This window comes from Paenibacillus sp. OK060, assembly GCF_900101205.1.
Lineage (GTDB): Bacteria > Bacillota > Bacilli > Paenibacillales > Paenibacillaceae > Paenibacillus > Paenibacillus marchantiae.
This window is the reverse complement of sequence record NZ_FNFR01000016.1, coordinates 1-56,970: the sequence shown is the minus strand read 5'-3', so window position 1 is coordinate 56,970 and position 56,970 is coordinate 1. Positions and strand designations below refer to the sequence as shown.

Below are 56,970 nucleotides of genomic sequence, written 5' to 3'. Positions count from 1 at the left end.
TTTTCCGTGTCTCAGCAGGATCATAATAGAACTGTTCGAACTTGGCCGGTTTGGGACGATTCAGCACTTGAATTGGACCTCCTACATACGTTGCAGGTCGTTCCAGCAGTTTCTTCACACCCGGGTGCTCTGGATCATCCGTCTTGAAGACACGACGCGCTTCTTCACCCTGATCTACTTTATATAAGCTCTTCACTTCCAGCAATCCATAGGTTACCCCGTCATTATCGCCAATAAGTGCCACAGTCTCACCGATCTGGAGTGATGCAGCCTGCTGCTCATCTACAGCTAAGGTAATGGGGATACTCCAGACTGTTCCGTCAGCAAGACGCATACGAGATATAACTGAAAGATAGTCTTCTTCATTCATGAAACCTTGAAGCGGTGAGAATGCACCCACACCAATGAGATCCAAATCCGAAATTGTCCAGCTGTTAATACGTAAAGAGGACAGTTTCTCACTCTCTCGTAATAATTGTTCCCGTTCTTCTCCTTGTACGACACGCTGTATCAGCGTACCTCCATGAGGCAGAATCGAAGTCATCTTGTCAGCTCCCTGTTTCACCATTTTTTATATCATCAAGAATGATTCTAGTGCATTATTAAGTCCATCACTTATTCTGAATAAATTATTTATGAAGACCACATTCCGTTTTTTCGTTCCCAGACCAGCGTCCCGCACGTGGATCTTCTCCTGGCATAACCTGACGTGTGCAATACTCACAACCGATACTCGGGTAATTTTGATCATGCAGCGGATTGTACACAACATTATTAACACGAATATAATCCCATACATCCTCTGTAGTCCAATGTGCAATCGGGTTGAACTTCATAAGTCCAAACTTAGCATCATATTCGACCTTCTTGGAATTTGCACGTGTCGGTGCTTGATCTCTCCGAATACCGGTAATCCATGCATCATACTGGGATAGAATACGTGTCAGCGGCTCAACCTTCCGAATATTACAGCAAGCATTAGGATCCGACTTCCACAATTGTTCTCCATGTTGAGCTGCCTGCTCCTCCGGAGTAATTTTCGGAGCCACACGTACAAAATCAAGATTGTATTTCTCTTTCATTTTGTCACGAGTTTCGTATGTCTCCTTAAAATGAAAATCAGTATCTAGATAAAATATATCCGTGGATGGGCTAATCTTCTGAAGCATATCTACAAGTACAACATCCTCCGCACCGAAGCTGCATGCAAAAGTGATATTTGGAAACGTCTCAATAGCATAACGAATAATATCCTCTGGACTTGCGTTTTCCAATTCTTCAGCCTTCGTCCGTGCAAGTTCTTCTTTCTCCAACAAGTTCATGTCTGCATTTCCCCCATTCTGCATTTCAACAATCACTAAAGCCGACTAATCTAATATGAATTATGTATAGTATAAATCTTTCATGGGGGATGTCAATGCCTGCCATATGGTAAAAAACATCAGTTTCGGCCCATTTTTTTGTTGTTCGTTTTGAATATAATTTGGTGTTAATTATGCATTTAAACGATTTGTGGATAAAAGCATCCATGTGTAACGTCTTCGACTTTTATTTTATCCTTATCTCTTCGTCATTGAAATCCTTTGCCACTGCTGGGTTTATGGTGCCAATTTGATAAAACGATGTATAGAATAACTCTATAGAATCGAAGGAATATAGAAAAACGAGAAGGATTTAATAATGAGATAAAAGCGGGAATCCTATTCTTCAATTGTAAGGGACCTTTATCAAAACCATAAGAAAAACTGATGAAAATTGAGAATGAAAAATGAATGATTACAACCATTATGATGTTCCTAACCTGCAAATTTGATCTTTGTGCTATAGGAGGGTTGCGTTTACTGGAGTATTAGCTGGAGGAAGAGACTTTAACCGATACAGAGGAACCCGAAGCTACTTTGGTGCATCTTCTAAAGTAAAGAACATTTAATACACCTATTGATCTGTAAATACAAAAAAGCCTTTGACCGAGGCCAAAGGCTTGTAATGCATATTAACGTTTGGAGAACTGAGGTGCGCGACGTGCGGCTTTGAGACCGTATTTTTTACGCTCTTTCATCCGTGGGTCACGAGTCAGGAATCCTGCTTTTTTCAGGGAAGCACGGTATTCCGGATCTGCTTTCAACAGAGCGCGGGAGATACCATGACGGATTGCGCCGGCTTGACCGGAGATTCCGCCACCATGAGCAATAACAAGAACGTCATAGTTGTTGAGCGTTTCTGTCAAGTTCAGTGGTTGTTTTACGATCAGTTTGAGTGTTTCCAAACCGAAGTATTCATTAATATCACGTTTATTGATGACAATGCGTCCTTCACCCGGTACAAGGCGAACACGTGCTACCGAATGTTTACGACGACCTGTCCCATAGTATTGTACTTGTGCCATGAAACTGTCCTCCTTTTAATTAACCGCGAAGTTCGTAAACTTCTGGTTTTTGTGCTGCATGTGGATGCTCAGTGCCTCTGTACGCTTTAAGTCTCAACTTCATTTTCTCGCCCATGCGAGTTTTAGGAAGCATACCGCGAACAGCCAATTCCAACATACGCTCAGGTTTGTTTTTAACCATCTCTTCAGCTGTAGTTACTTTCAAACCACCTGGGTGCATTGAGTGACGGTAGTATTTTTTACCTTGCATTTTCTTACCAGTCAATACGATTTTCTCAGCATTGATGATAACAACGAAATCGCCAGTGTCCACATGTGGAGTGAATTGTGGCTTGTGTTTGCCGCGAATCAAAGCTGCCGCTTCGCTCGCCAAACGTCCGAGGGTTTTGCCTTCAGCATCAATGATGTGCCATTGGCGCTCAACTTCGTTAGGCTTCGCCATGTACGTAGTACGCATGAAAAGTTCCTCCTTAAAATGTTCAAAATCATCATTTTCATTTATCTTCGTTCGTTAAGTTATAACTTTAGGTGTTGATGGATTGTAAATTTGATGTGAACCTCTTAATTGGGGCTGTGGGAAAGCCATTAAGAAAACACAACTTTTATATTACATGATAGGCGACTAAATCGCAAGTGTTAATTAAGCTTTTCACTCACCAAATTTAATCTTTTTTGTATTCAAGATCCCAGAGCATTAAACCGCAGCTAACTGCAGTAGGTCCTGCAGCAGATCGATTACATGCAGCAATCATATTTGGTACATCAGAGGCTTTCCGTTTGCCCTCTCCGATCTCCAGCAGTGTACCTACAATGATACGAACCATATGCTGCAAAAAGCCGTTACCACTCACATAAATGTGAATGACACCCTGATCGCGCGGATGGTCTCTGCACATTGATCGGTCCACTTCCATCCATGCTTCGTACACCGAACGGACATGATTCTCTTTCTGAGACTTGCGTGAAGCAAAAGAGGTAAAATCATACGTCCCTATGAAATGTCGTAAGCCCTCCTGCATTGCCATAATATCAAGCTTCGCATGATGATGATATTGCAGTCTTCTGTTGAATACATCCGGAAATTGATTCGCATTGACTGTATAACGATACGTTTTCTTTTTCGCTGCATAGCGAGAATGAAAATCAGCCGAAACTTCATTCGCATCAATAACGACAATATCGGAGGGTAATCTGGAGTTGAGTGCAATACACCAACGTTCAATCGGGATCTGGGACTCCGTAGGAAAATTGAAGATTTGTCTGCGGGCGTGAACACCTGCATCTGTTCGGCCTGAACCTGTAATTTTAACCTTCTCACCGGTTAAAGCACGAATCGCATCTTCAAGATGATCCTGAATGGTATTCCCACCCGGCTGTACTTGGAAGCCGAAATAGGCAGTGCCATCATAAGTTAACGTCATACATAAGTTCCGCATTATTACCACACCTTTGTTCCATACTATACATATCCCTATCCCGAACAGCAAAAGAAGCCCCTTACGGAGCTTCTATTACAGCACGAATTCCGAAATGAAGAGAAAAAAAGGGTTAATCCAGAATCGTTGATTCTGTCCCCTTTCCTCATCTCATCTGTTTTACGCGCGGTCTACCAGTTCCAAGTAAACCATTGGCGCTGCGTCACCACGACGAGGTCCCAGTTTCAAGATACGAGTGTATCCACCTGGACGCTCAGCGTAACGACCGGACAATTCGCTAAACAGTTTTTGGATTGCATCTTGCTCACCATCGATAGTTTCGCGGCGAACATAAGCTGCCACTTGGCGACGGGCATGAAGATCTCCCTTTTTCGCTTTAGTGATCAGTTTTTCAGCAATAGAACGAACCTCTTTTGCTTTCGCTTCAGTTGTCTGAATGCGTTCGTATAAGAACAGGTCGGTTACCAGGTCACGGAACAAAGCTTTACGTGCGCTGGAATTACGGCCCAACTTTTGGTATGCCATTGTTTTCCCTCCTTCACTTCAAGCACTCGGCTGTCTATTCTTCTGTACGGAGTCCCAAACCAAGTTCCTCAAGCTTCTCTTGAACTTCTTCCAAAGACTTGCGTCCGAGGTTACGGACTTTCATCATGTCTTCTTCTGTTTTCGTAGTCAGCTCTTGTACGGTATTAATACCGGCACGTTTGAGGCAGTTGTAGGAACGAACAGAGAGATCCAGCTCTTCGATCGTCATTTCGAGTACTTTTTCTTTTTTGTCTTCTTCTTTTTCGACCATAATCTCTGCATCTTTCGCTTCGTCTGTAAGACCCACGAAGAGCATCAGATGCTCGGTCAAAATTTTAGCGCCAAGGCTTACAGCCTCTTCAGGACGAATACTTCCGTCAGTCCAAACTTCCAACGTGAGCTTGTCATAGTTGGTTACTTGGCCGACACGCGTATTTTCCACAGCGTAGTTAACGCGGCTGATCGGGGTGAAGATGGAATCGACTGGGATGACGCCGATCGGCTGGTCATCGCGTTTATTCCGATCTGCCTGGACGTAGCCGCGACCGCGATTGGCAAAAATACGCATGTGAAGTCTCGAACCTGGTCCGAGCGTAGCAATGTGCAAATCCGGGTTAAGGATTTCCACATCGGAGTCAGCACGGATATCTCCAGCCGTAATTGCTCCTTCGCCTTCAGCATCAATCTCGAGCACTTTCTCCTCATCAGAATGAATTTTAAGCGACAAAGCTTTCAGGTTAAGAATGACCTCCGTAACATCTTCCATTACGCCAGGAACTGTAGCAAATTCATGCAGAACGCCATCGATTTGAACCGAAGACACTGCCGCACCCGGCAGTGACGAGAGCAAGATTCGGCGAAGCGAGTTTCCAAGCGTCGTACCGTATCCGCGCTCCAGCGGTTCTACTACGAATTTCCCATAGGTGCCATCATCGTTGACGTCTACCGTCTCAATTTTCGGCTTTTCGATTTCAATCACTGCAATACCCCTCCTTCAAAACGTCGGTCCTCTATGAAACATTTACCTTCTCTTGCGAAAACATGTAGTAGTATGCCTAAACAACCATTATTAGCAGATTGTGCCGGAAATATACCACACGCAGGGGCAAATCTCATTAGACACGACGACGTTTTGGAGGACGGCATCCGTTATGCGGGACTGGAGTTACGTCTTTGATCAGGTTAACTTCAAGACCAGCAGCTTGCAAAGAGCGGATCGCTGCTTCACGGCCTGCGCCTGGTCCTTTAACCATAACCTCAACGGCTTTCATCCCATGTTCCATTGCAGCTTTGGCAGCAGTCTCAGCAGCCATTTGTGCAGCAAACGGAGTCGATTTACGGGAACCTCTGAATCCGAGGCCGCCGGAGCTTGCCCACGAAATTGCGTTTCCGTGAGGGTCCGTAATGGTAACGATAGTGTTATTGAACGTGGAGCGGATATGTGCCACGCCAGATTCAATATTTTTACGGTCACGACGTTTAGTACGTACGACTTTTTTCGGTTTAGCCATTTTCTCTTATCCCCCCTTATTATTTCTTCTTGTTCGCTACAGTACGACGAGGACCTTTACGAGTACGAGCATTCGTTTTCGTACGTTGTCCACGAACAGGCAGACCACGACGATGACGAACTCCACGGTAACAACCGATCTCCGTCAAACGTTTAATATTCAAAGAGATTTCACGACGCAGGTCACCTTCTACTTTGACCTCTTTGTCGATACTTTCACGCAATTTGCTGACTTCATCTTCCGTCAAATCACGGACACGAGTGTCCCGATTGATGCCTGTTGTGCTCAGAATTTTCTGGGAAGTCGTTTTACCGATTCCGAAAATATAAGTCAAGGCGATCTCAACGCGCTTATCACGTGGCAAATCCACACCAGCTATACGTGCCATTTTACGCTACACCCCCTTCTTTAACCTTGTTTTTGTTTGTGTTTCGGATTTTCACAGATAACCATAACATTCCCTTTGCGGCGAATGACTTTGCATTTTTCGCAAATCGGCTTGACCGAAGGTCTTACCTTCATGTGAATTACCTCCTCAAAGTTTTGCTAAGCAAAACCCTCTTCGTAAGCATTGACCTTGTTTTACCATTGTAAAACCGGCTTCGAAGCTTTCGCAAGTTTTGCCGGGCAAAACCCGCTTCATAAGCTTCACAGTTCATTGCAACTGTCTACTACTATTTACGGTAAGTTATACGACCTTTTGTCAAATCATAAGGTGATAACTGAACAACTACTTTGTCTCCAGTCAGGATACGAATAAAGTGCATCCGCAACTTGCCGGAAACGTGAGCGAGAATTTGATGACCGTTCTCAAGCTCAACCTTGAACGTTGCATTCGGTAGCGGTTCGAGAACCGTACCTTCCACTTCAATGACATCTTCCTTGGCCATTAGTCAGTCTCCTTTCTCTTCAGCTTGAATGTTGGTGGATTCCAGAAACGAATGAACCGCATAGCGGAGCTTTCCGTTTGTCACCCGACCACTCTCGTTTAAACTGTTTACAACCTCGCTGCTAATCATCGGCTGGAGTTCAAGATGAAGAATATTCTTCTTCTTGGGTTGATCAAACTTACGTTTGTCCCCATCCGCAATATATACGAACTTACTGTCCGCTATAGCAACAATTACTGCGGCTTGGTCCGCATTGCGGCCTTTACGGATCTTCACAAGTTGACCGAGCTGCGGATTAGACTGATTGTTCATGCCTTATCACCTACGCATTCAGTTTTGTGAAAATTTCCATGCCTTCATGTGTAACTGCTACGGTGTGTTCAAAGTGGGCGCATAACGATCCATCAACAGTGACGACAGTCCAGTTATCTTCCAACGTTTTCACATACCGTCTACCTGCGTTAACCATCGGCTCTATGGCCAGCACCATGCCCGCTTTAAGCCGTGGTCCCCGATCAGGAAGACCATAGTTCGGAATCTGTGGTTCTTCGTGCAGATCAGCTCCTATACCGTGACCGACATATTCACGTACTACCGAGAACCCTTCATCTTCAATATATTTCTGAATCGCATGAGATATTGTAAACAAGCGAACGTCCGGTTTTACCAGCGCCAGACCTGCGTATAACGAAGCCTCGGTAACGTCCAGAAGACGACGGGCTTCTTCGGAAATACGGCCGACTGGATAAGTCCAGGCGGAATCTCCGTGATAACCCTGGTACTGCGCGCCAATGTCAAACGTAACGATATCGCCCTCGTTCAACTTTCGTTTGCCGGGAAATCCATGCACCAACTCTTCATTCACTGAAGCGCACACACTGGCAGGGAAACCGTTATAACCTTTGAAAGACGGCACAGCTCCTTGACTGCGGATGTATTGATCGGCCATATGGTCAAGTTCTCCAGTCGTAATACCGGGAGCGATATGCTCTGCCAAGAGACGATGCGTTTCCGCAACAATTCTCCCTGCTTCCCTCATCAAGCCCAGTTCCGTTTCGGACTTACCAATGATCATTCAATTAACCTCGCAGCAGGGACACGATTTCATGAGAAACTTGATCGATATCCTGCTCTCCGTCCATTTGACGAAGAAGGCCTTTGTTCTCATAAAATGTGAGGAGTGGTGCTGTTTTGTTGATATATTCGTCGAGACGTGTGCCTACGCTCTCTTCATTATCATCAGAGCGCTGGTACAAGTCACCGCCGCATTTATCACAAATACCTTCCTGCTTGGGCGGATTGAACACGACATGATATGTGGCGCCACAGTTCTTACAAATACGACGACCCGTCAAACGGGCGAGCAATTTGTTGCGGTCCACTTTCAGGTTGATTACATGATCGAGACCTGAGTTCAGTCGATCCAGAATGCCATCGAGCGCTTCTGCTTGAGACAGGGTTCTTGGAAATCCATCCAAGAGGAATCCTTCTCTGCAATCAGGCTGCTGCAAACGTTCTTCAACAATGCCGATGGTTACATCATCTGGTACGAGCAATCCTTGATCCATATATTCTTTGGCTTTCAGGCCAATGGGAGTTCCCTGCTTAATCGCCAGACGAAATGCATCGCCTGTTGAAATGTGGGGAATACCGAACTCTTTCACAATGACGTCTGCTTGCGTTCCTTTTCCTGCCCCCGGAGGGCCCATGAATAGGATGTTCACGTTATGTCACTCCCTCCAAGACTACCCTACATCAACAAACAGCACAATAGGTGCCGGCAAGTAAATCTTAGCTTGACCGGTACCTATTGCCTATTTATTGATAAAACCTTTGTAGTGGCGTTTGATCAATTGGCTTTCGATTTGCTTCATGGTATCCAGCGCAACACCGATAACGATCAGGAGAGAAGTTCCTCCAATTTGCGCTGATTGAGGCAAACCAGAAAGTGCCCCCAAGATTACAGGCAGAACGGAAATTACTGCCAAGAAGATGGCACCTGCCGTTGTCAAACGAGTCATGACACGGGTCAGATATTTCTCGGTTGCTTTACCCGGACGAATGCCTGGGATGTAACCGCCGTTCTTTTTCATGTTGTCAGCCATCTGCTGTGGATTCATCTGTACAAAAGTATAGAAGAATGTGAACCCGAAAATCATCACTACATAGAGTAACATACCCAGAGGTTTGTGAGTAGTGAGATTGGCTCCGATCCACTGTGCCCACGTACGATCAGCCCAGAAGTTTGCGATGATCGATGGGAACATCAACAGAGATGAAGCAAAGATGACAGGGATAACACCTGCTGCATTAATCTTCAGCGGGATATGTGTGTTCTGTCCACCGTACATTTTGTTACCTACGACACGTTTAGCGTACTGTACAGGAATTTTCCGAATCGCCTGCTGGATGTAAATGACACCTATGATAATCAGCACAATAACAATTGCGACGATTACCCCTTTAAGAATGTTCATGAACAGTTGATCAGCTTGGATGAAGTCGGATTCGATCGTTTGTTTGATAATATTAGGTACCGTTGATAGGATACCCGCAAAGATCAAAATCGAAATCCCGTTTCCTATGCCCTTTTCGGTGATCTGCTCACCAAGCCACATTAGGAATGAAGTACCGGCCGTAAGTACAATTGCGATCAAGATATAATCTGCAAATGTTGCGTTAGGCACCATTTCTGTATTGTACAAGCGGTTGAATCCGATCGACGTACCAAACGCTTGAATCAATGCCAGACCTACCGTTAAATAACGGGTCAGCTGTGCAGATTTCTTCTTACCTTGTTCACCCTGCTTTGCCCACTCCGCTAATTTAGGAATAACGTCCATGGAAAGCAGCTGCACTATGATAGACGCAGTGATGTAAGGCACGATCCCGAGCGCAAATATCGAGAACTGGAAGAGCGCTCCACCCGAGAACGTATTGAGAAGTCCAAAAACTTCTTTACCCGCAGAATTTGTCGCTTCGAACACATCTTTGTTAACTCCCGGTACGGGAACAAAGGAGCCGATGCGGTAAATGATCAGTACAAAAAGGGTAAATAATACCCTTTTGCGCAGATCTTCAACCCGCCAGATATTCTTTAGGGTCTTGAACATTAAATCACCTCAGTTGTACCGCCGGCAGCTTCAATTTTCTCAATAGCAGATTGAGAAAACTTGTTAGCTTTAACAGTCAGCTTCACAGTGACATCACCGTTACCCAGGATTTTGATTCCGGATTTAGCGTTTTTAACTACGCCGTTCGTCATCAAGAATTCTGGAGTTACTTCAGTACCCGCAGCAAAACTGTTCAGGTCTTCAGTATTCACAACTGCATATTCTTTGCGAGTTGGGTTTACAAAACCACGTTTTGGCAAGCGACGATACAATGGATTTTGTCCACCTTCGAAGCCTGGACGTACTCCACCGCCAGAACGAGCGTTTTGTCCTTTGTGACCGCGACCTGATGTTTTACCTGTACCACTACTTGGACCGCGACCAAGACGTTTACGTTCTTTGCGGGATCCAGGAGATGGTGAAAGCTCATGTAACTTCATCGTTCGTTGCACCTCCTTAAAGATTTGTGGGATTAACCCGTTTTTAAGCTTCTACTTCTTTAACAGCAACCAAGTGGCTTACTTTGTTAATCATACCACGGATGGCAGGATTATCGTTTTGTACCACTTTGCTATTGATTTTGCGCAAACCCAATGTTTTCACAGTTGTTCTTTGCGTCTCCGGACGTCCGATCAAGCTGCGGACGAGGGTAATTTCTAATTTAGCCATGAGAATTCCCTCCTTAACCCAGAAGCTCTTCGACGGATTTTCCGCGCAGTTTAGCCACGTCTTCAGCACGCTTCAAACGGGACAAACCTTCCAAAGTCGCATTGACCATGTTCATGGAATTCGAAGAACCCAGAGATTTTGTCAAAATGTCACCTACACCAGCAAGTTCGAGAACCGCACGTACAGGACCACCAGCGATAACACCAGTACCTTCAGATGCTGGTTTCAACAGCACGCGTCCTGCGCCGAACTTACCTGTTACCAAGTGAGGAATCGATGTTCCTACGAGTGGAACGTGTACAAGGTTTTTCTTAGCGTCTTCAATACCTTTGCGAATTGCATCAGGTACTTCGCCCGCTTTACCGATACCAGCTCCAACCCAGCCGTTGCCGTCGCCGACTACAACCAGTGCGCTAAAGCTGAAACGGCGTCCGCCTTTTACTACTTTAGCTACGCGATTAATATTTACAACTCTTTCAGTCAGTTCCAAAGTATTCGGATCTACACGCAAGTCGTTAACCTCCTTTTGAAAAATATCTTAAAACTCAAGTCCTGCTTCACGAGCCGCTTCAGCCAATGCTGCGATACGACCATGGTACAGATAACCGCTACGGTCAAATACGATGTTGGAAACACCTTTGTCTTTAGCACGTTTAGCAACGAGTTCGCCAACTTTACGAGCTGATTCAACAGATGCACCATTTTTGATGTCAGTGCTCAATTCTTTGTCTACGGTAGACGCGGAAGCGATTGTTACACCAGCAACATCATCGATGATTTGAGCATACATATGTTTACCAGAACGGAATACGTTCAAACGAGGACGTGCTGCCGTTCCTTGGATTTTCTTACGAACACGCAGGTGTCTTTTCAGACGTGCCTTGTTTTTATCTGTTTTCGTAATCATCTCAGGGATTCACTCCTTTCAGGTTACCTCGCTGGCTTCAAACCGGAAGCCACGGGGTATATTAGAAACACAAGAAGCAAGCAAGCCGAAAACCGCGCAAAGGCGGTAAGAAAAATCTTATTTCTTCTTACCGGCTTTACCTTCCTTACGGATGATACGCTCGCCTTCATATTTAATACCTTTACCTTTGTACGGCTCAGGTTCACGAACGGAACGGATTTTAGCAGCGTAAGCACCTACACGCTCTTTATCGATTCCGCGAACGATGATTTTCGTATTCGAAGGAACTTCGAATTCGATTCCCGCTTCCGGTGTAATTTCAACCGGGTGAGAGTAGCCAACGTTCAGAACGATTTTATCTCCGGATTTGCTTGCACGATATCCGACCCCAACCAGCTCCAGAGATTTTGCGAATCCTTCAGTAACACCACTCACCATGTTGTTTACAACGCTACGCGTTGTGCCGTGCAAAGAACGGTGAGTTTTGTTATCGGAAGGACGCACAACTGTAATTTCGTTGTTTTCAACTGTTACCTTCATATCTTTATGAAGTTCACGAGTCAAAGATCCTTTTGGTCCTTTTACCGTAATAACGGTGTTGTCCAGTGTGATGTCCACACCACTTGGTACTGTAATTGGTTTGCGACCAATACGAGACATATGTTGCACCTCCTATCTTGTGACGTTATATTACCATACGTAGCAGACGACTTCTCCGCCGGATTTTGATTGACGAGCTTCTTTGTCCGTCATGATACCTTTGGATGTCGAGATGATAGCGATACCCAGACCACCAAGTACACGAGGTACTTCGTTGCTTTTCGTGTAAACACGAAGACCAGGTTTACTGATTCTTTTCAGACCAGTAATAACACGCTCGTTATTTTGACCGTATTTCAGGAAAACACGGATAATCCCTTGTTTGTTATCATCGATAACTTCAGCGTCACGGATGAAACCTTCACGCTTCAGGATATCGGCGATTTGTTTTTTCATTGTCGAAGCAGGCATTTCTACCGTTTCGTGACGAACTGTGTTCGCGTTACGAATACGAGTAAGCATATCTGCAATTGGATCAGACATAGTCATTGTGAGTTAACCTCCTTCCCGTTCAGGACTTTTTACCAGCTTGCTTTTTTCACGCCAGGGATCTGGCCTTTATAAGCTAATTCACGGAAGCAAATTCTGCAAATTTTGAACTTTTGCAGGACCGAATGTGGACGTCCGCAACGCTCACAGCGTGTATAAGCACGTACTTTAAACTTTGGTGTACGTTGTTGTTTAACTTTCATCGAAGTTTTTGCCACTTAGCCTGACACCTCCTAAATAATTTCGGAGAAAAGGGAGTCTTTCCAGACACCCGGAAACGTTATAGCAACATTATTTTACGAAAGGCATTCCGAGTTGCGTGAGCAATTCACGGGATTCTTCGTCTGTTTTCGCCGTTGTTACGATGACAATATCCATACCGCGGACTTTGTCTACTTTATCATACTCGATCTCTGGGAAGATCAATTGTTCTTTCAGACCCAGTGTGTAGTTACCACGTCCGTCGAAAGCTTTGCTCGATACACCGCGGAAGTCGCGGACACGAGGAAGCGTAACGTTGAGCAGTTTATCGAGGAAGAAGTACATGCGCTCGCCGCGCAATGTTACTTTCACACCGATAGGCATGTTCTCACGCAGTTTGAAACCTGCGATAGATTTTTTAGCACGAGTGATTACAGGTTTTTGACCTGCGATCAATTGCAAATCGTTTACTGCGGAATCCAACACTTTGGAGTTTTGGACAGCGTCGCCCACACCCATGTTGATAACGATTTTCTCGATTTTCGGCACTTGCATTACCGTTGTATAGTTAAACTTCTGCATCAAAGCAGGAGCAATTTCGTTCAGGTAACGTTCTTTCATTCTTGCTGCCATGAATCATAGACCTCCTTTCTCATTCGGTTCAATTAGTCGATAATTTCTCCGGAACGTTTAGCAACGCGCACTTTCTTTCCGTTATCCAACACTTTGTAACCTACACGGGTTACTTTTCCGCTCTTTGGATCGATGTGCATTACGTTGGAAACGTGAATCGGAGCTTCCTTCTCGATAATGCCGCCTTGCGGATTTTGCTGGTTAGGCTTCTGGTGTTTTTTAATCATGTTAACACCTTCCACAAGGACGCGGTTCTCACGAGGATAAGCAGCGATGACACGGCCTTTTTTACCTTTGTCTTTACCGCTGATCACCATAACTGTATCTTCTTTTTTAACATGAAGTTTATTGTTATGGGATTCCAGAACTTTTTTCACTCTTGGCATTTCGTACACCTCCTGTTTCTAACATCACGAGATTAAGCTTTAGATAACTTCTGGGGCCAAGGAAACGATTTTCATGAAGTCTTTCTCGCGAAGTTCACGAGCAACAGGTCCGAAAATACGTGTTCCACGCGGGCTTCTGTCGTCTTTTACAACAACCGCTGCATTTTCATCAAAACCGATGTAGGAACCGTCTTTACGACGTACAGAACGCTTCGTACGAACGACAACCGCTCTAACTACATCACCTTTTTTGACAACGCCGCCTGGTGTTGCTTGTTTTACAGAACAAACGATCAGATCACCGATTTGAGCTGTACGACGTCCCGTACCGCCGAGTACGCGGATACACATCAGTTCCTTCGCACCGGAGTTGTCAGCCACAGTCAAACGTGTAAATGGTTGAATCATTTAGTATTCCTCCTTTCAGCTATGCTGCTGATGCATTAGATGATAACCGCTTTTTCTACGATTTCAGTAAGTCTCCAGCGTTTATCTTTCGAAAGCGGACGAGTCTCCATGATTTTCACCGTGTCACCGATTTTCGCAGTGTTTTCTTCGTCATGCGCTTTGAATTTTTTAGTAACCTTAATGCGTTTATGGTACAAGTTGTGTTTTTTGTAAGTTTCTACAGCAACAACAATCGTTTTGTCCATTTTATCGCTGACCACTTTACCGGTTTGCACTTTACGTGCGTTACGTTCTTCGCTCATTGTTGGCCTCCTTCCTGATTACGGACGGATTATACATCCGATCCCTAATTAACCGATTCCCAATTCTCTTTCACGGATAATGGTTTTAGCACGAGCTATTTCTTTCCGCACATCACGGATTCGAGTCGGGTTATCCAGCTGACCGGTAGCGAGTTGAAAGCGGAGGTTAAAGAGTTCTTCTTTAAATCCGGCAATCTTTTGCTCGATTTCAGCAGAGGTTAGGTTGCGAAATTCACTAGCTTTCATTTGCTTCACCACCCAATTCTTCACGTTTCACAAACTTCGTTTTGATTGGCAGTTTATGAGCGGCAAGACGCATTGCTTCACGAGCAACATCCTCCGGTACACCAGCAAGTTCAAACATGATCTTACCTGGTTTCACAACTGCAACCCATTTTTCTACGTTACCTTTACCGCTACCCATCCGAACCTCGAGAGGCTTTTGAGTGATTGGTTTGTCTGGGAAGATCTTGATCCAAACTTTACCACCACGTTTGATGTAACGAGTCATCGCAATACGAGCCGCTTCGATTTGACGGTTCGTAATCCAAGCCGGTTCCGTAGCTTGCAGACCATATTCACCAAAGTTCAGCGTAGTTCCGCCTTTAGCTTGGCCCTTCATATGTCCACGTTGTTGCTTACGGTGTTTTACACGTTTTGGTACCAACATGATTAGTTGCCTCCTTCCTTAGCAGCTTGTTTCTTAGCCGTAGGAAGAACCTCTCCACGATAGATCCATACTTTCACGCCGATACGGCCGTAAGTAGTATGAGCCTCTGCTGTACCGTAGTCGATGTCGGCACGAAGCGTGTGCAGTGGAACAGTTCCTTCGCTGTAGCCTTCCGAACGAGCAATCTCAGCACCGCCAAGACGTCCGCCCACTTGAGTTTTAATACCTTTTGCACCAGAGCGCATTGTTCTTTGAATAGCTTGTTTCAGAGCACGACGGAAAGAAACACGACGTTCCAATTGTTGTGCGATGCTTTCAGCTACCAGGATTGCGTCCAGGTCTTGGTTCTTAATTTCAGAAATGTTGATGTGTACTTTTTTACCGCCTGCGATTTTCGTAATTTGATTACGCAGATTTTCAACTTCCGAACCACCCTTACCGATAACCATACCTGGTTTCGCAGTGTGAATCGTTACGTTTACGCGGTTAGCCGCTCTCTCGATTTCAACACGAGACATAGCGGAGTCTTTCAATTTATTTTTCAGGAATTCACGAATTTTCACGTCTTCCATCAAAAGATCGCCGAAGTCTTTACCTGCATACCACTTAGATTCCCAGTCACGGATAATTCCGACACGGAGTCCGACTGGATTTACCTTTTGGCCCACACATTTCCCCTCCTTCTACTTTTCAGATACCACCAAAGTGATGTGGCTAGTACGTTTGTTAATACGACTTGCACGTCCCATTGCACGAGGGCGGAAACGTTTCATTGTCGGTCCTTGGTTCACGTAAGCTTGCGAGATAACCAAGTTATTAACATCCAAAGAATAGTTATGTTCCGCATTCGCAATAGCGGAATTAAGCAACTTCTCAACGATAGGAGAAGCGGATTTCGGAGTGTGACGGAGAATGGCAACCGCCTCACCTACTTGCTTGCCGCGAATCAAGTCAACAACGAGTTGAACTTTACGAGGAGCAATCCGGATAAACTTAGCATGTGCTTTTGCTTCCATTGTGTAACCTCCTCTCAAACATTAAAGATATTCATTTATCTTCTTGTTTTCTTATCATCATCAGTATGGCCTTTGTACGTACGGGTTGGAGCGAACTCACCCAATTTGTGTCCGACCATGTCCTCAGTTACGTATACTGGTACGTGTTTACGACCGTCATATACGCCAAATGTGTGTCCGATGAATTGCGGGAAAATTGTAGAACGACGGGACCAGGTTTTAATAACAAGCTTTTTACCGGATGCTTCCATGTCTTCTACTTTTTTCAGCATGTAGCCATCAATGAATGGCCCTTTTTTCAAACTGCGACCCATGTGGAGATCCTCCCTTCAAACGTAGCTATTATGCATCCGCAGATGCCTCACGAAGTTATGCACAATGTGTATTACTTCGTGCGGCGGCGAATGATGTATTTATCAGAAGCTTTATTTTTCTTACGCGTTTTGTAACCAAGAGTAGGTTTACCCCATGGTGACATTGGCGATTTACGTCCGATTGGAGCACGACCTTCACCACCACCGTGTGGGTGATCGTTAGGGTTCATTACTACACCACGAACTTCAGGACGTTTACCCAACCAACGGCTACGACCGGCTTTACCGATTTTGATGAGCTCGTGGTCTTGGTTACCAACAGCTCCAATTGTTGCGCGGCAAACTTTCAAAATACGACGAACTTCTCCGGAAGAGAGACGAACAGAAACGTATTTTTCTTCTTTACCAAGCAATTGAGCTTCTGTACCAGCAGCACGAACCAATTGTCCGCCTTTACCTGGTTTCAACTCGATGTTGTGGATAACAGTACCTACTGGAATATTTTCGAGTGGCAATGCGTTTCCGATTTTGATGTCTGATTCAGGTCCGGAGAATACTTGATCTCCAACTTTCAAACCTTTAGGAGCGATGATATAACGTTTTTCACCATCAGCATAGTGAATCAGAGCGATGTTAGATGTACGGTTCGGGTCATACTCAATCGTAGCAACGCGGCCCGGTATTCCATCTTTAGTACGTTTGAAGTCGATGATACGGTATTTACGTTTGTGTCCACCACCATGGTGACGAACTGTAATTTTACCTTGGTTGTTGCGGCCTGCTTGTTTGCTCAATGGGGCCAACAACGATTTCTCCGGCTGATCTGTGGTGATTTCCTCAAATGTAGAAACGGACATGTTCCGTCTTGCCGGGGATGTTGGTTTATACTTTTTGATTGGCACTGGGTTTCCCTCCTTACTTCAAAAATTCAATTATACAGTTTCAAAGAACTCAAGCGTTTTGCTGTCTTGTGTCAGCGTTACAAACGCTTTTTTCCATTCGCTAGTATATCCGGAATAACGTCCGTACCGTTTTGGCTTAGCTGGAACACGAAGCGTGTTCACGTTTTTCACTTTTACGTTGAAAATAGCTTCCACGGCTTTCTTGATCTCGGTTTTGTTTGCACGGATATCGACTTCAAATACATATTTCAAGTCATTCATCATGTCAGCAGTACGTTCCGTAATAATCGGACGTTTTACAATATCACGAGGATCCTTCATTACGCGAGCACCTCCTCTACCTTCTGAACTGCTTCTTTCGTAATGATCAGTTTGTCGTGCGAAAGCACGTCAAGAACATTAATGCCGTCAGCAGCTACGAATTTCACGCCTGGAATATTCCGTGCGGAAAGAGCCACATTATCATCATAGCTAGGAGCTACGATCAAAGCTTTGCGTCCAACTTTCAAGTTATTCAAGATGGCTGCAAATTCTTTCGTTTTAGGTGAGCTCAGCGTGAGAGCGTCCAGAACGATAATGTCATTGTCGATCACTTTGGATGAAAGAGCTGATTTGATCGCCAAACGGCGAACTTTCTTAGGCAGTTTATACGCATAGCTCCGTGGTGTTGGACCAAATACGATACCGCCGCCTTTCCATTGTGGTGAACGAATTGAACCTTGACGAGCGCGACCTGTACCTTTTTGTTTCCAAGGCTTACGTCCACCGCCACGTACTTCAGAACGTCCTTTTACTTTGTGGGTACCTTGACGAAGGGAAGCGCGTTGCATAAGAACTGCATCGTACAGAACGTGTTGGTTCGGCTCAATTCCGAAAACCGCATCGTTCAATTCAACTTCGCCTACTTGGCTACCATCTACATTGTAAACTGATACTTTTGGCATTTTGTGTTCCTCCTTTCTTCAGTGGTTATTTTTTCACTGTTTCTTTAACTTTAATGAGACTGTTTTTCGGTCCAGGAATGGAACCTTTCACGAGCAACACATTACGTTCAGCGTCTACTTTAACTACTTCAAGACGTTGGATTGTAACAGTATCATGTCCCATGTGTCCTGGCAGGCGTTTGCCTTTAGGAACGCGGTTAGCTTGGATCGAACCCATTGAACCAGGGCCACGGTGGTAACGCGAACCGTGCGACATAGGTCCAGTGCTTTGTCCCCAACGTTTGATAACGCCGGCAAAACCTTTACCTTTAGAAATACCCGTTACGTCAACGAATTCGCCTTCAGCGAAAATGTCAGCTTTCAGTTCTTGGCCAACTTCATATTCTGCGATGTTGATACCGCGAACTTCACGAACGTAGCGCTTAGGGGCAGTGTTCGCTTTTTTAGCGTGACCTGCTTCTGGCTTGTTAGCATTTTTCTCTTTCTTATCGGAGTAACCGATTTGAATTGCTTCGTAGCCATCATTCTCAATGTCTTTCTTTTGCAAAACAACACAAGGGCCTGCTTCGATAACCGTTACTGGTACAACGTTACCCTCAGGTGTAAATACTTGAGTCATTCCGAGTTTTTTTCCTAAGATTGCTTTCATGTTGACACCTCTTTTCCTTTATACATGGTCTTTGTTGTAGCTTGTATTACAATTTAATTTCGATATCTACACCGGACGGCAGATCCAAGCGCATCAAGGCATCCACAGTTTGTGGAGTCGGGTTAACGATGTCGATCAAACGCTTATGTGTGCGTTGTTCGAATTGTTCCCGAGAATCCTTGTACTTGTGCACCGCACGAAGAATAGTAATGATTTGTTTTTCAGTAGGAAGCGGAATCGGACCGGATACACCTGCACCCGAACGTTTTGCTGTTTCAACAATTTTCTCCGCGGATTGATCAAGAATTCTGTGGTCGTAAGCTTTCAAACGAATACGAATTTTTTGCTTTGCCATTTTAGTCCCTCCTTCTATCGCCCAATTTTTTATCGGACATACTCCGTGAAAATTTTCTAGCCACTGTCCCATGGCAAAGGGGCCGGGTGTGCCAGTAACCTCTCACATCATCGCAACGTCACAGAACAACATTCATTATTATATAGAAAAGATGGGCGTATTGCAAGCATATTTAAGAAAAACATTTAAACTTATCTTTTCTGCTGAAATGACTTCGTTTAGTGCAGTGTTTATCTTCAATATTCATGCTGCCTTACCAATCCATCTACATTCGTAAATGATGTTCATTTCGTATGACGCAGGTTCCGAAACTATTACATAATAAAAGAGTTCTTTATCCGATGTCGGATAAAGAACTCTTCCGAAGCTTCGTTACAATACAATGTTACTCGTTCCAGTACACTGTTGCATATGCTTTATTCAGCGTTAAGCCGAATTATTTTTGGATCGATGCTACGGAACCTGCACCTACTGTACGTCCGCCTTCACGAATGGAGAACTTAGTTCCTTCTTCAATCGCGATTGGGGAGATCAAGGAAACAGTAACCGTGATGTTATCACCAGGCATTACCATTTCAGTACCTTCAGGCAAGTTGATGATGCCTGTTACGTCAGTTGTACGGAAGTAGAACTGTGGACGGTATCCAGTGAAGAAAGGCTTGTGACGGCCACCCTCTTCTTTAGTCAAAACGTAGATTTGTGCAGTGAATTCTGTGTGTGGCTTAACAGAACCTGGTTTTGCAAGTACTTGACCGCGCTCGATTTGAGTACGATCAACACCACGCAACAATGCACCGATGTTGTCGCCCGCTTGAGCGGAGTCCAACAATTTACGGAACATTTCTACGCCCGTAACTACGGATTTTTTAGTTTCTTCAGTAATACCAACGATTTCGATCTCTTCGCCGACTTTAACAGTACCACGCTCTACACGGCCAGTAGCAACAGTACCACGACCAGTGATGGAGAATACGTCCTCGACAGGCATCAAGAAAGGTTTGTCAGTTTGACGCTCAGGCAATGGGATGTACGTATCGATCTCTTTGAACATCTCAACGATTTTTTGAGCCCACTCACCATCAGGGTTTTGCAGAGCTTCACGAGCGGATCCACGAGTGATTGGAGTATCATCACCTGGGAACTCATATTCGTTAAGAAGGTCGCGAACTTCCATCTCAACCAATTCCAACAACTCTTCGTCTTCAACCATGTCACATTTGTTCAAGAAAACAACAATGTAAGGTACGCCTACTTGACGGGAGAGCAAGATGTGCTCACGAGTTTGTGGCATTGGGCCGTCAGCTGCGGATACTACCAAGATAGCTCCGTCCATTTGTGCTGCGCCAGTGATCATGTTTTTAACATAGTCGGCGTGACCTGGGCAGTCTACGTGAGCGTAGTGACGAGTGTCAGTTTCATACTCAACGTGTGATGTTGAGATTGTGATACCGCGCTCGCGCTCTTCTGGAGCTTTATCGATTTGATCGAATGCAATTGCTGCGCCACCGTAAGTTTTAGACAATACAGTAGTGATTGCAGCAGTCAGAGTTGTTTTACCATGGTCGACGTGACCAATAGTACCAATGTTAACGTGGGGTTTATTACGTTCGTATTTAGCCTTTGCCATTTGAACGTGGCCTCCTTAAAATTATAATTTTATGTTTTCACTAAATGAAGTGCAAAGAATACATGACTCTTATGCACTTTCATTCAATGAGAGAAAACTACTCGGTTCCTTTTGTTTTGGCAACAATCTCTTCAGCGATGCTCTTAGGAACTTCTTCATAGTGAGAAAGCTCCATGGAGAATACGCCGCGTCCTTGAGTACCGGAACGAAGAGTTGTAGAGTATCCGAACATTTCAGACAAAGGTACTTTAGCACGGATGATTTGGGCTCCACTACGGGAATCCATACCTTCGATGCGGCCACGACGGGAGTTAAGCATACCCATAACGTCACCCATATACTCTTCTGGAACGGTTACTTCTACTTTCATGATTGGCTCAAGCAGAACCGGCTTACATTTGTCTTTCGCAGCTTTTAGCGCCATCGATCCGGCAATTTTAAATGCCATCTCGTTGGAATCGACATCATGGTAAGATCCGTCTACGATTGTAGCCTTAACGTCAACAAGCGGGAAGCCTGCGATAACGCCGTTTTTCATTTGCTCTTCGATACCTGCAAGAGCTGGTTGAATGTATTCTCTTGGAACAGAACCACCGACAACCTTACTTTCGAACTGGCTGCCTGTACCTGCTTCGAGAGGTTCGAACTCAACCCATACGTGACCGTATTGACCACGACCACCGGATTGACGAACGAATTTACCTTCAACACGCGCTGGTGCACGGAAAGTTTCACGGTAAGCTACTTGTGGTTTACCCACAGTAGTTTCAACCTTGAACTCACGACGCATACGGTCAATGATGATATCAAGGTGAAGCTCCCCCATACCTGCCAAGATCGTTTGGCCTGTTTCTTCATCAGTATGAGCACGAAGAGTAGGATCCTCTTCAGTCAACTTACCGAGAGCAACACCCATTTTATCTTGGTCAGCTTTGGTTTTAGGTTCAACGGCGATTTCGATAACCGGATCAGGGAAGTTCATTGACTCCAGGATAACCGGATTTTTCTCATCACACAGTGTATCACCTGTACCCGTATCTTTCAAACCTACAGCAGCTGCAATGTCACCGGAGTAAACTTCAGTGATTTCTTGACGGCTGTTTGCATGCATTTGAAGGATACGACCGATACGCTCACGTTTGTTTTTAGTTGCGTTCAATACGTAAGATCCGGATTGAAGAACACCGGAGTATACGCGGAAGAATGTCAATTTACCAACGTAAGGGTCAGTCATGATTTTGAATGCCAATGCGGAGAAAGGCTCTTCATCGGATGACTTACGAATTGCTTCAGTTCCATCTTCAAGATGACCAGTGATAGATGGAACGTCTGTTGGAGCCGGCAAGTAGTCGATAACAGCATCCAACATCAGTTGAACACCTTTGTTACGATACGAGGATCCACAGATAACCGGGAAGATCTTAACATCAACAACACCTTTACGGAGGGCCGCTTTGATCTCATCAATAGTGATCTCTTCGCCTTCCAGGTATTTCATTGTCAAATCTTCGTCGAGTTCTGCAACACGCTCAACCAATTCGTTACGGAGTTCTGCAACTTGCTCAACAAATTCCGCAGGAATTTCGGTTTCTTCGATATCTTGTCCAAGGTCATCTTTGTACATATGAGCCTTTTGTGCAACGATATCAATGATACCTTTAAAATCATTTTCAGCGCCGATAGGAAGTTGAATCGCAACTGCGTTCGCTTGAAGGCGATCACGCATGTCAGATACAACGTTCAGGAAGTCAGCACCGATGATATCCATTTTGTTTACATAAGCGATACGAGGTACGCCGTACTTGTCAGCCTGTCTCCATACGGTTTCGGACTGAGGCTCAACGCCTTCTTTCGCACTGAATACACCAACTGCTCCGTCCAATACACGAAGGGAACGTTCAACTTCAACAGTGAAGTCAACGTGTCCCGGGGTATCAATGATGTTAACGCGGTGGCCTTTCCAAGCAGCGGTAGTCGCAGCGGAAGTAATTGTAATTCCGCGCTCCTGTTCCTGTTCCATCCAGTCCATTGTCGCAGCGCCTTCGTGTACTTCACCGATTTTGTGCGTACGTCCTGTGTAGAACAAGATCCGCTCAGTTGTCGTGGTTTTACCCGCATCAATATGAGCCATGATCCCGATATTACGTGTATTTTTCAAGGAGAACTCTCTTGCCATGAAATGGGTCTCCCTTCAAAATTGAAGTTATTATTGTGAACCGAATCCTACCAACGGTAGTGAGCAAACGCTTTGTTCGCTTCAGCCATTTTATGCGTATCTTCACGTTTTTTAACGGAAGCGCCTGTGTTGTTGGAAGCGTCGATGATCTCAGCCGCCAAACGCTCTTCCATTGTTTTCTCACCGCGGTTGCGGGAGTAGTTCACGAGCCAACGTAATCCCAAAGCAGTACGTCTCTCTGGTTTTACCTCGATTGGTACTTGGTAGTTGGCACCGCCGACACGGCGAGCTTTAACTTCCAGGACTGGCATGATATTTTTGATTGCTGCTTCAAATACTTCCATAGGGTCATTACCCGTACGTTCTTGAATCAACTTAAACGCATTATACAGAATGCTTTGAGCAACACCGCGTTTTCCGTCGAGCATGATGCGATTGATCAAACGAGTAACCAGCTTGCTGCTGTATACCGGATCTGGCAACACGTCTCTTTTCGTAACTGGACCTTTGCGTGGCATGGATATCCCCCTTTCTTTCTTCATGAGCACATCCTACACCTCCTGGGATTAACCCAGAAGATATTCAGGACTGCTACTTATAATATATTAGGCTTTTTTAGCTTTTGGACGTTTAGCACCGTATTTCGAACGAGCTTGCATACGGTTGTTCACGCCTGCAGTATCAAGAGCTCCGCGAACGATGTGATAACGAACCCCTGCAAGGTCTTTAACTTTACCTCCACGGATCAACACAACACTGTGCTCTTGAAGGTTATGTCCGATACCCGGGATATAAGCAGTTACCTCGAGACGGTTCGTCAAACGAACACGGGCATACTTACGAAGTGCAGAGTTTGGTTTACGTGGAGTCATTGTACCTACACGAGTGCAGACACCACGTTTTTGTGGGGCACTGATGTTAGTTGATTCACGTTTCAAAGCATTGAACCCTTTTTGCAAAGCTGGTGATTTGGACTTATCAACTTTAGCTTGACGTCCTTTACGTACCAGTTGGTTAATAGTTGGCATGTGATTGCCACCCCCTTCCTCAATTTTTCATGTTTCTTTATAAACCTCTTACGCTAAGTCCACAGACCCAGGCGGTTCATAAAAAGACAAATGAAAAGTTTTTGCCTTGGAGAATCCCTAAAAGTTCTCGGACAAAAACGTTCCTTACCGTATCATTTTACGACAGCAGCCATTGCTGCCCCTACTCCAATCCCGCAAGCTTTGCCGAGATTTTTCATTGTGTCCACTTTCGTGCACTTCACATTGTGTTGTTCACACAAAGCAATGATTTTGGAAGTAAGCTGCGGATCACAATCTTCAGCCACATAAACTTCAGAAGCCATACCTGTCTGAACCATCCGCGTGGTCTGTTTGGTACCTATTTTGACATGAGCATCTTGCAGACCTTTTTCATTAGACATTGTTCATTCCTCCGAATAGGACCAAATACAATCAGCTACTCACGCACCTTTGATATATTAGCATCTAGCGCAAGCAATGTCAATGCTAATCCTAAAATATTTCATTTAAAGTTTTGCCTCGCCGGGAACGTTCTTCTGTATGAAACAGCCGTCGCCTCCCGGCGTACAAAACTTTAGTTCACCCTAATAATAAGGATGAATCTAGTGAAATATCTTAATCAACCGAAACTGGCTCAAGTTCTTCTACCGAAGATTGGCCATCTTCCGGCTCAGCAAATTTGATGCTGCGGTAACGGTGCATGCCTGTACCTGCAGGAATCAGTTTACCGATGATTACATTCTCTTTCAGACCGAGCAACTGATCGACTTTACCTTTGATCGCTGCATCTGTCAGTACACGTGTAGTCTCTTGGAACGAAGCCGCCGAGAGGAAGGAGTCTGTTTCCAGGGATGCTTTCGTAATACCGAGCAGAATTGGTTTTGCAACCGCTGGCTCTTTATCACTCAGAATCGCTGTCTTGTTAGCTCTTTCGTACTCATGCGTATCCACGAACGATCCTGGCAACAATGTAGTGTCCCCTGCATCGACGATACGGATTTTACGCAACATTTGACGGATCATAACTTCAACGTGTTTGTCATTGATTTCTACGCCTTGGTTACGGTATACGCGTTGTACTTCCTGCAAAATGTAGTTCTGTACGCCACGTACGCCTTTAATGCGCAGCATTTCTTTTGGATCGATAGAACCATCTGTCAACTCGTCGCCTGCTTCAATTTCCATGCCTTCGCTAACGCGTACACGAGAACCGTAGGTAACAGAGTAAACTTTGGATTCTGCTTCACCTTGAATTTCAATTTCGCGACGATCTTTCGCTTCGCGAATTTCTTTAACAACACCGTCGATCTCACTGATTGTTGCTTGACCCTTAGGATTACGAGCCTCAAACAACTCCTGGATACGCGGCAAACCTTGCGTAATATCGTCTCCGGCTACACCACCGGTGTGGAATGTACGCATTGTCAGCTGTGTTCCTGGCTCACCAATGGATTGTGCTGCGATAATACCAACTGCTTCACCGATCTCCACGTGTTTACCAGTCGCCAAGTTGCGACCATAACACTTCTTGCAGACACCGTGACGTGCACGGCAGCTAAGTACGGAGCGGATTTGTAGTTTGGTTACGCCAGCTTCGATGATTGCCTCAGCTTTATCAGAGTCAATCAGTTCATTACGGTGTGCAATAATTTCTTTTGTTTCCGGATGACGAACAGTCTCGAAGCAGTATCTGCCTTCAATACGGTCGTAGAGATCCTCAATAACCTCTTTACCATCCTGGATACGACTTACGGTAAAGCCTTTATCTGTACCACAATCATCTTCACGCACGATCACGTCTTGTGCCACGTCTACGAGACGACGGGTCAGGTAACCTGAATCCGCTGTACGCAGGGCCGTATCGGCCAAACCTTTACGGGCACCGTGAGTCGAGATAAAGTACTCGAGTACCGTCAGACCTTCACGGAAGTTCGATTTGATTGGGAGTTCAATGATTCGACCGGATGGGTTGGCCATCAGACCACGCATACCGCCCAATTGGGTGATTTGCGATTTGTTACCCCGTGCTTTGGAGTCAACCATCATCATGATGGAATTGTAGCGATCCATCGATTTCATCAGAATCTCGGTGATATCATCTTTCGATTTCGACCAGATATCAATGATGCGGTCATAGCGCTCTTCGTTCGTAATCAGACCACGACGGTATTGGTTCGTAACGATTTGTGCTTTTTCCTCAGACTGTCTAAGAATTTCAAATTTCTCAGGTGGAACGATAACATCCGACACCGCTACAGTGATACCAGCGCGAGTGGAGTATGTGAATCCGAGTTGTTTGATTTTATCCAAAATAACGGCTGTTTCCGTTGTATGATAAATTTCAAAACAACGTGCGATGATAGAACCGAGATATTCTTTACCGACACCACCAGCCAAAGGAGCGTTCATAATCGCTTCTCTAAGGTCAGCACCCTTCTCATAAACAAATGAATGCTCAGCGGTACCCTGGTAGAGGTTCGCACGAGTTGCATCATTGATGTAAGGGAAGCTTGCCGGGAAGATTTCATTAAAGATGATTTTGCCGACCGTAGTCAACATCATTGCATCTTGTTGCTTATCGGTGAAGACTGTTTTGCCAAGCGCTCTAACCGGAATCGCTACACGTGCATGTAAACCTGCAGTACCACGTTGGTACGCGGATACAGCTTCGTTAACCGTGCGCAAGATCATACCTGTTCCCTTTTCTTCCTTGTTGTCCATGGTCAGGTAGTAAGAACCAAGCACCATATCCTGGGAAGGGGTAACAACCGGTTTACCGTCTTTCGGGTTCAAAATGTTACCTGATGCAAGCATCAGGATACGTGCTTCTGCTTGAGCTTCAGCAGACAATGGAACGTGCACGGCCATTTGGTCACCGTCAAAGTCGGCATTGTATGCCGTACATACGAGCGGGTGAAGACGGATCGCTTTACCTTCAACGAGAATCGGTTCAAACGCTTGAATACCGAGTCTGTGAAGTGTAGGGGCACGGTTCAGCAGAACCGGGTGCTCCTTAATTACTTCTTCAAGAACATCCCATACTTCAGGACTTACACGCTCAACTTTACGTTTAGCGCTCTTGATGTTGTGGGCAAGCCCTTTATTTACAAGCTCTTTCATAACAAAAGGCTTGAACAGTTCAAGTGCCATATCTTTAGGCAGACCACACTGATACATTTTCAGGTAAGGTCCAACTACGATAACGGAACGACCGGAATAGTCAACCCGTTTACCGAGCAAGTTCTGACGGAAACGTCCTTGTTTACCTTTCAGCATGTGGCTGAGGGATTTCAAAGGACGGTTACCAGGCCCCGTTACAGGGCGTCCACGACGGCCGTTGTCGATCAATGCGTCAACAGCTTCCTGCAGCATCCGTTTTTCATTTTGCACGATAATGTCTGGTGCGCCCAAGTCAAGCAAACGTTTCAGACGATTGTTCCGGTTGATTACACGGCGATACAGGTCATTCAGGTCAGACGTTGCAAAACGTCCACCATCCAGCTGTACCATTGGACGAAGTTCCGGTGGGATAACAGGAAGTACATCCATGATCATCCACTCAGGTTTATTACCCGAGTTGCGGAAAGCTTCAATAACTTCCAGACGTTTGATTGCACGGTTACGACGTTGTCCTTGTGCAGTGCGGAGCTCTTCCTTCAGGAATTCAAGCTCTTTATCCACATCAATGTCTTGAAGCAGTTTTTTAACCGCTTCTGCACCCATGCCAGCGTGGAATCCATATCCGTATTTCTCACGGTAGCTGCGGTATTCTTTCTCGGACAACAGCTGTTTTTTCTCCAGTGGAGTTTCTCCTGGATCAGTTACTACATATGATGCAAAATAAATAATCTCCTCGAGAGATCTTGGAGACATATCCAGAGCGAGACCCATGCGGCTCGGAATACCTTTGAAGTACCAGATATGCGATACCGGAGCAGCGAGCTCAATATGGCCCATCCGTTCGCGGCGTACTTTCGCACGTGTGACTTCAACGCCACAACGATCACAGACAACGCCTTTATAACGCACGCGTTTGTATTTACCGCAATGACATTCCCAGTCTTTTGTAGGGCCAAAAATCTTTTCGCAGAACAGCCCTTCTTTTTCCGGTTTCAACGTACGATAGTTGATCGTTTCCGGTTTTTTCACTTCTCCGCGGGACCAAGAACGAATTTTTTCTGGGGAAGCAAGCCCGATCTTCATGTATTCGAAATTGTTGACGTCCAACAAGGAGCAACCCTCCTTAACCAAGTCCTGTATTCTAGGTTACGCCCCCTCCGGCCGAAGCCGGAGCAAGACGCGAGCCTGATGAAAAACGCCGGTCATCATGCGCCCGAAGCGGTTACTCCGCTCCGACCTCTGTACCCTCAAGGTTGAGGCTGAGCTTATCGCTCGCAGCGTCATCTTCATCGTCCATTTCTTTCATTTCAATCTCTTGCTCATCTTCGCTCAAAATCTTAACGTCCATACCCAAGCTTTGCAGCTCTTTGATCAATACTTTGAATGATTCAGGAACACCTGGTTCAGGAACATTCTCGCCTTTGACGATGGATTCATACGTTTTCACCCGACCTACAACATCATCGGACTTAACAGTCAAGATTTCTTGCAGTGTATAAGCAGCACCGTATGCCTCAAGCGCCCATACTTCCATCTCCCCGAAACGCTGTCCACCAAATTGGGCTTTACCACCCAATGGCTGTTGCGTAACAAGTGAGTAAGGACCCGTGGAACGGGCATGGATTTTATCATCAACCATGTGTGCCAATTTGATCATGTGCATGACACCTACGGTAACTTCACGTTCAAACTCTTCACCTGTACGACCATCATACAGGACAGTTTTACCATTACGTTGCATACCTGCTTCTTCCATCGTATCGAAGACGTCATACTCCTTCGCTCCGTCGAATACAGGAGTTGCTACGTGAATACCCAGTTGCATCGCCGCCATACCCAAGTGAACCTCGAGTACTTGACCGATATTCATCCGGGAAGGTACGCCCAGTGGGTTAAGAACGATTTGAACTGGTGTTCCGTCCGGCAGGAAAGGCATATCTTCTTCCGGTAGGATACGGGCTACGACCCCTTTGTTACCGTGACGTCCGGCCATTTTATCACCCTCGGAAATTTTCCGTTTTTGAGCGATATAGACACGAACGAGTTGGTTAACACCTGGAGGCAGTTCATCACCGTTTTCACGGGTAAAGACTTTTACATCAACTACGATACCGTCAGTACCGTGAGGTACACGCAGGGAAGTATCACGTACTTCACGCGCTTTCTCACCAAAGATCGCATGCAGGAGACGTTCTTCTGCAGTCAGTTCAGTTACACCTTTTGGTGTTACTTTACCAACCAGAATGTCACCAGCACTGATTTCAGCACCGATACGGATAATACCACGCTCATCCAGATTACGCAGCGCTTCTTCCCCTACGTTCGGGATATCACGTGTGATCTCTTCAGGTCCGAGCTTAGTATCACGTGCTTCAGACTCATATTCCTCGATATGAATGGATGTATACACATCTTCTTTAACGAGTTTTTCGCTGAGCAAGATCGCATCCTCGTAGTTGTAACCTTCCCAAGTCATGAAGGCAACCACTACGTTGCGTCCCAGTGCCAATTCACCCATTTCCGTCGAAGGACCGTCTGCAAGGATGTCGCCAGCTTTGACAACAGCACCTCTTTTGACAATCGGACGTTGGTTAATGCATGTTCCTTGGTTCGAACGCATAAATTTGTGTAATTTATATTTAACGATATCGCCTTTGACTTCTTGACCATCAACTTCTTCAATACGACGCAACCAAATCTCATTCGCAGAAGAACGTTCAATAATCCCGTCATATTTGGAGACAATACATACACCGGAATCTTTCGCGGCTTTATGTTCCATACCTGTTCCGACCAGCGGAGCTTTAGGAATCAAGAGTGGAACGGCTTGCCGCTGCATGTTCGATCCCATGAGCGCACGGTTGGAGTCATCGTTCTCAAGGAACGGAATGAGCGCTGTAGCGACAGATACAACTTGCTTAGGAGATACGTCCATGTAGTCAACACGTTCACTCGGCATCGTAAGGATGTTATCCGACTGTTTGTTGTAACGTACAATGATCGCTTCTTCAGCAAAAGTACTGTCTTCATTCAGCTTCGCATTCGCTTGAGCAATTACATAGTTGTCCTCTTCGTCTGCTGTCAGGTAATCGATTTGCTCGGTTACGACACCAGTCTTCGGATCTACCCAGCGATAAGGTGCTTCAATGAATCCATATTCGTTCACACGGGCAAATGTCGACAAGGAGTTGATCAAACCAATGTTTGGTCCCTCTGGTGTCTCGATTGGACACATCCGGCCATAGTGGGATGGATGCACGTCACGGACTTCCATGCCGGCACGCTCACGTGTCAAACCACCCGGTCCGAGTGCGGACAGACGGCGTTTATGTGTCAACTCACCCAGTGGGTTTGTTTGATCCATAAACTGCGACAATTGGGAGCTACCGAAGAACTCTTTAATGGATGCGATAACAGGACGTATGTTAATCAAAGCCTGAGGCGTGATTACGTTAGCATCCTGAATGGACATTCTCTCACGAACCACACGTTCCATACGGGATAAACCGATACGGAATTGGTTTTGCAAGAGTTCACCAACCGAGCGGAGACGACGGTTACCCAGGTGATCGATATCATCTGTGCTTCCGATGCCATGCAGAAGGTTAATGAAGTAACTAATAGAGGAAATGATATCAGCTGGTGTAACGTTCTTCACTGATTTATCAATGTTAGCATTGGCAATCAGTTTAACGACCTTACCATCCTCAATCGGTGAAAATACATCAATTGTTTGCATCGGGATATCATTGGCATCCAAAACGCCATTAGCGACGTGATATGTGCGGAAACCAACGCTCTTCTCCAGTTGCGGCATGATTTCATCCAACAGACGACGGTCTATCATTTGACCTGCTTCAGCGATGATTTCACCAGTTTCGGTGTCCACAAGAGACTCAGCCAAACGTTGGTTGAATAAACGGTTCTTAATGTGAAGCTTTTTGTTGATTTTGTAACGACCCACATTAGCCAGGTCATAACGTTTTGGATCAAAGAAACGCGCTACGAGCAAGCTTTTCGCATTATCCAGCGTTGGTGGCTCGCCCGGACGAAGACGCTCATAAATTTCAATCAGCGCTTTCTCCGTGGAATCCGTATTGTCTTTGTCCAGCGTATTGCGAATATATTCGTCATTACCGAGCAGATCCAGAATCTCAGCGTCTGTGCCAAAACCAAGTGCACGCAGGAGAACCGTCACCGGTATTTTACGTGTGCGGTCGATCCGGACGTAAACAACATCCTTCGCGTCCATCTCCAGTTCGAGCCAAGCGCCGCGGTTAGGAATAACTGTAGCGGTATACGTTTTTTTGGCGTTTTTATCTACTTTGGTACTGAAGTAAACGCTAGGAGAGCGAACCAACTGGCTGACAATAACCCGTTCCGCACCATTAATAATAAATGTGCCGGTGTCGGTCATCAGCGGGAAATCTCCCATGAATACTTCCTGCTCTTTGACTTCGCCGGTTTCCTTATTAATGAGCCGGACTTTGACCCGAAGCGGTGCTGCATAAGTAACGTCACGCTCTTTCGCGTCGTCTACTGTATACTTCGGTTCACCGAGACTGTAATCGATAAATTCCAAAATTAAGTTACCTGTAAAATCCTGGATCGGCGAGATATCCTGGAACATTTCGCGCAACCCTTCCTCCAAAAACCAATCGTAAGATTTTTGTTGGATCTCAATCAGGTTCGGAACTTCGAGTATCTCGTTAATTCGTGCATAACTGCGCCGAGTGCGTCGACCATATTGAACAAGATGTCCTGCCAACTTAAACTCACCCCTCAATGTCTACTCACTTTAAAAATTTCGTTGCGAACCTCTGTTTGTAACCTTATAATGGTACACATACAGAGCAAAGCAATGCATCCACAAATAAAGAAAAGCCCTTACTCGAATGTCGTTCGAAAAAAGAGCAACTTTGATCGGCGGATGTCTTTCCAAATCATACTTATCCCCAGTTTGCCCAAAATGTACATATTATACGCCAAACGTAGGCATAATAAGCCCGTTCGGCGTAAAAAAGGTTGACATTTTTAGTTAGCTAAAGCCAAATAGGGCATCTTAATACTGACATTTTACAATAATACCACGACCTGAATTTCAAGTCAATAGTCCTATTGCAAAAAAAATGCCACCCTGCTTACTTTACAAATTAGGATTTAGCCTAAAGGCGCCTCTTCCAATTTTACCGCTTTGAAAATTCGGTAGCCTTTATCCTTCGTTACTTCCTCCACTCGTCCAAAGAGAGATTCCAGCTTCGCTTTTGCCGAAGGTGCCCCCTGCTTTTTCTGAATGACAATCCATAACGCTCCGCCCATCTTCAAATGACGATATGCCTGTTCAAAGATCGTATGCACGGTTTCCTTACCCGCACGGATCGGAGGATTGGTCAGAATCGCGTCAAAGTCTTCCTTTTTAACCTCAGCCAGAAGATTGCTTTGCATAACCGTTACATTCGTTATGCCGTTCGCTTTTGCATTTTCCCTGGAAAGCTCAACCGCTCTCTCATTGATATCGATCATGGTGACATGTCCATCCGGTACAAGTTTAGCTGCTGTAAGACCAATAGGTCCATACCCGCAGCCCACATCCAGTACATGAGCTCCAGCAGGCAACTCTATAGCATCAATTAACACTCTGCTGCCGTAATCGATTCCGTTTTTGGAAAATACCCCTGCATCCGTAACGAGTCGTAATTTCCATCCGCGTAGCTCCGCTTCTGTAGCCCGTCTGTCATGTGCCACCTGCGGTTTGTCCGAATAATAATGATTGGACATGTCCTCACTCACTTTCCTTTTACAATTACAGCAACAAACCCCTTGATATAAGTCAAGGGGTTTGTTGTTTTGTTCATCTAGCTAATGAAAGCTAAATTATTTAACTTCGATTGAAGCGCCTGCTTCTTCAAGCTTAGCTTTAACCGTTTCTGCTTCTTCTTTGCTAACTTTTTCTTTCAATGCTTTTGGAGCATTGTCAACTACTTCTTTCGCTTCTTTCAGGCCAAGACCTGTGATTTCGCGAACTGCTTTGATAACGTTGATTTTGGAAGCACCAGCGCTAGTCAAGATTACGTCGAACTCGGATTGCTCAGCTTCAGCTGCAGCAGCTCCGCCACCTGCAACAGCTACTGGAGCTGCAGCAGTTACGCCGAATTCTTCTTCGATTGCTTTAACGAGATCATTCAATTCCAGTACAGTCATGCCTTTGATTGCTTCCAAGATTTGCTCTTTACTCATGATTGAACCTCCATATATAATATTATTTTTTTGTATTTCATCACTGCCTAAGCAGCATTCAGATCAAGTTGCTTACGCGCCTTGTTCTTCTTTTTCAGCAACAGCTTTAACCGCAAGCGCGAAGTTGCGCACTGGCGCTTGAAGCACGCTGAGGAGCATGGAAAGGAGACCTTCGCGTGATGGCAATTCTGCCAACGCTTTGACTTCTTGTACTCCAATTACGCGACCTTCTACAACTGCACCTTTCAATTCCAGTGCATCGTTCTTTTTCGCGAAGTCGTTCAGAATTTTGGCTGGAGCCACTACGTCGTCTACGCTGAATGCAATTGCACTAGGACCTGTCAGTACTTCGTTAAGTTCTGTCAGTTCTGCTGCAGCTGCTGCGCGGCGAAGCAACGAGTTTTTCAGCACTTGGAATTCGATTCCGGCTTCACGAAGCTGCTTACGCAGCTCAGTTACTTGGGCAACGTTCAAACCGCGATAGTCAACAACAACACTAGTAACGCTCTCGCGCAATTTTGCTGTTACTGCATCAACGGACTCTTGTTTTGCTTGAATCACTTTTGCGTTTGCCAAACTGTACACCTCCTGATCAAATTTATCCCATTAAGAAAAGCCTCCGTAGAATCACGAAGGCTTGATATATACTCATAACCGATTTTCATCGTTCTAAGTTCTATAATCACACCTCGGCAGGAAATTAAGCCAAAATGGCACCTACTGTCTACGGCAAGCATATTCAAATGTCAACGGTCAGTCACTCGGACTCACAACTTTTATAGAATATCAGAACAGGACAAGCCTGTCAAGCGATATTATCTAAAAGATGCTGCGTTCACGCGTGCGCCAGGGCCCATCGTAGAAGAAAGACTTACATTCTTCAGATAAACACCTTTTGCTGCCGCCGGTTTAGCACGAGTCAAAGCGTCCATGAGAGCTTTAAGGTTCTCATTCAATTGCTCTGTCGAGAAAGAAGCTTTACCGATCGGTGCATGAATTTGACCTGCACGATCCAGACGATATTCGATTTTACCGGCTTTAATTTCTTGAACAGCCTTAGATACATCGAAAGTTACCGTTCCGGCTTTAGGGTTAGGCATCAGACCTTTACCGCCGAGCAGTCGGCCCAATTTACCTACTTCACTCATCATGTCTGGTGTCGCTACGCAGACGTCGAATTCGAACCAGCCTTGTTGGATTTTGTTGATCATGTCTGCATCACCAACATAGTCCGCGCCAGCCGCTTCCGCTTCTTTCGCTTTGTCACCTTTTGCAAATACCAATACGCGTTGTGTTTTACCTGTGCCGTGTGGCAAGACAACAACACCACGTACTGCCTGGTCTTGTTTACGTGGGTCAACGCCCAAGCGTACTGCTGCTTCGATAGTTTCATCAAATTTTGCAGTGGCTGCCTTTTTCACAAGCTCTACAGCTTCTGAAGGCTCGTAAGTTGCTTCGCTGTCAATCAGCTTAGCAGCTTCCAGGTATTTTTTACCGTGTTTAGCCATGTTATATTCCTCCTTTGTGGTGTTAGCGGATATACCTCCCACATCAACCGGCCGCGAATCGGCCGGCTTTACGAAGCCATGTTTCAGATGAAAAATTAGTCTTCGATGGTGATACCCATGCTGCGGGCAGTACCTTCGACCATACGCATTGCAGACTCAACGTCAGCAGCATTCAGGTCAGGCATTTTTTGTTCCGCGATTTGACGTACCGCATCACGTTTAACGGTAGCGACTTTTTTCTTGTTCGGTTCGCCGGATCCTTTTTCTACTTTAGCTGCCACTTTCAACAGAACTGCTGCTGGTGGAGTTTTAGTAATGAAAGTAAAGGAACGGTCTTCGAATACTGTGATTTCAACAGGAATAATCAATCCCGCTTGATCGGCTGTACGAGCGTTGAACTCTTTACAGAATGCCATGATGTTGACACCTGCTTGACCCAAAGCTGGACCTACCGGCGGCGCTGGATTCGCTTTACCTGCTGGAATTTGCAGTTTTACCATTTTGATTACCTTTTTTGCCATGATTGACACCTCCTTGCAAAATAGTGGTTAACGGGCCTCTCAGCCCTCCCACAAGAAACTTGAAGAGACTATATCTTCTCCACTTGCGTGTATTCCAACTCAAGCGGTGTTTCCCGTCCAAACATGTTCACGTGCACTTTCAACTTGCTTTTGTCTACCAAGATTTCTTCCACGGAGCCCACAAAATTCGCAAAAGGACCAACTTTAATACGTACGGATTCCTTAATATCGAATTCAATTTTAGGCTTCGGCTCAACCATGCCCATGTGCTTCAGAATTTGTTCCACTTCTTCAGGCAGCAAGGCTGTTGGTTTGGACCCGGAACCTGTCGAACCGACAAATCCCGTAACACCTGGTGTGTTGCGAACAACATACCAAGAGTCATCCGTCTGGACCATTTCCACCAAGACATATCCGGGGTAAACTTTACGCATAACGGTTTTTTTCTTTCCGTCTTTGTTTACCACTTCTTCTTCCATAGGAACAAGAACGCGGAAAATCTTGTCTTCCATGCCCATGGACTCTACGCGTTTTTCCAAATTGGCTTTGACCTTATTCTCATACCCTGAATAGGTATGAACGACGTACCATCTTTTTTCCATATCAAGCCACCTGGGACCCTTCTTAAATAATCGCTTCGATCACAGCGGAGATGCCGATATCAATGACCCAAAAAAACAGCGTCATAACCACAACAGTACCAAGAACGATCAATGTGTAGTTGGTCAGCTCTTTACGATTAGGCCAGCGAACTTTTTTAAGTTCAGCCCAGCTTTCAGAGAAAAAGGAAATCAGAGATTTGAAACTACGTTTCACGCCGACTACACCTCCAAAAAACTATCTGGTTTCGCGATGAGAAGTCTGCTCGTTACAAAACTTGCAAAATTTCTTCATCTCCATGCGGTCGGGGTGATTACGCTTGTTTTTTGTCGTAGTGTAATTTCTTTGTTTGCAGTTTGTACAAGCCAAAGTAATAATTACCCGCATGATGTACACCTCCCGAAGACTTCCACATTCAAGCGGAGTCTCTAAATTAATCCTAAAAAAAAGCCGCGAATTTAGGCCTACCTAAAACACTTTATCATAAGGGTATAACCATGTCAATGAAAGAATAGCCTTTCATCAATGGGTAAAAAGTTCCTATCAAACACATTCAGTTTCTCATCTCTGTTTTTCTCTTCTCCTGCATGGACCAAGCGATTACTAGTATAATCATTCTTTAACTTTATAAACTTGAGGCAGCAAAAAAAGACTCAAACCCCGAGCCTTTTCCGTCAACGACAACATGTGTTCAATTATCTCGAACTTCCAGGTACTTTTCAAGTTTACGCTTCACGCGCTGAAGTGCATTATCAATGGACTTTACATGCCTGTCCAAATCCACTGCAATCTCTTGATAAGATCTCCCGTCCAGATACAACATCAATACTTTACGTTCCAGATCACTCAGAATCTCAGACATCTTATCTTCCAGGCCCACAAACTCTTCCTGATTGATGATAAGTTCTTCCGGATCGCTGACCTGTGTTCCACAAATCACATCGAGTAACGTACGATCGGACTCTTCGTCATAAATAGGTTTGTCCAGTGATACATAAGAATTAAGCGGAATATGCTTCTGACGTGTTGCTGTCTTGATTGCCGTAATAATCTGTCGTGTAATACACAACTCGGCGAAGGCTTTGAAAGAAGCGAGCTTGTCCCCTTTGAAATCCCTAATGGATTTATAGAGTCCAATCATTCCTTCTTGAATGATATCTTCCCGGTCAGCCCCAATCAGAAAATAAGATCTTGCCTTGGCGCGTACAAAGTTACGATATTTGTTAATCAAAAACTCCAGCGCTTCGCTTTCACCTTCACGGACCGCTTCGACAATGTCTTCGTCACTTTGGTAATCATACTTGGATAACATGATATCTTTGAGGTCGACACTCACAGACAATCCCTCCGGCTGCAACGCAAGGTACCCCGTTACTCTACTCTATGAAATATAGGATCAGTATATATGATGGTACCTCACACCGTCAACCACGCTATGCCTAAAAAAGAACATCAATAACATAATTGTCAAGAGTTTCAAAATTCTAATTTTTGTAAAACCGTGCTGTTATTCCCGGCGCCACCGCTCAAACTGCTTCAAAACATCCGGACTTAACTTCCCGCCGAGTGTATTTCGCGTTGCTTTAGCTTGATCTTCTTCCAAACGTTTCTGTAACTCTTTTTCGTTCTGCTCTACTTCGATCAGCAATTCCCTTGCGGATACACGCAGAGCTCCCTGTCCAAAAATGACATGCTGCTCTACCATATCGCTTGTAGCCACATAGATTTGGCGTCTTCGCGTGCTTAGTTCCCGAACGAGTCTCTCAATGCATTCGTCTGCCGTCTCTTTTTCCTTTGTAAAAAAGATCTGCACTTTGCTCTGTGTAAAGGATTTACCGAGTCCAGGCACGAGGTAGGCGTCAAAAACAACAATGACTCTCAGGCCGGAGAATGCCTGATAGTCGGCTAGTCGAGATAGAAGCCTGTTGCGGGCCTCCTCCAATCCACTCTCCGCCAATCTGGATAGCTCCGGCCAGTCACCAATCATGTTGTACCCGTCTACAAGAAGCACATCACGGGAATCAGCCATATCTTCTAGTCCTGCGCTTGGCGCGAGCGGAGCACCTCATACATGACAACACCCGCTGCCACGGAAGCATTCAGGGAATTAATCTGACCTTGCATCGGCAATTTGATCAACACATCGCATTTCTCACGAATGAGTCGTCCCATTCCCTTGTTTTCGTTTCCGATCACGAGGGCTACCGGGCCTGTAAAGACGCCGTTACCAAACACGCTCTCCTGAGCAGCCACATCTGTGCCTACGACCCATACGCCCTCTTCCTTGAGACGGTCAATGGTTTGACCCAGATTGCTTACACGAGCCACTGGCACATACTCCACCGCACCTGCTGAAGTTTTGGATACAGTCACTGTAACTGCAGCTGAGCGCCGTTTGGGCACAATGACACCATGCGCACCCGTGCAGTCTGCCGTCCGCAAAATTGATCCAAGATTATGTGGATCTTCGATCTCATCCAGCAAAATCAAAAATGGATGTTCATTTTTAGCAGCCGCTGCAGCAAGAATGTCTTCAACCTCTACATAAGCGTAAGGAGCCGCTTGCGCCATCACACCCTGGTGTTGAATGCCCGGAACTGTTTGATCCAGTTTACGCTTGTCTACGTGCTGAATGACAACACCTAATTTTTTTGCTTCAGCGATAATAGGCTGAGTCAAATGTTTTTGCGCTGTATCTGCAATCCATATTTTATTAATGGTCCGGCCTGAACGCAGCGCCTCCGTTACGGAGTGCTTACCGGCGATCCATTCTTCTTCCATCTTTGTTCGATCCTCTCTATAACGCCCTGTGATTTACTGCACCCTAATCGGCGCACCCTACAGAAGCGGCTTTGTTGTAATTTATATTATTTTGTCGGTGATTGCGAATGTTGTTCCGCATGCTCGATACCCCGGCGAATCAGTTCAATCATGCGATCATGCCGACCACTGCTATACAGGTAACCGATCAGACACTCCAGAGCCGTGGCATGTCTATACTCCAAAACGTCTGCGTTTTTGGGAATACTGCCAGACTTGGCATTACGACCTTGTCTGACAATGTCACGCTCTTCCTCGGTCAGCTCAGCCTCAATACCTGTGAGAATACGGCTTTGTGCCTTCGCCGATACCAAACCGGTCGCACTACGGTGCAGATGGTTAGGACGCATGTTGGCTTTGGATAACAGATACTGCCGTACTGCTACCTCATATACCGCATCACCAATGTAGGCGAGAGCGATGGGAGGAATCAACCGTGCAGGCCGGGAGGGGGGATAAGGAAACCATCCTCCCTGGTCAACGCTCAGAGACTGTTCATCTGTCTGCTGTTCATCTCGTTGCTCGGTATGCTCGACGGATTCTGACAACTTTTTCAGTTGTTCCTCGCTCATTTGCGCCGCCATCTCATTCCTTGAGCCGTATCCTCAAGCAAGATGCCCTGCGCAGACAGTTCATCCCGAATTTCATCAGCCCGCGCCCAGTTTTTGGTTTTGCGTGCTTCGTTACGTTCTACAATTAGACGTTCGATTTCTTCGTCCAAAAGCTCCGGTTCAGCCTCGGTATAGATACGAAGCACTGCATTCAACTCATTGAACAATTCCAGCAGAGCACGAATGTCCGCAGCGTTTACCACATCTTGCTGCAACAGTTGGTTAGCTTCCCCAGCCCACTCAAACATTGCCGTAATCGCATCAGGCGTATTGAAGTCGTCCTGCATTTTCTCATGATACTGCTGACGAATCTGCTCCAGTCTCGCTGCAAACTCAGCTGACACAGCCTGATCCACGCTCACAGCCTGCAAGCGATGATTAAGGTTACCTACGGCATTTGCGATCCGGTCCACACTATTCTGTGCCTGTTCCATCGTATCTTCCGTGAAGTTCAACGGATTGCGATAGTGAGTAGACAACATGAAATAACGAATGGCTTCGCGTTTATATTGATTGCGAAGGTCTTTGACAAGCACACCGTTGCCGAGTGATTTCGACATTTTTTCGTTATCAATACGGATGAATCCGTTATGCATCCAGTAGTTTGCCAGTGGTTTACCAGTCAACACCTCGGATTGAGCGCATTCGCACTCATGGTGAGGGAACTGCAAATCCTGTCCTCCGCCGTGAATATCCAACGTATCCCCCAGGTATTCCCGTGCCATGGCAGAGCACTCGATATGCCAGCCCGGACGACCATCGCCCCATGGACTGGACCAGAAAATCTCACCCGGCTTCGCAGCTTTCCAGAGGACAAAGTCTTCTGGATGCTCTTTGCGCTCATCTACACCAATACGAATTCCAAACTGTAATTCCTGAAGGTTTTGCTTCGATAGTTTGCCGTACTCCGCAAATTTGCCTGTGCGATAATATACGTCACCCCCATTTTCATAGGCGAAGTCCTTTTCAACCAGCTCACGGATAAAATCAATAATAAGCGGCATGTTTTCGGTCACTCTTGGATTACTGCTTGCCTTCGGAATACCCAGCCCTTCGAGATCCTCGTAGTACGCTGCAATAAACTTCTCTGCGACATGAGGAACATCCGTGCCAAGCTGCTCAGCTTTACGAATGAGCTTATCATCGACATCCGTGAAGTTTACGACATAGTTCACCTCATGTCCGGTCTGTTCCAAATATCCGCGAACTGTGTCGAAAAAGATAACTGGACGTGCATTCCCGATATGAATGTAATCATATACCGTCGGCCCGCACACATACATTTTCACTTTCCCCGGCTCTTGAGGAACAAAATTCTTTTTGGTACGACTCATCGTATTGTAAATTTGAAGCGTCATAGTCACTTTCCTTTCATCCGTTTCCATCATTATTCTATTGTACCACGGGAAAACTCACTTTCACGTGTACTCTGCAAAGTACGCACTTCTTCACGTAATCGTTCGATTTCTTGCTGCATAGTGCGCAGGGAATCGATGACCGGATCGGGAAGCTGCTGATTCAGACGGTCCACCCGGCGGCCATCCTGCTTCACGATTCTGCCCGGTATGCCTACAACGGTGCTATTCGAAGGGACTTCCTTCAGCACAACCGAGTTCGCACCAATATTACATTGATCCCCCACGCTGAAGGAACCTAGCACCTTCGCTCCGGATGAGATAACCACATTATTGCCAATTGTCGGATGTCTCTTCCCTTTTTCTTTACCCGTTCCGCCAAGTGTGACCCCCTGATAGATGACAACATCGTCGCCAATTTCACACGTTTCCCCAATCACCACGCCCATGCCATGGTCAATAAACAACCGATTGCCAATCGTAGCGCCTGGATGGATTTCGATGCCTGTCATAAAGCGGCTGACCTGTGAAATGAACCGCGCGAAAGAAAACCATCTCCGCTTGTATAAAAAGTGTGCCACCCGGTGCGCCCATATCGCATGCAGCCCCGAGTAGGTAAATACAACCTCAAACCATCCCCGGGCCGCCGGATCGTTTTCAAACACCGCCTGGATATCTGATCTGATCTTCTTGAACATGCTCGTTCCCCTCTTGTTCAGGTCTTCGTCCTCCGGCTTTCCGGATGGCGCGGCCCTCATGGTAGTGTTCTTCTGACTCGACCTAAATAGAAAACGCCTCTGCAGCTATTAAGCTGCAGAGGCGTTTATCGCGGTCCCACTCTGCTCGGTTCATGCCTTAACATACAAGAACTAGGCTACCTGTTATAGCTGCCTCATATCCTTGCACAAGAATGAACCCTCAACAGTTCCGTAACGGGAACCAACCGTCACAACCTATCCTGACGTTTTCCTCTCTCCTACATAACGAGAGGCGGGGCCGGATTCGGCTATGCAGCTCACGGGTGCATTTCGACTGACGGACAGCGGATGACTCACAGCCACCTCAGCAAAGAATCTTGTTCTTTACTGCGGGACCATCCTCTCTGAATCTGTCCGGTTCAGCCTACTTCTCCCGGTCTTTGCTGTTTTTATGATGAATGATAAAATCATACCATTTAACCTTTGTGTTGCTATTATAGCGAAAAGGTTATGGACTGACAACAATCTTCCTTCATATCGGTGGGAACGAAGTTCCATCCTTAAGTCAAAGTAGACTAAACAAGGGCGTTACTTACGCGCCTTTTACCTGAGCATGCAATCGATCAATGACCGTATCGCGGCCAAGCAGTACAATTGTTTGGTTCAGATCGCGTCCATGAGTCTGTCCTGTCAGAGCTACACGGATCGGCATAAACAGCTGTTTACCCTTAAATCCGGTCTCTTTCTGAACTTCTTTGATCAGCGCAGCCATCTTGCTTGGTGTAAATTCGTCGCTAGCCTGTACTTTATCAGCAAATGCCTTCAGAACGGTTGGTACATGCTCCTCAGCCAGTACAGCAGCCCCTTCACTTTCCAGCTCCAGGTGGGAACGGAAGAACACTTCCGACAACTCCACGATATCGGAGGCAGAATTCATTTGCTCTTGGTAGAGATGAACAAGCGTATATGCCCATTCTTTTTGTTCAGGTGAGAGCTCAGCTGCAATACGTCCCGCTTTTTGCAGATGTGGAATCGCCATTTCGGCAATGCGATCTGGTTCAGCATTTTTGATGTAGTGGTTGTTCAAGTGAGCCAGCTTGTGTGTATCAAATACCGCCGGGCTCTTGGACAGACGCTTCGTATCAAAAATGGAGATTAACTGCTCCTGCGAGAAGATCTCTTCTTCTCCTTCAGGCGACCAGCCAAGCAGGGAGATGAAGTTAAACATCGCCTCAGGCAGATAGCCGAGCTGATCATATTGTTCAATAAACTGAATAACGGATTCGTCACGTTTACTCAGCTTTTTGTGGTTTTCATTCACGATCAACGTCATATGACCGAATTGCGGCGGCTCCCAGCCAAGCGCTTCATAAATCATCAGTTGACGCGGTGTGTTAGAGATGTGATCTTCCCCACGCAGGACGTGGGAGATTTTCATCAAATGATCATCGACAGCAACTGCATAGTTGTACGTAGGAATGCCGTCTTTTTTCACAATAACGAAGTCGCCGGATTCCTTGCTGTTGAATGAGATTGTTCCTTTGACCATGTCATCAAACGTATAGATGCGTTCTTCCGGTACACGGAAACGAATACTCGCCACACGGCCTTCCGCTTCAAATGCGCTCTGTTGCTCCGGTGTCAGATCACGGTGTTTACCCGAATAACGCGGAGTTTCTCCACGTGCTGTCTGTTCCTCACGTTCTTGCTCCAGCTCTTCTTCCGTGCAATAACAGCGGTAAGCCAGACCTTTATCCAGCAGCTCCTGCGTATATTTACGATAGATGTCCAAACGTTCCGTCTGACGGTATGGTCCGTACTCGCCGCCGACATCAATACTTTCGTCCCACTCGATTCCGAGCCATTTCAGGTATTTCAGCTGGCTTTCCTCACCACCGGCAATGTTGCGTTTCACGTCCGTATCCTCAATACGAATAATGAATTTGCCGTTATTATGTTTGGCATACAAATAGTTAAACAGCGCCGTACGGGCGTTCCCGATATGCAGGTGTCCCGTTGGACTCGGCGCGTAGCGCACGCGAACTTCGGTGCTCATAATATCCCCTCCGTCTCTAATTGGTTGATAATATCACACGCGAACAAGGCAAACAACCGATTGGGCAGCTATACCCTCTCCCCGTCCAGGGAATCCGAGTTGCTCTGTTGTTGTCGCTTTGACATTCACCTGAGTTACATCCGCTTCAAGTGCCTTGGCAATAACTTCGGCCATCTGCGGAACATAAGGTGCCATCTTCGGTTTCTGTGCAATAATGGTTGAATCAATGTTCCCCAGACGGTATCCACGATCCTTCACCAACTGCCAGACATGCTCCAGCAGTTTCAGGCTATCAGCATCTTTGAACTCCGGATCCGTATCCGGGAAGTGTTTGCCAATATCCCCAAGTGCAAGCGCACCAAGAATGGCATCACTGATGGCATGCAGCAGCACGTCTGCGTCCGAGTGACCCAGCAGTCCTTTTTCATAAGGGATCGTTACCCCGCCAATAATGCATGGGCGTCCCTCTACCAGTTGATGTACATCGAATCCCTGTCCTACACGTATCATCGCTTCTTCTCTCCCTTGAGCAAAAACGCGGCGTATTCCAAATCTTCCGGCGTCGTTAATTTGATGTTCTTATAACTGCCTTCCACAACCTTGACCGACATTCCCTGGCGTTCAGCCAGCATTGCGTCATCCGTTCCTAGAAATCCGTCCCGGTCCGCCGATTCGTACGCAATCAGCAGGGAAGAAAGACGAAAAGCCTGCGGGGTTTGAATGCTCCACAGACTGCTGCGGTCCGGCGTCGCCGTAACGATTCCATCCGCATTTACTTGTTTGATCGTGTCCTTCACTGGAACGGCCAATACAGCTGCTCCACCCGACATGGCGGCCTTCATACATCCCATAATCTGCTCACGGTTTATAAAAGGACGTACCCCGTCGTGAACGAGGACCCAGTCTGTCCCTAGTGCCTTAAGGCCTTCGTGGACCGAATGCTGTCTCTCTTTCCCTCCGGGGATGACACGGACATGTGATTCCAGTCGGTATTCTTTTACCCATTCCTGGCAGCGTTCAACATCGGTAGCTCCCGTGACCAGCACCATTTCGCTGACCTCGTCCATAGCCGCAAACACTTCAAGCGTATGTATGAAAACGGGCTTGTCCTGCAGCAGCAGAAACTGCTTACTCTCGGTTGTTCCCATCCGGGTTCCCCGACCTGCCGCCACAATGACAATACCCCACCCTTTATCCATGCCGCAATCCCTGCCTTGTCTGTCAGTTTACCGTTCGGAGATATAATACAGTTATATTATAAACTCTAACGATACACTACCCATCATACCGCTTTATTGGGCTTTTTCCAACAGTTTCGGCTTGGCAAAAATCATTCGTCCTGCTGACGTCTGCAGCACACTGGTCACCAGCACTTCCATCATCATGCCGATATACTCGCGTCCGCCTTCCACAACAATCATCGTGCCATCATCCAGATAGGCTACACCTTGACCGTGTTCCTTACCATCTTTGATAATCTGCACCATAATCTCCTCACCTGGCAATACCACGGGCTTAACCGCATTGGCGAGATCATTGATATTTAGCACGGATACACCTTGCAATTCACAGACCTTGTTCAAGTTGAAGTCGTTGGTGACAACTTTACCCTGAAGCACCTTGGCGAGCTTGACCAGCTTGCTGTCCACTTCCGAAATCTCCTCGAAATCACCTTCATAGATGAGCACTTTAACGTCCAATTCCTTCTGAATTTTATTCAGAATATCAAGCCCACGCCGTCCTCTGTTCCGTTTGAGCAAGTCCGATGAATCTGCAATGTGCTGCAATTCCTCCAGAACGAATTCCGGGATTACAATCGTGCCCTCGATAAATCCGGTTTTGCATATATCCGCGATGCGACCATCGATAATTACACTGGTATCCAAAATTTTGTGCTCTTCTAGCCGTCTTTCCTCATCCACCTCAGGATGACCCCAGCGTCCTGACATCCAGAAGGCCGCCAGATCGTCTTTCTTCGCCATTGCAAGCATATAGCCTATATAGCTACTTACGACCGTCAGTGCCACTTGCAGCACTTCTCCGGCCGTCCCCAGCCATGCTACACAAGGATATAACAGCAAGGCCACCAGCAGTCCTGCAACTGTACCCGCCGCACCCGCAGCCAATTCATTCATCGGTACTTTGGCCAACGAATCAATACTATTATGTAGTCTGGTTGCCATTAATGTTCCACCAATGTTACACACGGACATAAACAATACAGCACCTAGTAGGGTTGATACCCCAGCCCCCAATAATCCTGCTGATTGAATCCATTCAGCCATCCAAGGGACGGATTTTCCTGCCAGATGATATGCCGTGTAGCCGAACCATGCACCGCACAATCCTGTAAAAGTTAAAATGCCTTTTTTCCACATAAGTCCCTGCACCTCCTTCAATATAACTTCATCTTTATATCCAGTATGATCCAATTCTCAGATTGCTAATCCCGCTTTTGAAGAACTTTTTGGAAATGTTGCAATCGTCAGTTGAAAGAAGGTAAATTATTGGCATATAATGAATTCAATTCATATCCCGAGGTGAGTAGCAAAATGAGTACGCTAAGTTTACAGGCTTTTCAGGATCAAGTTTCCGAGCTGTTGCTGCGTCATCGCAGCCTGATTGATGTACTGTCCAAAACAGGACAAGCCGGCGCCTCTGTCAACCGTGCCGTGTCCAAGGCCATTACCGAATGCGGCTGCATTGAGCTGCACGCCACCAAGCAGAAATATGCCCCAGAGAGCGACATTGCTCAATCAAAAGGCCTGCTGGAAACGCATGTGGAAGGTGAATTGTGCGAGAATTGTAAAGAGGTGATCAGCTCTGAACTAGGGCGGAACCTGTTTTATATGTCGGCTCTCTGCAATCTGCTAGACATCAACATGGAAGAGGTCGTAAATCACGAGTCACAGAAATGTTCGACGTTAGGGATGTTCAATTTGTCGTAAACAATACGTATTTCATTGCAAATGGTTAAGTTAACGTATAGATTTTAAAAACAAAAATAAGCACGTATTCTCCTGTTGAGGAGCATACGTGCTTTCTTTTTATTTCCCGAAATGATGGAATGCCTAGCGATCGGAAGGACGGGAAGACTTCTCTTCTTTACGCTTTTTGGCTCGGTTCCGCGAGGCTGCCGTCCGCATATTATGCTTCATCCCATATAGAGCGTATAACACAAGTGGAATAAAGATCAATTTGGACAATTGTTCTGGAAACATAACAGCCACCACTACCGCGAAGACGATGACCCAAGGTGCAATCCAGATCGCTTTACGCGGTAGACCAACCTTTTTGAAATTGGGATATTTCAGCGAACTTACCATCAGATACGATAACAGCAAGGTCGCAATCATCATACTCACGGGACCGATATCCTTATTAAACAGGGATAGTGTTGCCAGTACCCCTCCAGCCGCTGGGATCGGCAAACCTGTGAAGTACCCGGGAATACCGGGGCGAACGTTAAACCGGGCTAACCGGATAGCCCCACAGATTGGAAAGCTTGCGGTTGCGATCCAGGCGAGAACCGGAGTTGCGTCCTGAAACGAGACCATGAATATAATTAGAGCTGGAGCTGCACCAAATGAAACCATGTCAGACAAAGAATCCAGCTCTTTGCCAAACTCACTCTGGGCATTAAGTGCACGTGCGACACGGCCATCCAGGCCATCCAGTAACATCGCAATAATGACCAAAATGGCAGCCAAACTATACTTCCCATCAATTGCAAGCAGGATTGCCATCATTCCAAGAAACAGATTACCCAAGGTAAAGAGATTCGGAATGAATCTGGTTAACATCGTTGTTTCACCTCATTATTTTCAAGCCGTTATAGGCAAACCCTTACATTTGTCTGTCAATAAACATCTGCTCCTGCAAACGCTTGAGACCTTCCTTAATGGTTCGGGCCCGTACCTCTCCAATCCCGTCCACTTCGTCCAGCTCTTCTATTGTAGCCATAATGACATGAGGCAATTGTTCGAATTGATCCACCAGGTTATGGATGATGACATTCGGCAGGCGGGGTATCTTATTTAATACCCGATATCCCCGAGGTGCAACCGAATCTTCAGACGTAGCCGCTGACGAAGGGTATCCCAGAAGACGTACAATATGATGTGCATCCAGCAATTCATCGTCCGACAATCTTTTCAGACCAACGATAATCTCACGGATTTTGTCATCACTGTCATCACGGGCATAGTCCTTATACAGCAACCAGGCTTCCTCTTCTGTTGTACCGACGAGCTCCTCCATCTGCATGGAGATCAGACGTCCCTCGTTGCCGAGTTCATGAATGTAACGCTTGATTTCCGTTTTGATGCGCATAACCATTTCCGTACGCTGAATGACATTGACTACCTCAGGAATCGTTACCAGTTCCTCGAACTCGGCGGCGCTCAGATTCGTAAGGGACTGTGTCAATACAGCCTTGTATTTCTCCAAGGTTTGAATCGCTTGATTCGCCTTGGTCAAAATAACCCCGATTTCCTTGAGGGAATACCGTAGTGTTCCTTGGTATAAGGTGATAATATTCCGCCGCTGCGATATAGATACGACTAATTTGCCTGTTTGTTTCGCGACACGCTCAGCCGTCCGGTGACGGATCCCCGTCTCAGATGAAGAGATGGATGAGTCAGGAATAAGTTGAGTATTGGCGTATAGAATACGTTTTAAATCCTCGCTAAGGATAATGGCACCGTCCATCTTGGCGAGTTCATACAAATAGTTCGGGGAGAAATCACAGTTAATCGAGAATCCTCCATCCACCACTTCCATTACTTCAGGGCTGTATCCTACAACCAGCAGTGCACCCGTCTTGGCGCGCAGCACGTTCTCCAGACCTTCGCGGAAAGGTGTACCTGGTGCAATCAGCCTTAACAATTCGTTCATATTATCCAGTTGGCTCGAATCTTTCATCTTGTTATGCCCCCTAATCTAAAGCAACCGCTAGTGCATCTGCCACGGTATTCACACCGATCAGTTGTATCCCGCGAGGATGTTTCCAGCCCTTTAAGCTTTTTTCTGGTAAAATGACACGCTTAAAGCCCAATTTCTGAGCTTCTTTCACACGTTGTTCAGCCCTTGAAACGGCCCGAACTTCACCCGTTAAACCGATTTCCCCAAAGATGACGTCATCTGGCTTGGTCGGTACATCTCTCAAGCTGGATGCGATACTTACAGCAACCGCCAAATCTACTGCCGGCTCATCTAATCTCACACCACCAGCTACGTTCAGATAAGCATCCTGCGTTTGCAAGAACATGCCCATCCGTTTCTCCAGTACCGCAATAATCAGGTTTAATCGATGGAGATCTACCCCTGTTGCCATACGCCGCGGAGAAGGGAAATGTGTGGTTGAAATCAATGCCTGCAATTCCACAAGCAGAGGACGTGTGCCCTCCATGCTGGCAACTACGGTAGAACCAGCCACACCCAGAGGACGTTCTGACAAAAAGAGCTCAGAAGGGTTGCCTACTTCACGAAGTCCATCTTCGCCCATTTCAAAAATGCCGATCTCATTGGTCGAACCAAAACGGTTCTTTACCGCACGTAAAAGGCGATACGTATGATGCCGTTCTCCTTCAAAATAAAGAACACAGTCCACCATATGTTCCAACATACGTGGACCTGCAATGGCGCCTTCTTTCGTAACATGCCCCACAAGTACGGTTGCAATGCCTCGCCCTTTGGCGATTCGCATGAACCGTGAGGTACATTCCCTTACCTGAGCTACACTGCCGGGTGCACTGGTGACTTCTGGCAGATATACGGTCTGAATAGAGTCGATGACTAGAAAATGCGGCTGGATCTGCTCTACCGCTTCCTCTACCCGCTCCATATTGGTCTCACATAGTACATATAACTCAGGAGACAGCGCACCCAGACGGTCAGCCCGCAATTTCGTTTGCTTAACTGATTCCTCACCTGAGACATATAACACACGCAAACCTGAGTGAGTCAAAGCATGAGATGTTTGCAACATCAATGTTGATTTTCCGATTCCGGGGTCTCCGCCCACCAGAACGAGAGATCCTGGAACAATTCCGCCGCCCAAAACCCGGTTCAGTTCTTCAATTCCAGTCTGTACACGCGGTTCCTGACCGCTATCTATATCTATGATGGGAAGTGGCTTATCTTTACTCTCAAAGAGAGGGGAATTTCTCCCTTGTGTTTTGACCACCGTTTCGGTTTCTTCCACCATTGAATTCCAAGACTGACAACCCGGACATTTGCCGTACCATTTGGGGGCTTCATAGCCGCATTCCGTACACTGAAACTTGGTTTTAACTTTGGCCACTTCAGCACTCCTAGGATTTATTTTATAACAGCATTTTGCATTTTTCGACGAATTTTGCCTTAATTCCCTGACGTGCAGGGTTAATAAAAGTTTACCATTGTTTGAGATTTTTCGTAAAGGATTATCGCAAACTTTACACATGTTCGTAGCGCTTCAAAGTTTATTTTCTGATAAACAACAGCTCTGGGTCTCTGACTGGCACAAAAACACAAAAAAATCCTTCCCGACTAAAGCCAGGAAGGATTTTTGTTTTATACATCAGACTCAGTAGTTATGTCACTAGTTGAGTGTTACTTATTTCGTTTCGATTTCCTCAGTGGAAGGAACAACAACGTCTTTTTTAGTTACAGACAATGCTCCATTCTCTTCATCGATGAGCAACGAATCACCTTTAGTCACATTACCCGTGAGCAATTCTTCCGACAATTTGTCTTCAATATGCTTCTGGATCGCCCGACGAAGCGGACGAGCACCATAGGCTGGATCGAAGCCTGCTTTGGCAAGGAAAGCCTTGGCATTGTCTGTGAGCTCGAAGTCGACCTCGTATTCATTCAGACGTTTACGAAGCTCTTCACTCATCAGTGTAACAATCTCAGCAATGTGTTTTTCTTCAAGAGAATGGAACACGATAATTTCATCAATCCGGTTAAGGAACTCAGGACGGAAGCTTTTCTTCAGCTCATCCATCACTTTACCCTTCATGTTATCGTAATCCGCACCTGCATCCACTACTGCCGTAAAGCCCAGTGTAGAGTTGCGTTTGATCGCTTCTGCACCCACATTGGATGTCAAAATAATCAACGTATTCCGGAAGTCTACGACGCGACCTTTGGAGTCGGTCAGACGACCATCCTCAAGCACTTGCAGCAAGATGTTGAATACTTCAGGATGTGCTTTCTCGATTTCATCGAGCAGGACGACAGAGTAAGGTTTGCGACGAACTTTCTCTGTCAGCTGTCCACCTTCTTCATATCCCACATATCCCGGAGGAGCTCCGACGAGTCTTGAAGTGGAATGCTTCTCGCCATACTCGGACATATCAATCCGGATGACTGCATTTTCATCCCCGAACATGGCTTCTGCAAGAGCACGAGCCAGCTCGGTTTTACCTACCCCTGTAGGACCAAGGAAGATAAATGAACCCATTGGACGTTTCGGATCTTTCAATCCAGCACGAGCACGACGAACTGCACGACTGACGGACTTCACAGCCTCATCCTGACCAATGACACGTTCATGCAGAATTGATTCCAGATTCATCAAGCGTTGTGTCTCTTCTTCTTTCAGCTGATTCACCGGAATACCAGTCCAGCTGGCTACTACTTGTGCGATATCCTCAGGAGTTACCTCGGAATCCGTGCGACCTTGTTTTTCTTTCCATTGGTTCTTCGTTACATCCAGCTCTTCACGGATTTTTTGTTCCGTGTCACGCAGAGCTGCTGCCTTTTCGAACTCCTGGCTTTGAACCGCTGCGTCTTTTTCCTTCCGGATATCCTCGAGACGGCTCTCCAGTTGTTTGAGGTTAGGTGGGATCGTGTAAGAGTTCAGTCTTACTTTGGAACCCGCCTCATCAATCAGGTCAATCGCTTTGTCCGGCAGGAAACGGTCTGTAATGTACCGATCAGACAGTTTAACCGCCTGCACAATCGCTTCATCCGTAATTTTTACCCGGTGATGCGCTTCGTAACGATCACGTAAACCATGCAAAATTTGAACCGCTTCTTCTGGAGAAGGCTGATCGACCGTAATCGGTTGGAAACGACGCTCTAGCGCAGCATCCTTCTCGATATATTTGCGATATTCATCCAACGTTGTAGCACCGATGCACTGCAATTCTCCACGGGCCAAAGCCGGTTTCAAAATGTTCGAAGCATCAATTGCACCTTCCGCTCCGCCTGCACCAATCAGGGTATGCAATTCGTCGATGAACAAGACAATGTTACCCGCTTGACGAATTTCATCCATAATTTTTTTCAGACGATCTTCGAATTCACCGCGATATTTTGTACCTGCAACAACTGAACCCATATCCAATGTCATGACACGTTTGTCACGCAAAGTCTCTGGAATTTCGTTGGCGATGATTTTTTGTGCAAGTCCTTCAGCGATAGCTGTTTTACCTACACCTGGCTCACCGATCAGTACTGGGTTGTTCTTGGTACGACGGCTCAGCACCTGGATAACACGTTCGATTTCTTTACTACGTCCAATCACTGGGTCCAGGTTGTTCTCCTTGGCATACGCCGTAAGATCACGTGCCAGACTGTCCAGTGTTGGTGTGCTGACATTGGAAGGCGTACCATTATGACTGGATACAGCTTCACTGCTGCCAAGCAGTTGCAGCACTTGTTGACGTGCCTTGTTCAAACTAATACCCAGGTTGTTCAGCACACGTGCTGCAACCCCTTCGCCTTCACGAATCAATCCAAGCAGGATATGCTCTGTGCCTACATAGGTATGGCCCAATTTGCGAGCTTCATCCATAGACAATTCAATCACTTTTTTCGCACGAGGCGTATATGCAATGTTCGTAGGTTGCTCTTGGCCACGGCCAATTAGCGTCTCTACTTCATCTTGAATTTTTTCCAATCCGAGTCCCAGGCCGATCAGCGCTTTGGCTGCGATGCCTTCGCCTTCACGAATGAGGCCGAGCAAAATGTGCTCTGTACCGATGTTATTATGACCAAGACGGACAGCTTCTTCCTGCGCCAATGCGAGCACCTTTTGGGCCCGTTCCGTAAATCTTCCAAACATCATATCTCCTGCACCTCCATGGTTTTGGATAAAACGGGGGCTGTTGAAAGGATCCCACCGTATTCTTCATATCATTTTTGTTTGCAGCCGTGCTGCGAATAAAATCATTCAGCATTCATTTATAGAAATGCTCTATTATATAAAAGCCGCATCTGCGGCGTGAAACCTTTATAAACAACTCTTGAACAACCTAGGATTGATTGGCTGCACTGATCGTATCACGGATCAACTGAGCCCGATATATGTCACGCTCATCTGTCCGCATGTCTTCCCCAAATGTTTTCTGCAAAAAGCCCGGCTGCGTCATCACATTCAACTCGTTCATCACGGTAATGGACAAGCCGTCCAACAATCCGAGATCAACACCAAGTCGAACATCAGACAGACGCTGTGCAGCTTCCTTCGAATCGACGATGGCTGCATGGGACAAAATGCCGTAAGAACGCATAACCCTGTCGGTAATCCGCAATCTGGAGTCCGTAATTAACCGTTCTCTGGCGGTACGCTCATGCCCAATCATCTGTAACACAACACTATGCAGGTTATCGATGACTTCTTGTTCCGTCTGCCCCAGTGTGATCTGGTTCGAGATCTGGAACAGGTTACCCATCGCCTCACTGCCTTCACCGTAAATTCCCCGTACAGTCAGTCCGACTTGGGAGACTGCACTTAGAATGCGGCCAATCTGCTGTGTCATCACCAGAGCGGGTAGATGCATCATGACAGATGCTCTTACACCTGTACCTACATTCGTAGGACAGCTGGTTAAATATCCTCTGCGGTCATCAAAAGCGTAATCCACATGCGCTTCAAAAGCATCATCTATGGCGGAAGCTTTCTCCCAGGCTTCTTTCACCTGGAACCCCGGATAGAGGCACTGGATACGAAGATGATCCTCTTCATTAATCATAATACTGACAGATTCATCCTCACTGAGAATAACAGCACCATTTCTGGATTCGTTCGCAAGACTGGGACTGATTAAATGCTTCTCCACCAGCACCCGTTTGTCAAGGTCATCAATATCAATCAGATCTAGGGTATGAAAATCTCCAAAGGCATGAACGTCATCATATTGAAGTACTTCGCTCAGCTTATTCAGCACTTCTTCCGATTGCTCATTGGAAGCCAGCATCGGAAACGGATAATGCTGCAGGTTGCGTGCGATCCGGACTCGGCTGCTAATGACGATTTCGGAATCAGCCGCATCACTACGCATCCAGTCGCTGAGCGCCTTCTCTGTAAAACGCAGATTAGGCATTACGCATCCCTCCTACTCATCACAAACTTTACTCCTGAGCTATTTCTTTTTCAAGTTCCCTGATCTGATCACGAATTTGAGCGGCTTCTTCAAACTCCTCTTGCGTTATGCTCTCCTGAAGATCCCGTTTCAGATCAGCAATCTGTCTTTTGACCTTGATGCGACCACCAGCCCGTGCAGGCACTTTACCCACGTGGGAAGTGCTACCGTGAACCCGTTTGAATAGGGGGTCCAAACGACTGTCAAAATATTTATAACAAGAACTACAGCCAAAACGGCCGATTTTACTAAACTGTGAATAGGTCATGCCGCATTCTTCACAACGAAGGGATTGCGCGGGTGTTGCTCCCGCACTGCCATTCTTGCCTGAGGGTTCAAAATCAAGCAACCCGGACAATAAGTTATGAATGGAAAATCCGTTGGATGTTCCGGGAATCATTTCCCCTTTTTCACGAGCACATGACTCACAAATATGGAATTCCGTCTTCTCTCCGTTCACGATCTTCGTGAAATGGAGTGTTGCCGGACGGTTGTTGCATTCTTGGCACAGCACAATGATGTACCCCCTTGATCCCGATAGTTTTCATTTACCGAGCAAAGATATTAACATCGCCTTTAACATTCTGGCACGAATTTGATCCCGGTAAGGAAGTTTGACCAATATAATCTCTCTCGATACAGCTGCCCGCATCAACCCGGCTTCCCTTTTGCTCAAGAAACGTGCTTCTTCCAGTTGGTAGATCAGACCTTCGGCAGCTGTCTGCCCGATCTCATCTCCAATACTATGGTGCAAATGGTTATGCAGAGCCGAGTGAGCCGGCAATTCAATCCGCTGTATGCGAACATAACCGCCGCCGCCACGTTTACTCTCTACAAGATAACCTTTTTCGAGTGTAAATCGGGTGCTGATGACATAATTGATCTGGGAAGGCACACATGAAAATTGATCAGCCAGATCATTACGTTGAATTTCGACCAATCCTTCGGGACTTTCATGCAAAATACTCTTCAGATATTGTTCGATAATATCAGAGATATTACGCATCCACTCATCCTCCACTGTCTGAAACGTTAAGTCAATAAGGACCCACACGCCCCTACAGAGTACACCTTCTCAACCCATTTAACCAATCAAGGAAACAGCGAAACTGATCTTCAACGGTCTTTAACAGGAGAGCGAAGGACGCTCGAAGGTCCTTTAATATTGCTTTTATCCGCTGATGTGTACTACCTTCAATATGGCTCCCACCACCGGATTGCAGAAAGAAAGTTACGTAAGTATTTAACCTTTAGTTGACTTTGACTTTCTTTGACTTTATATACATTATAGCATATTTTGTGGTTTTGCCAAGAGGGAGCACTATTCATTTTTTACGATTTTACACGAAATATTCGGCTGACACAAAAAAACCTCTCCAAAATAGCTGGAGAAGTCCATTTGTCTCACACTAGCATCGTAATGCTATACAAGTTAAGTCTATGAAATTGATCCTAAAATACTCGTTACTCTATGAGGATCAGAAAAAATCAAGTAAATACGTTTCCCGTTCAGGAATCGCTTGCTCCAAAGCCTTAATCGCTCCATTCGGTCCTTCAATTCTACCTATTTGAGCCATCTCTGCGGGCCTACGATACCCCATCAGCATTGCGGTGAGCGCCTGTATGTCTACTTTAACAGTCTGATCCTTAGGTGCCGACTCAGATGTTTTCCATATCGAAGCTGTACCATTCATCGCCACATTCAACTGCCATACCCCTTCATTCCATGGTGCATGGGCATCCTCTACCTGGAGATTAATCTGTACTGGTGAGTCTGGGCTCGCAAAAGGATACTGTGAAATAAATTGTTCTACACTCACAATACGTGCCATGAAGAAAGGTACAATTTCCTGCTGAATCCGCGGATTATCTAATTGAAAAGCAAGCATATCACTGGCTGGTGCCTGTAAAGTGACTTCCTCAATCATAGAATCATGGTTGGCAATAAAGGTCCACAAACCTTGTCTTGTCTCTTCATTCAGATAAATGATCTCTTTAATGGTAAACTTTCTTTCCTTAACCTCATATAAAACATAGCCTTGTGCTTTACCAGCTTCATCATAATATACAGCCTTCTGGCTGGCGCCATTAGATAGAACTGAATTCTCCCATCTCGCATCATCCCGAATCAAGGTTCCGTTATAGCGTTCAGCGTACGCACTGTATACTTCCTTTAATATACTGAGTCCCGGATCGCCACGGCGAATTGTTCCAGGGGTTGCCTTTTTCGCAGGCAGATGAGCTGTAGGCACTTTATATCGTTTAAACTCAACATACGTCTCCCATCCATATCTCCGATAAAATGCAAAAGAAAACGGATGCAAAAACGATATACTTTGTTTGTTACGGTTCATTTCCTCCAGCGCATGCTTCAACAGCCCAGCTACCCAGCCTTTACGTCTATATTCTGGCCATGTCGCTACTCCCGCAATACCGCCCATCTCGAACGATCTCCCATGAATATAGGTTTGAAAAGGAATAATATGAAGTTTGGCACCCAATTGTCCTTCCTCAAATACACCCCATATATCCTGTGAATCAAATTGACTCCGTCTCTTCTCCGTTTGCTCTTCACTCATTACCACTTGAAAAGCATACTCGGAGAGTGCCATAGCTGGCTCAAAATCATCTACGGTTAATTTCTGAATTTCCATGTCGTCCTGCACCCCGTTCTCTAAGTTATGATATCTTTCAAATCATGGCCTGATACGTGATGTATGTATCCATTTATGAGTGTGTCAGAGGAACGGGACAAAGTCAAACAAGAGATGCGCGGGCATCTCTCGGGGATAACGATCTATATTAAAAAACACAAATAAAAACCACCACCGAATAACATCGGCAGTGGTTCTTCGCTTGGCGGCGTCCTACTCTCCCAGGACCCTGCGGTCCAAGTACCATCGGCGCTAGAGGGCTTAACGGTCGTGTTCGGGATGGGTACGTGTGGAA

Annotated in this window: 70 protein-coding genes, 1 rRNA gene and 1 other annotated feature (1 of these 72 only partly in view); of the genes, 1 reads left to right on the top strand and 70 read right to left on the bottom strand. The window is 46.0% G+C overall.

Annotated elements, in window-relative coordinates; translation table 11 throughout:
• The 61 genes from sat to BLS14_RS31065 all read right to left on the bottom strand — a co-directional run.
• Positions 1-544 carry the beginning of a sulfate adenylyltransferase gene (sat, locus tag BLS14_RS31365; RefSeq protein WP_090955714.1) on the bottom strand. Its footprint begins 626 nt before the window's first position, so the window shows 544 of its 1,170 coding nt (coding positions 1-544); its start codon is at positions 542-544; the stop codon falls past the left edge of the window.
• A gap of 85 nt (positions 545-629) precedes the next feature.
• Complete coding sequence (locus tag BLS14_RS31360; RefSeq protein ID WP_063567430.1) at positions 630-1,322, bottom strand: phosphoadenylyl-sulfate reductase; 693 nt, start codon at positions 1,320-1,322, stop codon at positions 630-632.
• A gap of 671 nt (positions 1,323-1,993) precedes the next feature.
• On the bottom strand, positions 1,994-2,386 hold the full coding sequence (gene rpsI, locus BLS14_RS31355) for a 30S ribosomal protein S9 (protein ID WP_017692105.1): 393 nt from the start codon (positions 2,384-2,386) through the stop codon (positions 1,994-1,996).
• Positions 2,387-2,405: 19 nt separating this feature from the next.
• Entirely contained in the window at positions 2,406-2,843 is a 438-nt protein-coding gene (gene rplM, locus BLS14_RS31350) for a 50S ribosomal protein L13 (protein ID WP_024633564.1), read from the bottom strand.
• Positions 2,844-3,048: 205 nt separating this feature from the next.
• The gene (gene truA, locus BLS14_RS31345; RefSeq protein ID WP_090955712.1) at positions 3,049-3,822 is read right to left on the bottom strand and encodes a tRNA pseudouridine(38-40) synthase TruA; all 774 of its coding nucleotides are present in this window, start codon (positions 3,820-3,822) and stop codon (positions 3,049-3,051) included.
• Positions 3,823-3,981: 159 nt separating this feature from the next.
• Complete coding sequence (gene rplQ, locus BLS14_RS31340) at positions 3,982-4,347, bottom strand: 50S ribosomal protein L17 (protein ID WP_017692102.1); 366 nt, start codon at positions 4,345-4,347, stop codon at positions 3,982-3,984.
• Positions 4,348-4,381: 34 nt separating this feature from the next.
• Positions 4,382-5,326 (bottom strand): DNA-directed RNA polymerase subunit alpha, encoded by a 945-nt coding sequence (locus BLS14_RS31335; protein ID WP_017692101.1) that lies wholly within the window; start codon positions 5,324-5,326, stop codon positions 4,382-4,384.
• Between the two features lie 136 nt (positions 5,327-5,462).
• A complete protein-coding gene (gene rpsK, locus BLS14_RS31330) occupies positions 5,463-5,858 on the bottom strand; it encodes a 30S ribosomal protein S11 (protein WP_017692100.1) in 396 nt (131 codons plus the stop codon).
• 19 nt (positions 5,859-5,877) lie between these two features.
• A complete protein-coding gene (gene rpsM, locus BLS14_RS31325) occupies positions 5,878-6,246 on the bottom strand; it encodes a 30S ribosomal protein S13 (RefSeq protein WP_053779200.1) in 369 nt (122 codons plus the stop codon).
• Between the two features lie 20 nt (positions 6,247-6,266).
• The gene (gene rpmJ / locus BLS14_RS31320) at positions 6,267-6,380 is read right to left on the bottom strand and encodes a 50S ribosomal protein L36 (RefSeq protein ID WP_003333770.1); all 114 of its coding nucleotides are present in this window, start codon (positions 6,378-6,380) and stop codon (positions 6,267-6,269) included.
• Between the two features lie 152 nt (positions 6,381-6,532).
• Complete coding sequence (gene infA, locus BLS14_RS31315; RefSeq protein WP_017692098.1) at positions 6,533-6,748, bottom strand: translation initiation factor IF-1; 216 nt, start codon at positions 6,746-6,748, stop codon at positions 6,533-6,535.
• A gap of 3 nt (positions 6,749-6,751) precedes the next feature.
• Entirely contained in the window at positions 6,752-7,060 is a 309-nt protein-coding gene (locus BLS14_RS31310; RefSeq protein WP_024633568.1) for a KOW domain-containing RNA-binding protein, read from the bottom strand.
• Between the two features lie 10 nt (positions 7,061-7,070).
• A complete protein-coding gene (gene map, locus BLS14_RS31305) occupies positions 7,071-7,823 on the bottom strand; it encodes a type I methionyl aminopeptidase (RefSeq protein WP_053779202.1) in 753 nt (250 codons plus the stop codon).
• A 4-nt stretch (positions 7,824-7,827) separates the two neighbouring features.
• Positions 7,828-8,472, bottom strand: coding sequence for an adenylate kinase (locus BLS14_RS31300; protein ID WP_024633570.1), 645 nt, complete (start codon positions 8,470-8,472; stop codon positions 7,828-7,830).
• 90 nt (positions 8,473-8,562) lie between these two features.
• The gene (secY, locus tag BLS14_RS31295; RefSeq protein WP_063567428.1) at positions 8,563-9,861 is read right to left on the bottom strand and encodes a preprotein translocase subunit SecY; all 1,299 of its coding nucleotides are present in this window, start codon (positions 9,859-9,861) and stop codon (positions 8,563-8,565) included.
• The gene (rplO, locus tag BLS14_RS31290) at positions 9,861-10,301 is read right to left on the bottom strand and encodes a 50S ribosomal protein L15 (RefSeq protein WP_062836188.1); all 441 of its coding nucleotides are present in this window, start codon (positions 10,299-10,301) and stop codon (positions 9,861-9,863) included. Before rplO ends, secY begins: the two co-directional genes overlap by 1 nt.
• Positions 10,302-10,344: 43 nt before the next feature.
• A complete protein-coding gene (gene rpmD / locus BLS14_RS31285; RefSeq protein ID WP_017692092.1) occupies positions 10,345-10,530 on the bottom strand; it encodes a 50S ribosomal protein L30 in 186 nt (61 codons plus the stop codon).
• A 13-nt stretch (positions 10,531-10,543) separates the two neighbouring features.
• Entirely contained in the window at positions 10,544-11,041 is a 498-nt protein-coding gene (gene rpsE, locus BLS14_RS31280; RefSeq protein WP_017692091.1) for a 30S ribosomal protein S5, read from the bottom strand.
• Positions 11,042-11,068: 27 nt separating this feature from the next.
• On the bottom strand, positions 11,069-11,437 hold the full coding sequence (gene rplR / locus BLS14_RS31275) for a 50S ribosomal protein L18 (RefSeq protein WP_063567427.1): 369 nt from the start codon (positions 11,435-11,437) through the stop codon (positions 11,069-11,071).
• Positions 11,438-11,554: 117 nt separating this feature from the next.
• Positions 11,555-12,097, bottom strand: coding sequence for a 50S ribosomal protein L6 (gene rplF / locus BLS14_RS31270; protein ID WP_024633576.1), 543 nt, complete (start codon positions 12,095-12,097; stop codon positions 11,555-11,557).
• Between the two features lie 30 nt (positions 12,098-12,127).
• Positions 12,128-12,526: a 30S ribosomal protein S8 gene (gene rpsH / locus BLS14_RS31265; RefSeq protein ID WP_017692088.1), complete on the bottom strand. Its 399-nt coding sequence runs from the start codon at positions 12,524-12,526 to the stop codon at positions 12,128-12,130.
• Between the two features lie 32 nt (positions 12,527-12,558).
• Positions 12,559-12,744: a type Z 30S ribosomal protein S14 gene (locus BLS14_RS31260; RefSeq protein ID WP_013312154.1), complete on the bottom strand. Its 186-nt coding sequence runs from the start codon at positions 12,742-12,744 to the stop codon at positions 12,559-12,561.
• Between the two features lie 73 nt (positions 12,745-12,817).
• Positions 12,818-13,360, bottom strand: a complete 543-nt coding sequence (gene rplE / locus BLS14_RS31255) for a 50S ribosomal protein L5 (protein ID WP_024633577.1) — start codon at positions 13,358-13,360, stop codon at positions 12,818-12,820.
• Between the two features lie 32 nt (positions 13,361-13,392).
• Positions 13,393-13,746: a 50S ribosomal protein L24 gene (rplX, locus tag BLS14_RS31250; RefSeq protein WP_024633578.1), complete on the bottom strand. Its 354-nt coding sequence runs from the start codon at positions 13,744-13,746 to the stop codon at positions 13,393-13,395.
• A 39-nt stretch (positions 13,747-13,785) separates the two neighbouring features.
• The gene (gene rplN, locus BLS14_RS31245) at positions 13,786-14,154 is read right to left on the bottom strand and encodes a 50S ribosomal protein L14 (protein ID WP_024633579.1); all 369 of its coding nucleotides are present in this window, start codon (positions 14,152-14,154) and stop codon (positions 13,786-13,788) included.
• Between the two features lie 35 nt (positions 14,155-14,189).
• The gene (rpsQ, locus tag BLS14_RS31240; protein WP_017692084.1) at positions 14,190-14,456 is read right to left on the bottom strand and encodes a 30S ribosomal protein S17; all 267 of its coding nucleotides are present in this window, start codon (positions 14,454-14,456) and stop codon (positions 14,190-14,192) included.
• A gap of 48 nt (positions 14,457-14,504) precedes the next feature.
• Entirely contained in the window at positions 14,505-14,702 is a 198-nt protein-coding gene (gene rpmC / locus BLS14_RS31235; RefSeq protein ID WP_017692083.1) for a 50S ribosomal protein L29, read from the bottom strand.
• Positions 14,692-15,126, bottom strand: a complete 435-nt coding sequence (gene rplP / locus BLS14_RS31230; protein WP_024633581.1) for a 50S ribosomal protein L16 — start codon at positions 15,124-15,126, stop codon at positions 14,692-14,694. The genes rpmC and rplP overlap by 11 nt, the downstream gene beginning before the upstream one ends.
• Positions 15,127-15,128: 2 nt before the next feature.
• On the bottom strand, positions 15,129-15,794 hold the full coding sequence (gene rpsC / locus BLS14_RS31225) for a 30S ribosomal protein S3 (protein ID WP_024633582.1): 666 nt from the start codon (positions 15,792-15,794) through the stop codon (positions 15,129-15,131).
• 15 nt (positions 15,795-15,809) lie between these two features.
• Positions 15,810-16,142 carry a 50S ribosomal protein L22 gene (rplV, locus tag BLS14_RS31220; protein ID WP_024633583.1) on the bottom strand — a complete coding sequence of 111 codons (333 nt, stop codon included), beginning with the start codon at positions 16,140-16,142 and terminating at the stop codon, positions 15,810-15,812.
• Positions 16,143-16,177: 35 nt separating this feature from the next.
• Positions 16,178-16,456, bottom strand: coding sequence for a 30S ribosomal protein S19 (gene rpsS / locus BLS14_RS31215; protein ID WP_053779207.1), 279 nt, complete (start codon positions 16,454-16,456; stop codon positions 16,178-16,180).
• Between the two features lie 71 nt (positions 16,457-16,527).
• Positions 16,528-17,358: a 50S ribosomal protein L2 gene (rplB, locus tag BLS14_RS31210; protein ID WP_063567426.1), complete on the bottom strand. Its 831-nt coding sequence runs from the start codon at positions 17,356-17,358 to the stop codon at positions 16,528-16,530.
• A gap of 30 nt (positions 17,359-17,388) precedes the next feature.
• Complete coding sequence (gene rplW / locus BLS14_RS31205; protein ID WP_024633586.1) at positions 17,389-17,679, bottom strand: 50S ribosomal protein L23; 291 nt, start codon at positions 17,677-17,679, stop codon at positions 17,389-17,391.
• The gene (gene rplD / locus BLS14_RS31200) at positions 17,679-18,302 is read right to left on the bottom strand and encodes a 50S ribosomal protein L4 (RefSeq protein ID WP_063567425.1); all 624 of its coding nucleotides are present in this window, start codon (positions 18,300-18,302) and stop codon (positions 17,679-17,681) included. Before rplD ends, rplW begins: the two co-directional genes overlap by 1 nt.
• A 25-nt stretch (positions 18,303-18,327) precedes the next feature.
• Positions 18,328-18,951, bottom strand: coding sequence for a 50S ribosomal protein L3 (rplC, locus tag BLS14_RS31195; RefSeq protein WP_024633587.1), 624 nt, complete (start codon positions 18,949-18,951; stop codon positions 18,328-18,330).
• A 46-nt stretch (positions 18,952-18,997) separates the two neighbouring features.
• A complete protein-coding gene (gene rpsJ, locus BLS14_RS31190) occupies positions 18,998-19,306 on the bottom strand; it encodes a 30S ribosomal protein S10 (RefSeq protein WP_017692074.1) in 309 nt (102 codons plus the stop codon).
• A 436-nt stretch (positions 19,307-19,742) separates the two neighbouring features.
• Complete coding sequence (gene tuf / locus BLS14_RS31185; protein ID WP_024633588.1) at positions 19,743-20,933, bottom strand: elongation factor Tu; 1,191 nt, start codon at positions 20,931-20,933, stop codon at positions 19,743-19,745.
• Positions 20,934-21,030: 97 nt separating this feature from the next.
• Complete coding sequence (fusA, locus tag BLS14_RS31180; RefSeq protein ID WP_063567424.1) at positions 21,031-23,109, bottom strand: elongation factor G; 2,079 nt, start codon at positions 23,107-23,109, stop codon at positions 21,031-21,033.
• 47 nt (positions 23,110-23,156) lie between these two features.
• Entirely contained in the window at positions 23,157-23,627 is a 471-nt protein-coding gene (rpsG, locus tag BLS14_RS31175; RefSeq protein ID WP_024633590.1) for a 30S ribosomal protein S7, read from the bottom strand.
• 87 nt (positions 23,628-23,714) lie between these two features.
• The gene (gene rpsL, locus BLS14_RS31170) at positions 23,715-24,137 is read right to left on the bottom strand and encodes a 30S ribosomal protein S12 (protein ID WP_056697677.1); all 423 of its coding nucleotides are present in this window, start codon (positions 24,135-24,137) and stop codon (positions 23,715-23,717) included.
• A gap of 152 nt (positions 24,138-24,289) precedes the next feature.
• Positions 24,290-24,538 (bottom strand): ribosomal L7Ae/L30e/S12e/Gadd45 family protein, encoded by a 249-nt coding sequence (locus BLS14_RS31165; RefSeq protein WP_024633591.1) that lies wholly within the window; start codon positions 24,536-24,538, stop codon positions 24,290-24,292.
• A 214-nt stretch (positions 24,539-24,752) separates the two neighbouring features.
• Positions 24,753-28,367, bottom strand: a complete 3,615-nt coding sequence (rpoC, locus tag BLS14_RS31160; protein ID WP_063567423.1) for a DNA-directed RNA polymerase subunit beta' — start codon at positions 28,365-28,367, stop codon at positions 24,753-24,755.
• Positions 28,368-28,479: 112 nt separating this feature from the next.
• Positions 28,480-32,025: a DNA-directed RNA polymerase subunit beta gene (gene rpoB / locus BLS14_RS31155; RefSeq protein ID WP_063567422.1), complete on the bottom strand. Its 3,546-nt coding sequence runs from the start codon at positions 32,023-32,025 to the stop codon at positions 28,480-28,482.
• 392 nt (positions 32,026-32,417) lie between these two features.
• Positions 32,418-33,035 (bottom strand): class I SAM-dependent methyltransferase, encoded by a 618-nt coding sequence (locus tag BLS14_RS31150; protein ID WP_063567421.1) that lies wholly within the window; start codon positions 33,033-33,035, stop codon positions 32,418-32,420.
• Between the two features lie 96 nt (positions 33,036-33,131).
• A complete protein-coding gene (rplL, locus tag BLS14_RS31145; protein WP_024633595.1) occupies positions 33,132-33,494 on the bottom strand; it encodes a 50S ribosomal protein L7/L12 in 363 nt (120 codons plus the stop codon).
• Between the two features lie 72 nt (positions 33,495-33,566).
• Positions 33,567-34,070 (bottom strand): 50S ribosomal protein L10, encoded by a 504-nt coding sequence (rplJ, locus tag BLS14_RS31140; RefSeq protein WP_063567419.1) that lies wholly within the window; start codon positions 34,068-34,070, stop codon positions 33,567-33,569.
• Between the two features lie 23 nt (positions 34,071-34,093).
• Positions 34,094-34,242: a sequence feature (ribosomal protein L10 leader region), on the bottom strand.
• Positions 34,243-34,309: 67 nt separating this feature from the next.
• Positions 34,310-35,002: a 50S ribosomal protein L1 gene (gene rplA, locus BLS14_RS31135; RefSeq protein ID WP_063567418.1), complete on the bottom strand. Its 693-nt coding sequence runs from the start codon at positions 35,000-35,002 to the stop codon at positions 34,310-34,312.
• 95 nt (positions 35,003-35,097) lie between these two features.
• Positions 35,098-35,523, bottom strand: a complete 426-nt coding sequence (rplK, locus tag BLS14_RS31130; protein WP_024633598.1) for a 50S ribosomal protein L11 — start codon at positions 35,521-35,523, stop codon at positions 35,098-35,100.
• A gap of 68 nt (positions 35,524-35,591) precedes the next feature.
• On the bottom strand, positions 35,592-36,125 hold the full coding sequence (gene nusG / locus BLS14_RS31125; protein WP_024633599.1) for a transcription termination/antitermination protein NusG: 534 nt from the start codon (positions 36,123-36,125) through the stop codon (positions 35,592-35,594).
• Between the two features lie 22 nt (positions 36,126-36,147).
• Positions 36,148-36,339 carry a preprotein translocase subunit SecE gene (gene secE, locus BLS14_RS31120; protein WP_053779219.1) on the bottom strand — a complete coding sequence of 64 codons (192 nt, stop codon included), beginning with the start codon at positions 36,337-36,339 and terminating at the stop codon, positions 36,148-36,150.
• 21 nt (positions 36,340-36,360) lie between these two features.
• Entirely contained in the window at positions 36,361-36,510 is a 150-nt protein-coding gene (rpmG, locus tag BLS14_RS31115; protein WP_072735843.1) for a 50S ribosomal protein L33, read from the bottom strand.
• Between the two features lie 304 nt (positions 36,511-36,814).
• Complete coding sequence (sigH, locus tag BLS14_RS31110) at positions 36,815-37,459, bottom strand: RNA polymerase sporulation sigma factor SigH (protein ID WP_024633601.1); 645 nt, start codon at positions 37,457-37,459, stop codon at positions 36,815-36,817.
• 171 nt (positions 37,460-37,630) lie between these two features.
• Entirely contained in the window at positions 37,631-38,152 is a 522-nt protein-coding gene (locus BLS14_RS31105) for an NYN domain-containing protein (protein ID WP_063567417.1), read from the bottom strand.
• A 5-nt stretch (positions 38,153-38,157) separates the two neighbouring features.
• Positions 38,158-38,904, bottom strand: coding sequence for a 23S rRNA (guanosine(2251)-2'-O)-methyltransferase RlmB (gene rlmB / locus BLS14_RS31100; RefSeq protein ID WP_063567416.1), 747 nt, complete (start codon positions 38,902-38,904; stop codon positions 38,158-38,160).
• 86 nt (positions 38,905-38,990) lie between these two features.
• A complete protein-coding gene (locus tag BLS14_RS31095) occupies positions 38,991-39,515 on the bottom strand; it encodes a Mini-ribonuclease 3 (RefSeq protein ID WP_079697651.1) in 525 nt (174 codons plus the stop codon).
• Complete coding sequence (cysS, locus tag BLS14_RS31090; RefSeq protein WP_090955710.1) at positions 39,512-40,912, bottom strand: cysteine--tRNA ligase; 1,401 nt, start codon at positions 40,910-40,912, stop codon at positions 39,512-39,514. The genes BLS14_RS31095 and cysS overlap by 4 nt, the downstream gene beginning before the upstream one ends.
• A gap of 29 nt (positions 40,913-40,941) precedes the next feature.
• Complete coding sequence (gene cysE, locus BLS14_RS31085; protein WP_063567438.1) at positions 40,942-41,607, bottom strand: serine O-acetyltransferase; 666 nt, start codon at positions 41,605-41,607, stop codon at positions 40,942-40,944.
• A gap of 592 nt (positions 41,608-42,199) precedes the next feature.
• Entirely contained in the window at positions 42,200-43,663 is a 1,464-nt protein-coding gene (gene gltX / locus BLS14_RS31080) for a glutamate--tRNA ligase (protein ID WP_064642087.1), read from the bottom strand.
• 33 nt (positions 43,664-43,696) lie between these two features.
• Positions 43,697-44,173, bottom strand: a complete 477-nt coding sequence (gene ispF / locus BLS14_RS31075; protein ID WP_053779226.1) for a 2-C-methyl-D-erythritol 2,4-cyclodiphosphate synthase — start codon at positions 44,171-44,173, stop codon at positions 43,697-43,699.
• Complete coding sequence (ispD, locus tag BLS14_RS31070) at positions 44,170-44,862, bottom strand: 2-C-methyl-D-erythritol 4-phosphate cytidylyltransferase (RefSeq protein ID WP_090955708.1); 693 nt, start codon at positions 44,860-44,862, stop codon at positions 44,170-44,172. Before ispD ends, ispF begins: the two co-directional genes overlap by 4 nt.
• A 93-nt stretch (positions 44,863-44,955) precedes the next feature.
• Positions 44,956-46,041, bottom strand: coding sequence for a PIN/TRAM domain-containing protein (locus BLS14_RS31065; protein WP_063567412.1), 1,086 nt, complete (start codon positions 46,039-46,041; stop codon positions 44,956-44,958).
• A gap of 174 nt (positions 46,042-46,215) precedes the next feature.
• On the opposite strand from BLS14_RS31065, the gene BLS14_RS31060 reads away from it, so the two are divergent.
• A complete protein-coding gene (locus BLS14_RS31060; RefSeq protein WP_024633611.1) occupies positions 46,216-46,611 on the top strand; it encodes a nucleoside triphosphate pyrophosphohydrolase family protein in 396 nt (131 codons plus the stop codon).
• A gap of 123 nt (positions 46,612-46,734) precedes the next feature.
• On the opposite strand, the gene pssA is transcribed toward BLS14_RS31060, so the two are convergent.
• From pssA to rrf, 9 genes are all read right to left on the bottom strand, one after another.
• Entirely contained in the window at positions 46,735-47,466 is a 732-nt protein-coding gene (pssA, locus tag BLS14_RS31055; RefSeq protein ID WP_063567411.1) for a CDP-diacylglycerol--serine O-phosphatidyltransferase, read from the bottom strand.
• Between the two features lie 43 nt (positions 47,467-47,509).
• Positions 47,510-48,586, bottom strand: coding sequence for a DNA integrity scanning diadenylate cyclase DisA (gene disA, locus BLS14_RS31050; RefSeq protein WP_063567410.1), 1,077 nt, complete (start codon positions 48,584-48,586; stop codon positions 47,510-47,512).
• 13 nt (positions 48,587-48,599) lie between these two features.
• Positions 48,600-49,967, bottom strand: coding sequence for a DNA repair protein RadA (gene radA, locus BLS14_RS31045; RefSeq protein ID WP_063567409.1), 1,368 nt, complete (start codon positions 49,965-49,967; stop codon positions 48,600-48,602).
• A 294-nt stretch (positions 49,968-50,261) separates the two neighbouring features.
• Positions 50,262-52,724 (bottom strand): ATP-dependent protease ATP-binding subunit ClpC, encoded by a 2,463-nt coding sequence (gene clpC / locus BLS14_RS31040; protein ID WP_063567408.1) that lies wholly within the window; start codon positions 52,722-52,724, stop codon positions 50,262-50,264.
• 187 nt (positions 52,725-52,911) lie between these two features.
• Positions 52,912-53,982 (bottom strand): protein-arginine kinase McsB, encoded by a 1,071-nt coding sequence (locus tag BLS14_RS31035; protein WP_063567407.1) that lies wholly within the window; start codon positions 53,980-53,982, stop codon positions 52,912-52,914.
• 28 nt (positions 53,983-54,010) lie between these two features.
• Positions 54,011-54,535, bottom strand: coding sequence for a protein-arginine kinase activator protein McsA (locus BLS14_RS31030; RefSeq protein WP_063567406.1), 525 nt, complete (start codon positions 54,533-54,535; stop codon positions 54,011-54,013).
• Positions 54,536-54,565: 30 nt separating this feature from the next.
• Positions 54,566-55,027, bottom strand: coding sequence for a CtsR family transcriptional regulator (locus BLS14_RS31025; protein ID WP_063567405.1), 462 nt, complete (start codon positions 55,025-55,027; stop codon positions 54,566-54,568).
• 472 nt (positions 55,028-55,499) lie between these two features.
• A complete protein-coding gene (gene eis, locus BLS14_RS31020; RefSeq protein ID WP_063567404.1) occupies positions 55,500-56,675 on the bottom strand; it encodes a GNAT family N-acetyltransferase in 1,176 nt (391 codons plus the stop codon).
• Between the two features lie 200 nt (positions 56,676-56,875).
• A 5S ribosomal RNA gene (rrf, locus tag BLS14_RS31015) occupies positions 56,876-56,970 on the bottom strand; the annotation flags it as partial.

Bases quoted from the DNA above. Each gene is read 5' to 3' on its own strand.
- BLS14_RS31360 (WP_063567430.1), bottom strand. From the start codon at position 1,322: ATGAACTTGTTGGAGAAAGAAGAACTTGCACGGACGAAGGCTGAAGAA.
- rpsI (WP_017692105.1), bottom strand. From the start codon at position 2,386: ATGGCACAAGTACAATACTATGGGACAGGTCGTCGTAAACATTCGGTA.
- rplM (WP_024633564.1), bottom strand. From the start codon at position 2,843: ATGCGTACTACGTACATGGCGAAGCCTAACGAAGTTGAGCGCCAATGG.
- truA (WP_090955712.1), bottom strand. From the start codon at position 3,822: ATGCGGAACTTATGTATGACGTTAACTTATGATGGCACTGCCTATTTC.
- rplQ (WP_017692102.1), bottom strand. From the start codon at position 4,347: ATGGCATACCAAAAGTTGGGCCGTAATTCCAGCGCACGTAAAGCTTTG.
- rpsK (WP_017692100.1), bottom strand. From the start codon at position 5,858: ATGGCTAAACCGAAAAAAGTCGTACGTACTAAACGTCGTGACCGTAAA.
- rpsM (WP_053779200.1), bottom strand. From the start codon at position 6,246: ATGGCACGTATAGCTGGTGTGGATTTGCCACGTGATAAGCGCGTTGAG.
- rpmJ (WP_003333770.1), bottom strand. From the start codon at position 6,380: ATGAAGGTAAGACCTTCGGTCAAGCCGATTTGCGAAAAATGCAAAGTC.
- infA (WP_017692098.1), bottom strand. From the start codon at position 6,748: ATGGCCAAGGAAGATGTCATTGAAGTGGAAGGTACGGTTCTCGAACCG.
- BLS14_RS31310 (WP_024633568.1), bottom strand. From the start codon at position 7,060: ATGAACAATCAGTCTAATCCGCAGCTCGGTCAACTTGTGAAGATCCGT.
- map (WP_053779202.1), bottom strand. From the start codon at position 7,823: ATGATCATTGGTAAGTCCGAAACGGAACTGGGCTTGATGAGGGAAGCA.
- secY (WP_063567428.1), bottom strand. From the start codon at position 9,861: ATGTTCAAGACCCTAAAGAATATCTGGCGGGTTGAAGATCTGCGCAAA.
- rplO (WP_062836188.1), bottom strand. From the start codon at position 10,301: ATGAAGTTACATGAGCTTTCACCATCTCCTGGATCCCGCAAAGAACGT.
- rpmD (WP_017692092.1), bottom strand. From the start codon at position 10,530: ATGGCTAAATTAGAAATTACCCTCGTCCGCAGCTTGATCGGACGTCCG.
- rplR (WP_063567427.1), bottom strand. From the start codon at position 11,437: ATGATTACGAAAACAGATAAAAACAAGGCACGTCTGAAAAGACACCTG.
- rplF (WP_024633576.1), bottom strand. From the start codon at position 12,097: ATGTCTCGTATTGGTCGCAAACCAATTACAGTACCAAGTGGTGTGGAC.
- rpsH (WP_017692088.1), bottom strand. From the start codon at position 12,526: ATGACTATGTCTGATCCAATTGCAGATATGCTTACTCGTATTCGTAAC.
- rplE (WP_024633577.1), bottom strand. From the start codon at position 13,360: ATGGCAGCAAGAATGAAAGAACGTTACCTGAACGAAATTGCTCCTGCT.
- rplX (WP_024633578.1), bottom strand. From the start codon at position 13,746: ATGCCAAGAGTGAAAAAAGTTCTGGAATCCCATAACAATAAACTTCAT.
- rplN (WP_024633579.1), bottom strand. From the start codon at position 14,154: ATGATTCAACCATTTACACGTTTGACTGTGGCTGACAACTCCGGTGCG.
- rpsQ (WP_017692084.1), bottom strand. From the start codon at position 14,456: ATGAGCGAAGAACGTAACGCACGTAAAGTGCAAACCGGTAAAGTGGTC.
- rpmC (WP_017692083.1), bottom strand. From the start codon at position 14,702: ATGAAAGCTAGTGAATTTCGCAACCTAACCTCTGCTGAAATCGAGCAA.
- rplP (WP_024633581.1), bottom strand. From the start codon at position 15,126: ATGTTGGTACCAAAACGTGTAAAACACCGTAAGCAACAACGTGGACAT.
- rplV (WP_024633583.1), bottom strand. From the start codon at position 16,142: ATGGAAGCAAAAGCACATGCTAAGTTTATCCGGATTGCTCCTCGTAAA.
- rpsS (WP_053779207.1), bottom strand. From the start codon at position 16,456: ATGGGTCGCAGTTTGAAAAAAGGGCCATTCATTGATGGCTACATGCTG.
- rplW (WP_024633586.1), bottom strand. From the start codon at position 17,679: ATGAAGGATCCTCGTGATATTGTAAAACGTCCGATTATTACGGAACGT.
- rplD (WP_063567425.1), bottom strand. From the start codon at position 18,302: ATGCCAAAAGTATCAGTTTACAATGTAGATGGTAGCCAAGTAGGCGAA.
- rplC (WP_024633587.1), bottom strand. From the start codon at position 18,951: ATGAAAGCAATCTTAGGAAAAAAACTCGGAATGACTCAAGTATTTACA.
- rpsJ (WP_017692074.1), bottom strand. From the start codon at position 19,306: ATGGCAAAGCAAAAAATTCGTATTCGTTTGAAAGCTTACGACCACAGA.
- tuf (WP_024633588.1), bottom strand. From the start codon at position 20,933: ATGGCAAAGGCTAAATACGAACGTAATAAACCCCACGTTAACATTGGT.
- fusA (WP_063567424.1), bottom strand. From the start codon at position 23,109: ATGGCAAGAGAGTTCTCCTTGAAAAATACACGTAATATCGGGATCATG.
- rpsG (WP_024633590.1), bottom strand. From the start codon at position 23,627: ATGCCACGCAAAGGTCCAGTTACGAAAAGAGACGTGTTGCCAGATCCG.
- rpsL (WP_056697677.1), bottom strand. From the start codon at position 24,137: ATGCCAACTATTAACCAACTGGTACGTAAAGGACGTCAAGCTAAAGTT.
- BLS14_RS31165 (WP_024633591.1), bottom strand. From the start codon at position 24,538: ATGTCTAATGAAAAAGGTCTGCAAGATGCTCATGTCAAAATAGGTACC.
- BLS14_RS31150 (WP_063567421.1), bottom strand. From the start codon at position 33,035: ATGTCCAATCATTATTATTCGGACAAACCGCAGGTGGCACATGACAGA.
- rplL (WP_024633595.1), bottom strand. From the start codon at position 33,494: ATGAGTAAAGAGCAAATCTTGGAAGCAATCAAAGGCATGACTGTACTG.
- rplA (WP_063567418.1), bottom strand. From the start codon at position 35,002: ATGGCTAAACACGGTAAAAAATACCTGGAAGCTGCTAAGCTGATTGAC.
- rplK (WP_024633598.1), bottom strand. From the start codon at position 35,523: ATGGCAAAAAAGGTAATCAAAATGGTAAAACTGCAAATTCCAGCAGGT.
- nusG (WP_024633599.1), bottom strand. From the start codon at position 36,125: ATGGAAAAAAGATGGTACGTCGTTCATACCTATTCAGGGTATGAGAAT.
- rpmG (WP_072735843.1), bottom strand. From the start codon at position 36,510: ATGCGGGTAATTATTACTTTGGCTTGTACAAACTGCAAACAAAGAAAT.
- BLS14_RS31105 (WP_063567417.1), bottom strand. From the start codon at position 38,152: ATGGCTGATTCCCGTGATGTGCTTCTTGTAGACGGGTACAACATGATT.
- rlmB (WP_063567416.1), bottom strand. From the start codon at position 38,904: ATGGAAGAAGAATGGATCGCCGGTAAGCACTCCGTAACGGAGGCGCTG.
- BLS14_RS31095 (WP_079697651.1), bottom strand. From the start codon at position 39,515: ATGAGCGAGGAACAACTGAAAAAGTTGTCAGAATCCGTCGAGCATACC.
- cysS (WP_090955710.1), bottom strand. From the start codon at position 40,912: ATGACGCTTCAAATTTACAATACGATGAGTCGTACCAAAAAGAATTTT.
- cysE (WP_063567438.1), bottom strand. From the start codon at position 41,607: ATGTTCAAGAAGATCAGATCAGATATCCAGGCGGTGTTTGAAAACGAT.
- gltX (WP_064642087.1), bottom strand. From the start codon at position 43,663: ATGAGCACCGAAGTTCGCGTGCGCTACGCGCCGAGTCCAACGGGACAC.
- ispF (WP_053779226.1), bottom strand. From the start codon at position 44,173: ATGATACGTGTAGGACAGGGATTCGATGTACATCAACTGGTAGAGGGA.
- ispD (WP_090955708.1), bottom strand. From the start codon at position 44,862: ATGGATAAAGGGTGGGGTATTGTCATTGTGGCGGCAGGTCGGGGAACC.
- BLS14_RS31065 (WP_063567412.1), bottom strand. From the start codon at position 46,041: ATGTGGAAAAAAGGCATTTTAACTTTTACAGGATTGTGCGGTGCATGG.
- BLS14_RS31060 (WP_024633611.1), top strand. From the start codon at position 46,216: ATGAGTACGCTAAGTTTACAGGCTTTTCAGGATCAAGTTTCCGAGCTG.
- pssA (WP_063567411.1), bottom strand. From the start codon at position 47,466: ATGTTAACCAGATTCATTCCGAATCTCTTTACCTTGGGTAATCTGTTT.
- disA (WP_063567410.1), bottom strand. From the start codon at position 48,586: ATGAAAGATTCGAGCCAACTGGATAATATGAACGAATTGTTAAGGCTG.
- clpC (WP_063567408.1), bottom strand. From the start codon at position 52,724: ATGATGTTTGGAAGATTTACGGAACGGGCCCAAAAGGTGCTCGCATTG.
- BLS14_RS31035 (WP_063567407.1), bottom strand. From the start codon at position 53,982: ATGCCTAATCTGCGTTTTACAGAGAAGGCGCTCAGCGACTGGATGCGT.
- BLS14_RS31025 (WP_063567405.1), bottom strand. From the start codon at position 55,027: ATGCGTAATATCTCTGATATTATCGAACAATATCTGAAGAGTATTTTG.
- eis (WP_063567404.1), bottom strand. From the start codon at position 56,675: ATGGAAATTCAGAAATTAACCGTAGATGATTTTGAGCCAGCTATGGCA.